53 protein-coding genes (1 of these 53 only partly in view) are annotated in these 56277 nt (G+C 66.4%); 26 read left to right on the top strand and 27 right to left on the bottom strand.

Features of this window, described 5'->3' with window-relative positions; translation table 11 throughout:
* Nucleotides 1-177: the beginning of a c-type cytochrome gene (locus tag K5880_RS15140; protein WP_297653921.1), read on the bottom strand. The gene continues 438 nt to the left of window position 1, outside the view; only the first 177 of its 615 coding nucleotides appear in the window; its start codon is at nucleotides 175-177; its stop codon lies off the left edge, out of view.
* A 104-nt stretch (nucleotides 178-281) separates the two neighbouring features.
* Between K5880_RS15140 and yihA the strand changes: the two genes are divergently transcribed.
* Both yihA and K5880_RS15130 read left to right on the top strand, forming a co-directional pair.
* A complete protein-coding gene (gene yihA, locus K5880_RS15135; protein WP_297653916.1) occupies nucleotides 282-1070 on the top strand; it encodes a ribosome biogenesis GTP-binding protein YihA/YsxC in 789 nt (262 codons plus the stop codon).
* Nucleotides 1071-1100: 30 nt separating this feature from the next.
* The gene (locus K5880_RS15130) at nucleotides 1101-2024 is read left to right on the top strand and encodes an alpha/beta fold hydrolase (RefSeq protein WP_297653911.1); all 924 of its coding nucleotides are present in this window, start codon (nucleotides 1101-1103) and stop codon (nucleotides 2022-2024) included.
* Between the two features lie 9 nt (nucleotides 2025-2033).
* Here the strand turns inward: K5880_RS15130 and K5880_RS15125 are convergent, their stop codons facing one another.
* Both K5880_RS15125 and K5880_RS15120 read right to left on the bottom strand, forming a co-directional pair.
* Complete coding sequence (locus tag K5880_RS15125; protein WP_297653909.1) at nucleotides 2034-2957, bottom strand: lipid A biosynthesis acyltransferase; 924 nt, start codon at nucleotides 2955-2957, stop codon at nucleotides 2034-2036.
* Entirely contained in the window at nucleotides 2957-3820 is an 864-nt protein-coding gene (locus tag K5880_RS15120; RefSeq protein WP_366883057.1) for a lysophospholipid acyltransferase family protein, read from the bottom strand. Before K5880_RS15120 ends, K5880_RS15125 begins: the two co-directional genes overlap by 1 nt.
* 172 nt (nucleotides 3821-3992) lie before the next feature.
* Here K5880_RS15120 and metK point away from each other — a divergent pair, with 172 nt between their 5' ends.
* The 3 genes from metK (at nucleotide 3993) to K5880_RS15105 (ending at nucleotide 8286) form a co-directional block, all read left to right on the top strand.
* Nucleotides 3993-5177, top strand: coding sequence for a methionine adenosyltransferase (gene metK / locus K5880_RS15115; protein WP_297653907.1), 1185 nt, complete (start codon nucleotides 3993-3995; stop codon nucleotides 5175-5177).
* A gap of 214 nt (nucleotides 5178-5391) precedes the next feature.
* Nucleotides 5392-7455, top strand: a complete 2064-nt coding sequence (locus K5880_RS15110; protein WP_297653905.1) for a PAS domain S-box protein — start codon at nucleotides 5392-5394, stop codon at nucleotides 7453-7455.
* Nucleotides 7456-7488: 33 nt separating this feature from the next.
* Complete coding sequence (locus tag K5880_RS15105; protein ID WP_297653904.1) at nucleotides 7489-8286, top strand: SDR family oxidoreductase; 798 nt, start codon at nucleotides 7489-7491, stop codon at nucleotides 8284-8286.
* Nucleotides 8287-8319: 33 nt separating this feature from the next.
* On the opposite strand, the gene K5880_RS15100 is transcribed toward K5880_RS15105, so the two are convergent.
* Entirely contained in the window at nucleotides 8320-10071 is a 1752-nt protein-coding gene (locus tag K5880_RS15100; RefSeq protein WP_297653902.1) for a 7TM diverse intracellular signaling domain-containing protein, read from the bottom strand.
* A 297-nt stretch (nucleotides 10072-10368) separates the two neighbouring features.
* Between K5880_RS15100 and K5880_RS15095 the strand changes: the two genes are divergently transcribed.
* Nucleotides 10369-10659, top strand: a complete 291-nt coding sequence (locus K5880_RS15095) for a co-chaperone GroES (protein WP_068174446.1) — start codon at nucleotides 10369-10371, stop codon at nucleotides 10657-10659.
* A 49-nt stretch (nucleotides 10660-10708) separates the two neighbouring features.
* Nucleotides 10709-12358, top strand: a complete 1650-nt coding sequence (groL, locus tag K5880_RS15090; RefSeq protein WP_297653893.1) for a chaperonin GroEL — start codon at nucleotides 10709-10711, stop codon at nucleotides 12356-12358.
* Nucleotides 12359-12530: 172 nt separating this feature from the next.
* Here the strand turns inward: groL and tal are convergent, their stop codons facing one another.
* A complete protein-coding gene (gene tal, locus K5880_RS15085) occupies nucleotides 12531-13472 on the bottom strand; it encodes a transaldolase (RefSeq protein WP_297653891.1) in 942 nt (313 codons plus the stop codon).
* 77 nt (nucleotides 13473-13549) lie between these two features.
* Here tal and K5880_RS15080 point away from each other — a divergent pair, with 77 nt between their 5' ends.
* Nucleotides 13550-14398, top strand: a complete 849-nt coding sequence (locus tag K5880_RS15080; protein WP_297653888.1) for an SIS domain-containing protein — start codon at nucleotides 13550-13552, stop codon at nucleotides 14396-14398.
* Nucleotide 14399: 1 nt separating this feature from the next.
* Here the strand turns inward: K5880_RS15080 and K5880_RS15075 are convergent, their stop codons facing one another.
* The 8 genes from K5880_RS15075 to K5880_RS15040 all read right to left on the bottom strand — a co-directional run bounded on the left by K5880_RS15075 (nucleotide 14400) and on the right by K5880_RS15040 (nucleotide 23285).
* Nucleotides 14400-15422 carry an oligopeptide/dipeptide ABC transporter ATP-binding protein gene (locus tag K5880_RS15075; RefSeq protein WP_297654179.1) on the bottom strand — a complete coding sequence of 341 codons (1023 nt, stop codon included), beginning with the start codon at nucleotides 15420-15422 and terminating at the stop codon, nucleotides 14400-14402.
* A gap of 71 nt (nucleotides 15423-15493) precedes the next feature.
* Nucleotides 15494-16468 carry an ABC transporter ATP-binding protein gene (locus K5880_RS15070; RefSeq protein WP_297653885.1) on the bottom strand — a complete coding sequence of 325 codons (975 nt, stop codon included), beginning with the start codon at nucleotides 16466-16468 and terminating at the stop codon, nucleotides 15494-15496.
* Nucleotides 16469-16470: 2 nt separating this feature from the next.
* Entirely contained in the window at nucleotides 16471-17382 is a 912-nt protein-coding gene (locus K5880_RS15065) for an ABC transporter permease (RefSeq protein ID WP_297653882.1), read from the bottom strand.
* Nucleotides 17383-17469: 87 nt separating this feature from the next.
* Entirely contained in the window at nucleotides 17470-19047 is a 1578-nt protein-coding gene (locus K5880_RS15060) for an ABC transporter substrate-binding protein (RefSeq protein ID WP_297653879.1), read from the bottom strand.
* Nucleotides 19044-20327 carry a M20 aminoacylase family protein gene (locus K5880_RS15055; RefSeq protein ID WP_297653876.1) on the bottom strand — a complete coding sequence of 428 codons (1284 nt, stop codon included), beginning with the start codon at nucleotides 20325-20327 and terminating at the stop codon, nucleotides 19044-19046. Before K5880_RS15055 ends, K5880_RS15060 begins: the two co-directional genes overlap by 4 nt.
* A complete protein-coding gene (locus K5880_RS15050) occupies nucleotides 20327-21307 on the bottom strand; it encodes an ABC transporter permease (RefSeq protein WP_297653874.1) in 981 nt (326 codons plus the stop codon). Before K5880_RS15050 ends, K5880_RS15055 begins: the two co-directional genes overlap by 1 nt.
* 64 nt (nucleotides 21308-21371) lie before the next feature.
* Complete coding sequence (locus tag K5880_RS15045; protein ID WP_297653871.1) at nucleotides 21372-22943, bottom strand: ABC transporter substrate-binding protein; 1572 nt, start codon at nucleotides 22941-22943, stop codon at nucleotides 21372-21374.
* Between the two features lie 69 nt (nucleotides 22944-23012).
* Nucleotides 23013-23285 carry a hypothetical protein gene (locus K5880_RS15040; protein WP_297653868.1) on the bottom strand — a complete coding sequence of 91 codons (273 nt, stop codon included), beginning with the start codon at nucleotides 23283-23285 and terminating at the stop codon, nucleotides 23013-23015.
* A 643-nt stretch (nucleotides 23286-23928) separates the two neighbouring features.
* On the opposite strand from K5880_RS15040, the gene K5880_RS15035 reads away from it, so the two are divergent.
* A complete protein-coding gene (locus K5880_RS15035) occupies nucleotides 23929-24243 on the top strand; it encodes a helix-hairpin-helix domain-containing protein (protein WP_297653865.1) in 315 nt (104 codons plus the stop codon).
* Nucleotides 24244-24320: 77 nt separating this feature from the next.
* Here K5880_RS15035 and K5880_RS15030 read toward each other — a convergent pair whose 3' ends face one another.
* Nucleotides 24321-25301, bottom strand: coding sequence for a porin (locus tag K5880_RS15030; protein ID WP_297653862.1), 981 nt, complete (start codon nucleotides 25299-25301; stop codon nucleotides 24321-24323).
* On the opposite strand from K5880_RS15030, the gene K5880_RS15025 reads away from it, so the two are divergent.
* Nucleotides 25300-25452: a hypothetical protein gene (locus tag K5880_RS15025; RefSeq protein WP_297653859.1), complete on the top strand. Its 153-nt coding sequence runs from the start codon at nucleotides 25300-25302 to the stop codon at nucleotides 25450-25452. The two genes, K5880_RS15030 and K5880_RS15025, sit on opposite strands and share 2 nt — an antisense overlap.
* 134 nt (nucleotides 25453-25586) lie before the next feature.
* Here the strand turns inward: K5880_RS15025 and K5880_RS15020 are convergent, their stop codons facing one another.
* Complete coding sequence (locus K5880_RS15020) at nucleotides 25587-26576, bottom strand: porin (protein ID WP_297653856.1); 990 nt, start codon at nucleotides 26574-26576, stop codon at nucleotides 25587-25589.
* Nucleotides 26577-26847: 271 nt separating this feature from the next.
* Here K5880_RS15020 and coq7 point away from each other — a divergent pair, with 271 nt between their 5' ends.
* Nucleotides 26848-27498, top strand: coding sequence for a 2-polyprenyl-3-methyl-6-methoxy-1,4-benzoquinone monooxygenase (gene coq7 / locus K5880_RS15015; RefSeq protein ID WP_297653853.1), 651 nt, complete (start codon nucleotides 26848-26850; stop codon nucleotides 27496-27498).
* 20 nt (nucleotides 27499-27518) lie between these two features.
* Here the strand turns inward: coq7 and K5880_RS15010 are convergent, their stop codons facing one another.
* On the bottom strand, nucleotides 27519-27968 hold the full coding sequence (locus K5880_RS15010; protein WP_297653850.1) for an OsmC family protein: 450 nt from the start codon (nucleotides 27966-27968) through the stop codon (nucleotides 27519-27521).
* A 289-nt stretch (nucleotides 27969-28257) separates the two neighbouring features.
* On the opposite strand from K5880_RS15010, the gene ilvA reads away from it, so the two are divergent.
* Entirely contained in the window at nucleotides 28258-29802 is a 1545-nt protein-coding gene (gene ilvA, locus K5880_RS15005; protein ID WP_297654176.1) for a threonine ammonia-lyase, biosynthetic, read from the top strand.
* Nucleotides 29803-29818: 16 nt separating this feature from the next.
* Nucleotides 29819-30916 (top strand): nicotinate-nucleotide--dimethylbenzimidazole phosphoribosyltransferase, encoded by a 1098-nt coding sequence (locus K5880_RS15000; RefSeq protein ID WP_297653848.1) that lies wholly within the window; start codon nucleotides 29819-29821, stop codon nucleotides 30914-30916.
* On the opposite strand, the gene K5880_RS14995 is transcribed toward K5880_RS15000, so the two are convergent.
* Nucleotides 30913-32829 (bottom strand): DUF294 nucleotidyltransferase-like domain-containing protein, encoded by a 1917-nt coding sequence (locus K5880_RS14995; protein WP_297653845.1) that lies wholly within the window; start codon nucleotides 32827-32829, stop codon nucleotides 30913-30915. The genes K5880_RS15000 and K5880_RS14995 overlap by 4 nt on opposite strands.
* Nucleotides 32830-32875: 46 nt before the next feature.
* Nucleotides 32876-33382 carry a general secretion pathway protein C gene (locus K5880_RS14990; protein ID WP_297653842.1) on the bottom strand — a complete coding sequence of 169 codons (507 nt, stop codon included), beginning with the start codon at nucleotides 33380-33382 and terminating at the stop codon, nucleotides 32876-32878.
* 115 nt (nucleotides 33383-33497) lie between these two features.
* Between K5880_RS14990 and gspG the strand changes: the two genes are divergently transcribed.
* The 13 genes from gspG to K5880_RS14925 all read left to right on the top strand — a co-directional run bounded on the left by gspG (nucleotide 33498) and on the right by K5880_RS14925 (nucleotide 47067).
* Nucleotides 33498-33935 (top strand): type II secretion system major pseudopilin GspG, encoded by a 438-nt coding sequence (gspG, locus tag K5880_RS14985; protein WP_297653840.1) that lies wholly within the window; start codon nucleotides 33498-33500, stop codon nucleotides 33933-33935.
* Between the two features lie 64 nt (nucleotides 33936-33999).
* Nucleotides 34000-34452, top strand: a complete 453-nt coding sequence (locus K5880_RS14980; protein WP_297653837.1) for a prepilin-type N-terminal cleavage/methylation domain-containing protein — start codon at nucleotides 34000-34002, stop codon at nucleotides 34450-34452.
* Nucleotides 34449-34820, top strand: coding sequence for a type II secretion system minor pseudopilin GspI (gene gspI / locus K5880_RS14975; protein WP_297653834.1), 372 nt, complete (start codon nucleotides 34449-34451; stop codon nucleotides 34818-34820). Before K5880_RS14980 ends, gspI begins: the two co-directional genes overlap by 4 nt.
* A 2-nt stretch (nucleotides 34821-34822) precedes the next feature.
* Nucleotides 34823-35551 carry a prepilin-type N-terminal cleavage/methylation domain-containing protein gene (locus K5880_RS14970; protein ID WP_297653831.1) on the top strand — a complete coding sequence of 243 codons (729 nt, stop codon included), beginning with the start codon at nucleotides 34823-34825 and terminating at the stop codon, nucleotides 35549-35551.
* Nucleotides 35551-36534 carry a type II secretion system minor pseudopilin GspK gene (gene gspK, locus K5880_RS14965; protein ID WP_297653828.1) on the top strand — a complete coding sequence of 328 codons (984 nt, stop codon included), beginning with the start codon at nucleotides 35551-35553 and terminating at the stop codon, nucleotides 36532-36534. The genes K5880_RS14970 and gspK overlap by 1 nt, the downstream gene beginning before the upstream one ends.
* 102 nt (nucleotides 36535-36636) lie before the next feature.
* Nucleotides 36637-37944 (top strand): type II secretion system protein GspL, encoded by a 1308-nt coding sequence (gene gspL / locus K5880_RS14960; protein WP_297653824.1) that lies wholly within the window; start codon nucleotides 36637-36639, stop codon nucleotides 37942-37944.
* A 6-nt stretch (nucleotides 37945-37950) separates the two neighbouring features.
* Nucleotides 37951-38484: a type II secretion system protein GspM gene (gene gspM, locus K5880_RS14955; RefSeq protein WP_297653821.1), complete on the top strand. Its 534-nt coding sequence runs from the start codon at nucleotides 37951-37953 to the stop codon at nucleotides 38482-38484.
* The gene (gspN, locus tag K5880_RS14950) at nucleotides 38481-39275 is read left to right on the top strand and encodes a type II secretion system protein N (protein ID WP_297653818.1); all 795 of its coding nucleotides are present in this window, start codon (nucleotides 38481-38483) and stop codon (nucleotides 39273-39275) included. The genes gspM and gspN overlap by 4 nt, the downstream gene beginning before the upstream one ends.
* Nucleotides 39276-39320: 45 nt before the next feature.
* Nucleotides 39321-41531, top strand: coding sequence for a type II secretion system secretin GspD (gspD, locus tag K5880_RS14945; RefSeq protein WP_297653815.1), 2211 nt, complete (start codon nucleotides 39321-39323; stop codon nucleotides 41529-41531).
* Between the two features lie 10 nt (nucleotides 41532-41541).
* Nucleotides 41542-42984 (top strand): type II secretion system ATPase GspE, encoded by a 1443-nt coding sequence (gene gspE, locus K5880_RS14940; protein WP_297653812.1) that lies wholly within the window; start codon nucleotides 41542-41544, stop codon nucleotides 42982-42984.
* A gap of 91 nt (nucleotides 42985-43075) precedes the next feature.
* The gene (gene gspF / locus K5880_RS14935) at nucleotides 43076-44305 is read left to right on the top strand and encodes a type II secretion system inner membrane protein GspF (protein WP_297653809.1); all 1230 of its coding nucleotides are present in this window, start codon (nucleotides 43076-43078) and stop codon (nucleotides 44303-44305) included.
* Between the two features lie 2 nt (nucleotides 44306-44307).
* Complete coding sequence (locus K5880_RS14930) at nucleotides 44308-45204, top strand: 5'-nucleotidase (RefSeq protein ID WP_297653806.1); 897 nt, start codon at nucleotides 44308-44310, stop codon at nucleotides 45202-45204.
* An 84-nt stretch (nucleotides 45205-45288) separates the two neighbouring features.
* Nucleotides 45289-47067, top strand: coding sequence for an ABC transporter ATP-binding protein/permease (locus K5880_RS14925; RefSeq protein WP_297653803.1), 1779 nt, complete (start codon nucleotides 45289-45291; stop codon nucleotides 47065-47067).
* Here K5880_RS14925 and queC read toward each other — a convergent pair.
* The 9 genes from queC to flgG all read right to left on the bottom strand — a co-directional run bounded on the left by queC (nucleotide 47040) and on the right by flgG (nucleotide 56184).
* Complete coding sequence (gene queC, locus K5880_RS14920; protein WP_297653801.1) at nucleotides 47040-47801, bottom strand: 7-cyano-7-deazaguanine synthase QueC; 762 nt, start codon at nucleotides 47799-47801, stop codon at nucleotides 47040-47042. The two genes, K5880_RS14925 and queC, sit on opposite strands and share 28 nt — an antisense overlap.
* Nucleotides 47802-47992: 191 nt before the next feature.
* Entirely contained in the window at nucleotides 47993-49216 is a 1224-nt protein-coding gene (locus tag K5880_RS14915; protein ID WP_297653798.1) for an HDOD domain-containing protein, read from the bottom strand.
* Between the two features lie 18 nt (nucleotides 49217-49234).
* Nucleotides 49235-50452 (bottom strand): flagellar hook-associated protein FlgL, encoded by a 1218-nt coding sequence (gene flgL / locus K5880_RS14910; protein WP_297653795.1) that lies wholly within the window; start codon nucleotides 50450-50452, stop codon nucleotides 49235-49237.
* 19 nt (nucleotides 50453-50471) lie between these two features.
* On the bottom strand, nucleotides 50472-52385 hold the full coding sequence (gene flgK, locus K5880_RS14905; protein WP_297653792.1) for a flagellar hook-associated protein FlgK: 1914 nt from the start codon (nucleotides 52383-52385) through the stop codon (nucleotides 50472-50474).
* Nucleotides 52386-52404: 19 nt separating this feature from the next.
* Nucleotides 52405-53265: a flagellar assembly peptidoglycan hydrolase FlgJ gene (flgJ, locus tag K5880_RS14900; RefSeq protein WP_297653788.1), complete on the bottom strand. Its 861-nt coding sequence runs from the start codon at nucleotides 53263-53265 to the stop codon at nucleotides 52405-52407.
* Entirely contained in the window at nucleotides 53262-53441 is a 180-nt protein-coding gene (locus tag K5880_RS14895) for a hypothetical protein (protein WP_297653785.1), read from the bottom strand. The genes flgJ and K5880_RS14895 overlap by 4 nt, the downstream gene beginning before the upstream one ends.
* Entirely contained in the window at nucleotides 53441-54529 is a 1089-nt protein-coding gene (locus K5880_RS14890; protein ID WP_297654173.1) for a flagellar basal body P-ring protein FlgI, read from the bottom strand. Before K5880_RS14890 ends, K5880_RS14895 begins: the two co-directional genes overlap by 1 nt.
* A 174-nt stretch (nucleotides 54530-54703) precedes the next feature.
* On the bottom strand, nucleotides 54704-55390 hold the full coding sequence (locus K5880_RS14885) for a flagellar basal body L-ring protein FlgH (RefSeq protein ID WP_297653782.1): 687 nt from the start codon (nucleotides 55388-55390) through the stop codon (nucleotides 54704-54706).
* Between the two features lie 11 nt (nucleotides 55391-55401).
* Nucleotides 55402-56184: a flagellar basal-body rod protein FlgG gene (gene flgG / locus K5880_RS14880; protein ID WP_297653780.1), complete on the bottom strand. Its 783-nt coding sequence runs from the start codon at nucleotides 56182-56184 to the stop codon at nucleotides 55402-55404.
* Nucleotides 56185-56277: the final 93 nt, after the last annotated feature.

Here is a 56277-nt window from a genome sequence, read left to right as displayed (position 1 = left end):
CGCCAGCTTCGGGTTGGCCGGCGTGGTCGAGTTGCCGTCCGCCGCGTGACAGGCCACGCAGGCCTGACCATACAACGCGCCTCCCTTGGCCAGATCGGGTTTGACCGATTGCGCCTGGGCGCTGAACGACAAGGCTGCGGCAGCAGCGGCGCAAAGAAGTGAAGCGGACAATTTCATGACGGGGCGGATGTCGGGTGCGACGGGTTCGGTTTATGGAATTTCGCGGTTTGTGGGGACAAAGCCGATCAATTTTACAATGGCCCACCGGGAAAACCCCCAAAATGACCCAACGCCCCACTCCAGCCCCCCCGACCGCTTCGCCGTCTCACGACGCCCCGGGCCTCAAAGCCCCGATACCCCGAGCTGGAAAACCCCCCGTCCCCCCCAAGCGCGACCCCAAGGCCGCACACGGCTGGCTGCACACTGCCCGTTTCCTCACCACGGCGCCGCAACTGGAATTCCTGCCACCGCTGGACGTGCCCGAGGTCGCCTTCGTCGGCCGCTCCAATGCCGGCAAGTCCACCTGCATCAACACGCTCACTCAGCAAAAACGCCTGGCGTTCGCGTCCAAGACGCCCGGGCGCACGCAAAGCATCAACCTGTTCTCACTCGGCAAACAGGGCATCACCGACGCGGTGCTGGCCGACCTGCCGGGCTACGGCTACGCAGCCGTGCCACGCGAGGCCAAGCTGCGCTGGCAGCGCGTCATGGGCAACTACCTGCTCACGCGCGAGAACCTCAAAGGCGTGGTGCTGCTGATCGACCCGCGCCTGGGGCTGACCGAGCTCGACGAAATCCTGCTGGACGTGATCCGGCCACGCGTGGCGCAGGGCCTGAAATTCCTGGTCCTGTTGACCAAGGCCGACAAGCTCAACCGCACCGAATCGCAAAAAGCCCTGTCGATTGCGCGACTGCAGTCCGGCGGCGGCGAGGCGAGACTCTTTTCGGCCCTGAAGAAGCAGGGTCTGGACGACGTGGCGCTGATGCTCTGGGACTGGACGCACGGCGTCAGCACCGGAGACACCCCCATGCCCGCAACGTCCGCCGACGAACCGCCCGCGCTGGACTGAAACCATGCGGGTCCTTTTACGGATGCCCGCATGATCGAGAACTTCCAGCAACCACTGCCCCACGGCATCACGTTGAGCTGCCGCGCCGCTGGTGAGCCGGGCCGGCCCGTGCTGTTGTTCCTTCACGGGTTCCCCGAGGCCGCTTTCGTCTGGGACGAACTGCTCGAGCACTTCGCGCGCCCCGAGCACGGCGGCTACCGCTGCGTCGCACCCAACCTGCGCGGCTTCGAACGATCGAGCGCACCCGCCGAGGTTTCTGCCTACCGCGCCAGGCCGCTGCTCCAGGACCTTGAGGCGCTGGCGCTCGCCGTGACAGCAGACAGTCCCACGCCCGGACAACTCGCCGCACTGATCGCGCACGACTGGGGTGGTGCGCTGGCCTGGGGGCTGGGCGCCGCAAGGCCCGCTCTCATGCGCCGTTTGGTGATCATCAACGCGCCCCACCCGGCAACCTTCCAGCGCGAACTGGCGCATTCACCGGCGCAGCAGGCCGCCAGCGCCTACATGAACTTTCTGGCCCGACCCGACGCGGCCACTCTGCTGACGGAGAACGATTTCGCCCGGCTCTGGCCCTTTTTCACCCACATGGCGGCCGACAGCGCACCGGCCGCATGGCTCGACGAGGCCACGCGCGAGCGCTATCGCTCGGTGTGGCGCCAGGGCCTGGCCGGACCCTGCGCCTACTACGCAGCCTCGCCTCTGCGGCCCCCCACGACGAACGACCCGGGCGCGGCGGCGGTGCAGTTGCCGCGCGAGCGGGTCGTGGTCACGGTGCCCACGCTGGTCATCTGGGGACTGGGCGACACCGCCCTGCCCGCAGCCTTGCTCGACGGGCTGGACACCTATGTGGACGATCTGCGCATCGAGCGCGTGCCCGGTGCCACCCACTGGATCGTGCATGAGAAGCCCAACCATGTTGCCTCGTTGCTCAGTGCCTTTCTGGCACCGTCCTGAGCGCAGGCCTTAGAGTCCGGTGTAAAACGAGGGCTCGTTCTCCGGGCGCGTCTTGAAGCGCTTGTGCACCCAGTAGTACTGCTCGGGTGCCTCGCGGATATAGCCCTCCAGGTACCGGTTCATCGCCGCCGTGTCCTCCTGGGCATCATCCGTTGGATAGTCGACCCAGGGCGGCATCACCTTCACTTCGTAACCGTCTCGCGTGAGCCGGCTCAGCACGGGCACGACGCGTGCGCGTCCCAGCCGCGCCAGGCGAGGGAGCGACATGAGGGTGGCGGTCTGCACGCCGAAGAAGGGCACGAAGGCGGCGTCGCGCATGCCGTGGTCCATGTCGGGCAGCAGGTACAGCGGCAGCCCCTGGCGCATGGCGGCCACGAGGGGTTTGATGCCCTGGCGCTTGCCCACGACGTGGGGTTGGCCGAAGCGCTGGCGGCCCTGCGCCATCCAGCGGTCCACGTCGGCGTTGAGCTGTTCGGCATACAGCCCGCAGAAACGCCGCTCCAGGTGGGCCGTGAGTCCCGTCCAGCCCGCGTCCATGCCCACGAAATGCGGGGCGAACAGCACCGTGGGTACGTCGCCCGCGAGCGCCTGCAGGTCCCCGGTGAGCTTCAGGCGCTTGCGCACCGTCGCCAGCGGTGCCTCCCAGAGCCAGCTGCGGTCCAGCCACGCTTGCGCGAAATACACGAAGTGCCGGCGCACGGCGCGTTTGCTCTCGGCCGGGCCGCTGTCGGGGAAACACAGGGTCCAGTTGACCCGCGCGATGCGCCGCCGCCGCACGGCCACGATGTACAGCGCCTGGCCCAGCAACCACCCCAGAGCGCGCACCCAGGACAGGGGCAGGACTGCCAGCCCGCGCATGAATGCGACGCCCAGGCGGTTGGCCAGGTTGCCGGGCGGCAGGGTCGGTTCGGTGGAATCGGACGGTGAAGACATCAACGCAACGAATGGGCCGACCGGTTCGGCGTCTTGTACCGGTCGTAGGACCAGAGGTATTGGGCCGGGCATTCTCGCACCAGCGCCTCCATCGCCAGGTTGATCTGCCGGGCAGCCTCGTCGGGCTGCGCCGACAGTGGCCCGCCGTTGACAGCATCAAAGGACCGCACGTGCACGCGATAGCCCCGGCCCCAGGACAGCCGCTCGCCCCAACTCAGAAGAATCTGCACGTCTGCGGCACGGACCAGCCGCGCGGACAGGGTCATGGTGTAGGCGTCGCGCCCGAAGAACGGGGCCCACACGCCGAGCCCCGCAGGCGGCACCTGGTCTGGCAGAAGGCCTACCGCCTCGCCGGCCTTGAGTGCCTGCATGAGCTGCTTGACGCCCGACAGCGTGGTCGGGGCGGCCTGCAGGCCTGGGCGGGAGCGCGCGTTGGCCACCAGTTCGCGCAACCAGGGTTTGCGCGCAGGGCGGAACAGCACGGTCATCGGCCTGGCCGCGCCGAAACGCCGGGCGTAGGCTTGCGCGGTGATCTCGAAACAGCCCAGATGGGGCGTGAGGAAGAGAACGCCTGAGCCCGGCGTCTGGGTGGCCTCGATGAGTTCCGCGCCCGCCCATTCGATGCGCACCGGGCGCCCCAGCCACAGCCGAGGAAGTTCCGTCACTAGCTTGCCCGATTCACCCACCGAGGCCAGTGCAACGCGACGCGGGTAGCCCGCCTGCGCGGCATGCGCGAACAGGCGCCGCCGGTAGCGGGCCGACAGCGCGAAGCTCAACCAACCCAGCAGCCAGCCCATGACGTGCAGAACCGGCAACGGCAACCAGCTCAGCACTCGAAAAACACTATGGATCAGCAGGGCCAATGGAAGAACATGGGAAGAATGAAGGGAATCACCGGGCGCACTGGCTTGATTTAGAATCCCGCCATCGCCGAGTTAACGAACTAATTGCGGGGCGATTCACAAATACCGCTAAAGCGTTCGCCGAACTCTGACAGACCGGCAAACGCCGATCAAACCAGCTTGGAGTTTATACATGGCGAACGACTTCCTCTTCACGTCCGAATCCGTTTCCGAAGGCCACCCCGACAAGGTCTCCGACCAGGTTTCCGACGCCATCCTCGATGCGATCTTCGCGCAGGATCCACGCAGCCGTGTGGCCGCCGAAACCCTGTGCAACACCGGCCTGGTGGTCCTCGCAGGCGAGATCACGACCAATGCGCATGTCGACTACATCCAGGTCGCGCGCGACACCATCAAGCGCATCGGCTACGACAACACCGAATACGGCATCGACTACAAGGGCTGCGCGGTGATGGTCTGCTACGACAAGCAGTCCAACGACATCGCCCAGGGCGTGGACCATGCCTCCGACGACCACCTGAACACCGGCGCCGGCGACCAGGGCCTGATGTTCGGCTATGCCTGCGACGAAACGCCCGAGCTCATGCCCGCGCCGATCTACTACGCGCACCGTCTGGTGGAGCGCCAGGCCCAGTTGCGCAAGGACGGCCGGCTGCCCTTCCTGCGCCCGGACGCGAAGAGCCAGGTGACGATGCGCTATGTCGATGGCAAACCGCACAGCATTGACACTGTGGTGCTGTCCACGCAGCACAGCCCTGACCAGAGCGAGACGCCGCACAAGATGAAGGCCAGCTTCAACGAGGCCATCATTGAGGAGATCATCAAGCCGGTGCTGCCCAAGGAATGGCTCAAGGACACCAAGTACCTGATCAATCCGACCGGGCGCTTCGTCATCGGCGGACCGCAGGGTGACTGTGGTCTGACCGGCCGCAAGATCATCGTCGACACCTATGGCGGAGCCTGCCCACACGGCGGTGGCGCGTTCTCGGGCAAGGATCCGTCCAAGGTCGACCGCTCCGCGGCCTACGCCGCGCGCTATGTGGCCAAGAACATCGTCGCCGCCGGCCTGGCCAAGCAGTGCCAGATCCAGGTGGCGTATGCCATCGGCGTGGCTCGCCCCATGAACGTGACGGTCTATACCGAAGGCACCGGCGTGATCCCCGACGAACAGATTGCCGCACTGGTCAACGAGCACTTCGACCTGCGCCCCAAGGGCATCATCCAGATGCTCGACCTGCTGCGCCCGATCTACGCCAAGACCGCCGCCTACGGCCACTTCGGCCGCGAGGAGCCCGAGTTCACCTGGGAGCGTACCGACAAGGCACAGTCGCTGCGCGAGGCCGCGGGCCTGAAGTAGCGCGCAGGGTGCGGCCGTAGCCGCCCATCTGTGAATATTCACAGTCCCGGTTCCAGAAGCCCCGATGTATCTGCCTCGGGGCTTTTTTTGTGCATTTTTGGCCTACCGTGCCCGGCCACGCAGTTGCAATGTCCTGAATTTTTTGCCAACGTGTCCGATATGGGAGTACAAGCCATTTTCTGGTTTGCACTGCAACGACCTGGAGCCACGAACCATGGACACCTCTATCTGCCCCGACGGGATGGACGCCGCTGCACTGGATGTCGAGCAGTTGCTGGCCCTGCGAACACAAGAACTCCAGAACGCGCTGAACAGCGCGCGCGCGCTGAGCGACCAGGCCCCCTGCGGTCTGCTCACCTTCGATGCGGCGCAGCGCTGTGTGCACGTCAATCGAACACTGACCAACTGGCTGGGTCGCACGGAGCCGCCGCAGTTCATGCACGAACTCGTCGCTCCCGCCTGGCAGGACGCGCTGACCGAGCACGTGGAGTCGCTGTGTCAGAGCGGTCATGGCGACCCCGTGGAGCTTGAGATGCTGCGGCCCGACGGTCGAGCGTTTCGCGTGCGCATGGCGTCGACCCCGGTTTTCGACGCCGAAGGGCATTTCCTTCATGGCAGCGCGGTCGTGACGCTGCCGGGCGACAACGCCAGCACCGACACGCCCCCCGCCACGGCCGACAGCCTGCTGCTGAGCATCACCGACCGCATTCCCGCGCGCCTGGCCTACTACGACAAGAACCTGATCTGCCGCTTCGCCAACCAGGCGCACGCGGCACGCTACGGCAAGACGCCCGCCGAAATGGTGGGCTCGCCGCTGAGCCAGGTGGTGCGCCCGGAGATCCTCCCCGACATCCTGCCGCGCGTGGCGCAGGCGCTCTCCGGGCAGACGCAGACCTTCGAGGCCGAGCGCCTGGGCGCGGACGGCCTGCGCAACTATTTCGAGATTCACTACATCCCGGATTTCCAGAATGGCACCGTTGAAGGCATCTTCATCGAACTGCACGACATCACCGAGCGCCGCCGCACCGAGGAGTTCGTGCTACACGCCAATCAGGATCTGGAACAACGCGTGCGCGAACGCTCCGCTGAGCTGTTTGCCAGCGAGCAGCGCTACCGCCTCATGGTCGATGCGATCCAGGACTACTGCATCTATTTCGTCGACGAGAACGGCGGCATCACCGAATGGACCGAAAGCGCGCAGCGCATGCACGGCCACACCCGCTCGCAGATCATGGGCCGCTCTTACGACGTGCTGCTGGCCGGCGACAACGCGGGCGAGGACGAGGTCGACCCAGGGCAGGTGCTGCGCCTGGCCAAGGCCCACGGACAATGGGAAACGCGTGGCTGGCGGCTGCGTGAGGACGGCTCGCGTTTCTGGGCACACACCGTGCTCACCGCTCTGCGCAACGAGTCGGGCGAACTGCAAGGCCTCTCAAGCATCACGCGCGACATGACCGCAGCCAAGAGCCTGGAGGACGTGATGAACGACCTCAACCGCGAACTGGAAAAGCGCGTGGCCGAGCGCACGCAGCAACTCGTGGCCGCCAACAAGGACCTCGACGTGTTCTCGCACATGGTCTCGCACGACCTGCGCGCGCCGCTGCGCCACATTGCCAGTTTCGTGAGCCTGCTGCAGGAGCAGATGGGTGAGTCCGGCGACACGCTGGCGCTGCAGTACCAGAACTCGATCGCCAAGGCCGCCAAGCGCATGAGCCTGATGATCGAAGGCCTGCTGGAATACGCGCGACTCGGGCGAGTGACCATCACTGCGCAGCCCGTGCCGATGGCGCCGCTGCTGCACGGCGTGATGGCCCACCTGAAACAGGAGAACCCGGACCGCCGCATCGAATGGGTGGTCGAGAACGATCTGCCGGTGGTGCGCGGCGACGCCATGCTGCTGGCCCAGGCCCTGGGCAACCTGCTGGACAACGCCGTGAAATACACGCGACCCCGCGATGTGGCGCGCATCGAGGTAGGCTGGAAGGTCAACCCGGTGGGTGGGCGCACCTTCTTCATCGCAGACAACGGCGTGGGTTTCGACCTGGAGAAGGCACACAACCTGTTCGTGATGTTCCAGCGCCAGCACCACTCGATGGACTTCGAGGGCACTGGTACCGGCCTTGCGCTGTCGCAGCGCATCATCGAGCGCCATGGTGGCCGCATCTGGTCCGAGACGGCGCCTGGCGAAGGCTGCACCTTCTACTTCACGCTGCCGTTTGACGGCGCGAATCCCGAGATGGCGTTTCCCGAGTCGTCGCTGGCCGAACTCCCGGCCTGACGCCAACTTGGCGGGCACGTCGATAATCGCGGTGTGCACTCCGCCACCTCGACGCCCTCTGTCCTGTTTTCCCTGCAAGACCAGGTCGCCCTGGTCACCGGCGCGGGCCGTGGCCTGGGCCTGTCCATGGCCTGTGCACTGGCCTCCCACGGTGCCAGCGTCTGGCTCAACGGACGCGATGCGGCGGGCCTGTCCGGTGCGGTTGAGCAGGTGCAGGCCGCCGGACATGCCACTGGAGGCACTGCGCAGGCCCTGCCCTTCGATGTCACCGATGAGGCCGCGGCCAGCGCCGCCGTGCAACGGATTATTGAAGCGCAAGGCAGGCTTGACCTTCTGGTGAACAACGTCGGACAGCGCCGGCGTCTGCCCTTCGACGACTTGCCCGCGTCGGCGCTGCGCGAGCTGCTGGAGGCCAACCTGGTCTCGGCCTGGCACCTGTGCCGGGAAGTCGCGCGCCCCATGCGCGCTCAAGGCTTCGGCCGCATCATCAACGTGACCTCCATCGCTGGCCCTATCGCGCGCGCCGGGGATGCGGCCTACACCACCAGCAAAGGTGCGCTAGACGCCCTCACGCGCGCACTGGCTGCCGAACTGGGCCCGCACGGCATCAATGTCAACGCCATCGCGCCGGGCTATTTCGCGACCGACACCAACGCCGCCATGGTCGAGGATGAGGCAACCACGTCATGGCTGCGCCAGTGCAGCTCGCTCGGCCGCTGGGGCCAACCCGAGGAGATCGGCGGCGCGGCGGTATTCCTGGCGTCGCCTGCGGCGAGTTACGTCACCGGCCAGGTGCTGGTGGTGGACGGAGGCTACCTGGCCCACTTCTGAGCTGAGCGCCGAGCCCCCGGGCCGGTACGGGCGCTACGCGGTCGCGCCCTGCGGGAGGTGCAGGACCACCTTGCGCGGGTCGTCCGCGAGCTGATCGAGGGCGCGCTGCAGGCGCTCCAGCACCTGCGCGTCATCAAGGTCTTCCTCGCCCGCCTCAGGCAGTGCCGTCGACACCAGCCGGAAGCGCAGCGCTACGTCGCTCGGCAGCAGCGGGATGCGCTCCAGCCCCTTGGCCACGATGTGCTGGCCCAGCAACTTGAGGTCTTCCGGCCCTTCGATCAACAGGACAAAGCGCGCGTCCGCAATGCGGCACACGGTGTCGACATCGCGCACCACCAACGACAGGCGCGAGGCCGCCACGACCAGCGCGCGGTCACCAGCCTCGCGCCCCTCGCGCTGAACGATGTCGCCATGGTTGGACAAGTCCACCAGCACCAGCCCGCATTGATGCCCATATCGCCTGGAACGGCGCAGGGCATCGCGCAGGCGCAGGCGCAGCACGGGCGCGATCGTCAGCCCGGTCAGAGGGTCGGTGCTTTCGATGGCCCGCAGGCGCGCGCGGTTCTCGCTGAAGTCCTTGGCGCGGCGGTGCAGGATGTACAGCAGCAGCGGGATTTCGATCGCCGAGCCGATCAGCACGGCGTACTGCGTGGCCCAGCCATCCGGCAGCACGCCGGCGCTGCGCAGCGCCGGAAACGGGTAGCCCAGATGCACGGGCAGAAAACCCAGTGCCAGCCATCCCGCATAGGTTTCGCCCCTTCGCCAGGCCCAGATGCACAGGAAGAAACTCAGCAGCACCGATAACAGCCCATAGAGGTTGAGCACAAGAAAGGCCGGGCGGTTGAGCAACAGCAGGTAGGCGACGGGATAGAGCAGCCCGAACGCCGACCAAGCCAGCACAAAGCGGTCCAGCCCACGGTGGTGGCGCGAGATCGCACAGGCCTCGCGCACGAACCAGATGCCCGACCCGGTCAACCACAGCATGAACACCGCGGGCGCGGCGTCGTTCCACCAGGCCCAGTGGCCCCAGAAGAACAGCCCGCCCACCCCGGTGAATGCGGCCTGGAAGCCCAGCATGCACGCGACATAGCAGCAATACGCGATGAACGCCCGGTCACCGTACAGCCGCGCGTGCACCCACCCCAGGAAGAGCACCAGCAGGCCGAAGCCCAGATAGCCTCCCACCATCAGGAACGTCCAGTAGCGCTTGTCCTGCAACTGCTTTTCCGTCAACAGCACCAGGCGCGGGCTCAGGGACGCGGGGGTGTTTTCCAGTCGCAGCCAGAGCGGACCTGTGACTTGGGGGTTCAGTGCGAAGACGGGCGTCTGGTCCGGGTGGTCCCATTGCGACACCGGCAGGTGGTCCCCCGCCTGTTGCCGTGACCACCGGCCATCGGCACCTTGCATGTGCAGCGTGGCCCGGTTGGTGAACGCCGCCGCACTCAGCATGAGGTACCAGCGCTGCGCGTCGTCCCGGGGTGGCAGGTCCAGTCGCAGCCACAGCGCCCCCTTGCCCAGTTCGAAACTGCGGTAGCTGTCCATGGGCTGGAAGCGATCCGCCGGCAGGCCGGCCACCTCGTCGACGCCCAGTTCCCCCGAGGTGTCGATCCAGTGCCGCGCCTGCAGCGTGACGTCGCGCTCGTCGGATGTGGCCGCCACCGCGTGGGCAGGCCACAGGGCAAGACAGGCGCAGAGCAACAGCAGCACCAGGGTCATCAGGCCCCCTGAGGGCGTTGTCGGCGCGCAGGGGGCGGCCGGTTCGTTCGGGTGGTTGGGTAGGGACATGTCCGAATCGTAAGTGTTTGTGTGCGGCCCAACGAAACGCGGCCGGCGGGAATGGCAGCCCGTGGCGGCACAAGAAATGAATCGGTGGCTTTCCGCGAAAGTTGAACGACGTTGGTGCCGCGGCCAAGAAATAAAGCCGGCCGATCTTGAAAACCGCTGATCGCGCCCTTATGATTAGCACTCGCTGGCGTTGAGTGCTAACACTTTGCGCCAAGTCGATCAGCGGTATGCGCCTGCCTGCACAGGCAGGCCCCGCCGTTCTGAACAACCCCATCCGTTCCATATCCAGGAGATGCAATGAACCTTCGTCCTCTCGCCGATCGCGTGATCGTCAAGCGCATTGACAGCGAAACCAAGACCGCCTCCGGCATCGTCATCCCCGACGCCGCCGCCGAGAAGCCCGACCAGGGCGAGATCCTGGCCGTTGGTCCCGGCAAGAAAAACGACAAGGGCGAACTGTCCGCCATGAACGTCAAGGTCGGCGACCGCGTTCTGTTCGGCAAGTACAGCGGCCAGACCGTCAAGGTCGACGGCAATGAACTGCTGGTCATGAAAGAAGACGACCTCTTCGCGGTCGTCGAGAAGTAATCCTTCACTTTCTTTCACCCCCCCCAATTACTGAATCCGGAGAATCAACATGGCAGCAAAAGACGTCATTTTCGGCGGCGAAGCCCGCGCACGCATGGTTGAAGGCGTGAACATCCTGGCCAACGCCGTCAAGGTCACCCTGGGTCCCAAAGGCCGCAACGTGGTGCTCGAGCGCTCGTTCGGTGCCCCCACCGTCACCAAGGACGGTGTGTCGGTGGCCAAGGAAATCGAGCTCAAGGACAAGCTCCAGAACATGGGCGCCCAGATGGTCAAGGAAGTCGCTTCCAAGACTTCCGACAACGCCGGTGACGGCACCACCACCGCCACCGTGCTGGCCCAGGCCATCGTGCGCGAAGGCATGAAGTACGTGGCCGCCGGCATGAACCCGATGGACCTCAAGCGCGGCATCGACAAGGCGGTTGAAGCCCTGATCGCTGAGCTGAAGAAGGCCTCCAAGGCCACCACGACCAGCAAGGAAATCGCCCAGGTCGGCTCCATCTCCGCCAACAGCGACACCAGCATCGGCGAGATCATCGCCAACGCGATGGACAAGGTCGGCAAGGAAGGCGTGATCACCGTGGAAGACGGCAAGTCGCTGCAGAACGAGCTTGACGTGGTCGAGGGCATGCAGTTCGACCGTGGCTACCTCAGCCCCTACTTCATCAACAACCCCGAGAAGCAGTCCGCCCTGCTGGACAACCCCTTCGTGCTGCTGTACGACAAGAAGGTCTCCAACATCCGTGACCTTCTGCCCACGCTGGAGCAGGTTGCAAAGGCTGGCCGTCCGCTGCTGATCATTGCCGAAGACGTCGAAGGCGAAGCCCTGGCGACCCTGGTGGTCAACACCATTCGCGGCATCCTGAAGGTTGTGGCCGTGAAGGCTCCTGGCTTCGGCGACCGCCGCAAGGCCATGCTGGAAGACATCGCCATCCTGACCGGCGGCAAGGTCATCGCCGAAGAAGTGGGCCTGACGCTCGAGAAGGTCACCCTGGCCGACCTGGGCCAGGCCAAGCGCGTGGAGATCGGCAAGGAAAACACCACCATCATCGACGGCGCCGGCGCTGCCGCTGACATCGAAGCCCGCGTCAAGCAAGTGCGCGTGCAGATCGAAGAAGCCACCAGCGACTACGACCGCGAGAAGCTGCAAGAGCGCGTGGCCAAGCTGGCCGGCGGCGTGGCCGTGATCAAGGTCGGCGCTGCCACCGAAGTCGAAATGAAGGAAAAGAAGGCCCGCGTGGAAGATGCCCTGCACGCCACCCGCGCCGCAGTGGAAGAAGGCATCGTGGCCGGTGGTGGCGTGGCCCTGCTGCGCGCCCGTCAGGCCGCTGGCACCATCAAGGGTGACAACCCCGACCAGGATGCCGGCATCAAGCTGGTGCTCAAGGCCATTGAAGCCCCCCTGCGCGAAATCGTGGCCAACGCCGGTGGCGAGCCGTCGGTGGTGGTCAATGCCATTCTGGCCGGCAAGGGCAACTATGGCTTCAACGCCGCCAACGACACCTACGGCGACATGATCGAAATGGGCATTCTGGACCCGACGAAGGTGACCCGCACCGCGCTGCAGAACGCCGCTTCCGTCTCCAGCCTGATGCTGACGACCGAAGCCATGGTGGCCGAGTCCCCGAAGGACGAGGCGCCTGCTGGCGGCATGCCTGGCGGCATGGGCGACATGGGTGGCATGGGCGGCATGGGCATGTAATTGCTCCTTGCCTGAGACGCCATGCCGGCGTTGCAAGGGCTTGCCGTGGCGCTGCCACTGTCTACGCCCTTGTGCCTCATGCTGCGTCGTAGGGGTGCTTCTGCGCTGCCTGCCTCCAAAACAAAAAAGCCCCGCGAGTGATCGCGGGGCTTTTTCGTATGGGAAGTCCGGTTTATTTCATCAAGCCCTCTAGCTTGATGGTGTCGGCCGCGAATGCCCGGATGCCTTCGGCCAGTTTCTCGGTCGCCATGGCGTCTTCGTTCAGCGCGTAGCGAAAGCTGGCCTCGTCGTGGGTGACAAAGGGGATGTCCATGGTCTTCGACGCGCTCGCGTCGAGCGCACGGCTCAGCGGTGCTTCGCTGGCGGCCAGTTGGGCCAGCAGATCGGGGCTGATGGTGAGCAGGTCGCAGCCGGCCAGTGCCGTGATCTGGCCCACGTTGCGGAAGCTCGCGCCCATCACTTCGGTGGCGATGCCGTGCCTCTTGTAGAACTCGTAGATGCTGCGCACCGAGCGCACGCCCGGGTCGTTGGGGCCAGCCATGGCGACCTCGTCCCAACTGCTGCCCGCACTCTTCTTGTACCAGTCGTAGATGCGGCCGACGAAAGGCGAGATCAGTTGCACCCTGGCCTGGCCACAGGCGACCGCCTGGGCGAAGGAGAACAACAGGGTCAGGTTGGTGTGGATGCCGTCGCGTTCAAGACGCGCGGCGGCCTGAATACCCTCCCACGTGGAGGCGATCTTGATCAGCACGCGGTCGACGTGCACACCCTCACCCTGATACAGGTCGATGATGCGGCGCGCGCGCGCCACGGTTGCCTCGGTGTCGAAGCTCAGGCGGGCGTCCACTTCGGTGGACACGCGGCCGGGAATGAGGCGCAGGATTTCGCAGCCAAAGCTCACCAGCAGGCGGTTCATCACCTCGTCCAGGCCGTGCGCGGCGTACTTCGCCACCGCATCCTGGAGCAGGGGGGCGTACTGCGGCATCTGCACGGCCTTGAGAATGAGCGACGGGTTCGTGGTGGCATCGCGCGGAGCATAGGCCGCGAGCTGTTTGAAATCACCGGTGTCCGCCACGACCGTTGTGAACTGTTTGAGGGCATCTAGCTGGTTCATGGGCGAATTATCGGACAAAACTCGTAATAAAATTTCACCCGTTCGTACCCTCCATGTAACCGACCCTCATCATCATCATGCTCGACAGGATCAAAGCCTCCCTGCCCTCCCTGGCTCCCGCCGAGCAACGCGTGGCCAAGCTCGTGCTGCTGGACCCCCGCACCTTCGCGAGCCTGCCCGTGACGGAGCTGGCCGAGCGCGCGCACGTGAGCAAACCCACCGTTGTGCGCTTCTGCCGCAGCATGGGCTACGACGGCCTGTCGGACTTCAAGCTCAAGCTCGCGGGCACGGTCAGCGAGGGTGTGCCCTTCATCCACCGCAGCGTGGACGTGGACGACAAGACAGGCGATGTGCTGGTCAAGGTGATCGACAACACGGTCGCGGCATTCCTGAAGTACCGCAACGACGCTTCGAGCCACGCGATCGAAAAGGCAGTGGACGCGCTGGTGGCAACCTACAGGAACCGTGGCCGCATCGAGTTCTACGGTGCGGGCAATTCGGGCATCGTGGCGCAGGACGCCCAGCACAAGTTTTTCCGCCTGGGCATCAACGCCATTGCCTACAGCGATGGTCACATGCAGGTGATGAGCGCCTCGCTGCTCGGGCCGGGCGACTGCCTGGTGATCATCTCCAACTCGGGCCGCACGCGCGACCTGATGGACGCAGCCGACATCGCGCGCAAGCACGGCGCGACAGTGATCGTCATCACCACCAGTGGGTCACCGCTCGCGCAAAGCGGACACATCCATCTTTCCGCAGATCACCCCGAAGGCTACGATCGCTACAGCCCCATGACCTCGCGACTGATGCACCTGATGGTCATCGACATCGTGGCCACCTGCCTGGCGCTGCGCATTGGTGGCACCAAGCTGCAGCCTTTGCTCAAGGAAATGAAGAACAACCTGAAAAGCAAGCGCTACGCCTGACTCAGATGCGCCCCTCTTCCACTGCATGGCACGCGATGCGGATGCCGCCCAGCGTGAGCAGGTTGGGCCGCTCGCTGCGGCAGCGGTCGTTGGCGTGTGGGCAGCGCGGGTTGAAGGCGCATCCACTGGGCGGGTTCAGCGGGTTGGGCACCTCGCCGGAGACCGGCGTGCGTGCCTTGCCGGTGTCATGCATCTTGGGGATCGCGTCCAGCAGCATGCGAGTGTAGGGGTGGCGCGGGCTGTCGAACAGCGTGTGCTTGGGGGCGAGCTCGACCAGTCGGCCCAGGTACATCACGCCCACCTGATCGCTCACGTGGCGCACCACGGCCAGGTTGTGGCTGATGAACAGGTAGGTCAGACCGCGCTCACGCTGCAAGTCCTTCATGATGTTGAGCACCTGCGCCTGCACACTCACGTCCAGCGCCGAGGTGGGCTCGTCGCAGACCAGGAACTCCGGCTGCGTAGCCAGGGCGCGAGCGATCGAGATGCGCTGCCGCTGCCCACCGCTGAACTGGTGCGGGTACTTCACCCGATCCAGGGATGAGAGGCCGACCGACTTCAACAATTCGTCCACCCGGGCGCGCAAGGCCACGGGCTCGGTTTCGATCTCGTGCTCGCGCAGCGGTTCGGCAATGATGTCTTCCACGCGCCAGCGCGGGTTGAGGCTGGCGTACGGGTCCTGAAAAATCATCTGGATGCGCCGGCGCAGCTTGCGGCCTTCGGGTGTCTTGAACGCGGCGTGCGCGTCCTGGCCATCGAACTCAAACCCCCCGCGCGTGGGCTCGTACAGCCCAACCAGCAAGCGGGCGACCGTGCTCTTGCCGCAACCGGATTCGCCCACCAGCGCCAGCGTCTGGCCGCGCGGGATGTCGAAGGACACGCCGTCGACCGCGCGCAGCAGCTGTCGGGGCTGACGCTCGATCACGCGGTTGAGCCAGGGCGCGGAAACATCGAAGGTCTTGGCCAGATCGGTCGCGCGCACCAGGGGCGCTCCCGTGGCGGCCTGAGTGGTCGCGGCGGACACAGCGGCATGGGACTGCGCCGTGAGCGACCGCGTCTCCTCGGCCTGCACCGTCGACTCGAACATGCCGGTGCTCATGCCGCAACCTCCGCACCGGCGTGCAGCCAGCAGGCAGCGCGCGTGGCACCGGCTGCCAGCAGGTCTGGGCGTTCCACATGGCATCGATCGAACACCCTCTCGCAGCGCGGGTTGTAGGCGCAGCCCGTCGGGATGGCGTTCAGGCGCGGCATGGCGCCATCGATCTGGTGCAAGCGTTCACGGTCCATGCTCATGTCAGGGATGCAGGCCATCAGCCCGGTTGTATAGGGATGCGCCGGGTGGTTGATGACCTGGTGCACGGGTCCTATCTCGGCAATGCGTCCGGCGTACATCACGGCCACGCGGTCACAGGTTTCGGCGATCACGCCCATGTCGTGCGTGATCAGCATCACCGCCGCGCCGCGCTGTTTGCAGATGGTCTTGAGCAGCGTGATGATCTGTGCCTGGATGGACACATCCAGCGCCGTCGTGGGTTCGTCCGCCACGATGAGCTGGGGCTCTGCCGCCAGGGCCAGCGCGATCACGACGCGCTGGCGCATGCCGCCCGAGAACTGGTGCGGGAAGTGGTCGATGCGCTGCTCGGCGGCGGGAATGCCGGTGTCCTTGAGCAGTTCGATAGCGCGCCGGCGCGCCTCGGCTGTGCTCACCGGCAGATGGGTGGTGATGGTTTCCACCAGCTGCCGCCCCACCGAATACAGGGGGTTGAGCGAGGTCAGCGGGTCCTGGAAGATCGCGCCGATCTTGCGACCACGCACCTTGCGCATGGCCTCATAAGGCAGGTTGTCGATGCGCTGACCCTGCAGCACGATCTCGCCCGAGGCCACGCGCCCTGGCGGTTCGAGCAATCCGATGATGGACGCACCGGTAAGCGACTTGCCCGCGCCGGATTCACCCACCACACCCAGTATCTCGCCCGGGGCGATATCGAAGGAGATGTCGTCCAGCGCGCGCAGCGTGCCGCGGCGATTCGGAAACTCGACGACCAGGTTCTTGACTTGTAGCAGGCTCATGTTCAGCGCAGTCGGGGGTTCAGTGCATCGCGCAGCCAGTCGCCCAGCAGGTTCACGCTGAGTGCAATCAGCACCAGCATGGCGCCCGGGAAGATGGTGATCCACCATTCGCCGGAAAACAGGTAGTCGTTGCCGACACGGATCAGGGTGCCCAGCGACGGCGAGGTGGGTGGTGCGCCCACGCCCAGGAAGGACAGCGTGGCTTCGGTGATGATGGCCGTGGCCACCTGGATGGTGGCCAGCACCAGCACCGGGCCCATGACGTTGGGCAGCACATGGCTGCGCATGATGCGCAACGGCGCCACACCGGTCACCCGCGCGGCCTGCACGTACTCCTTGTTGCGCTCCACCAGCGTCGAGCCACGCACCGTGCGCGCGTACTGCACCCAACCGGTGAGCGTAATGGAGATGATGAGCACGCCAAAGGCCAGCGTTTCGTGGGCGTTAGGAAACAGGGCGCGGCCCACGCCGGCAATCAGCAGCGCGATGAGGATGGGCGGGAACGACAGCATCACGTCGCACAGGCGCATGAGGAAGGCGTCGATCCAGCCCCCGAGAAAGCCCGCCAGCAGACCGAAGGTCACACCGATCACCACCGACAGCAACACCGAGGCCAGCCCCACGGCCAGTGAGATACGCGCGCCATACATCAGCGCCGAGAGGATATCGCGGCCCTGGTCATCGGTGCCGAGCAGGAAGTTGCGCGAACCCTCGGGGCTCCAGGCGGGCGGCAGGCGCGCGTTGGAGAGCTCGAGCGTGGCCAGGTCGAATGGGTTGTGCGGTGCCACCCAAGGGGCGAACACCGCGCAGAACACACACACCAAGGCGATCACCGCCGCGATGACCGCGGTGGGTGAGGTGCGGAAGCTGTGGCCGACATCGCTGTCGAGCCCTCTTTTGATGAGGCTGATCACGTAGGGAACCTGTTTGAGATCATCGGCACCGCAGGTCAGGAGGGGTGCTCCTATGTGACCTGCAGTGTCTGGCAGCGCGAACGCGGCTTACTTCACGGACATGTAACGGAACGGCATGAAGTTGTCGGCCAGTTGGACCAGTTCGACATTGCTCGCCACGCCCCAAGCCAGTGCCTGCTGGTGGAGCGGCAGGTGGCCGATGTCGTCTGCGTGCAGCTTGAAGGCTTCCTTGATGAGGCCATCGCGCTTGGCCTTGTCGGTTTCCGACTGGATCTGCACCGTCAGTTCATCCACCTTCGGATTGCAGTAGGCGCCCAGGTTGAACTGGCCGCTGCCCTTCTCGTCCACGCAGCGCATCAACGCGTTCAGGGCGTTGTGCGAATCGTAGGTGCCCGGAGTCCAGCCCAGCAGGTAGAAGCTGGTGTCGCGCTTGAGAATCTTGGGGAAATAGGTGCCCTTGGTCTCGGCTTGCAAATTGACCTTCACGCCAACGCGGGCCAGGTTGGCCGCCACCGCCTGGCAGATCGCGCCGTCGTTCACGTAGCGGTCATTCGGGCAGTTCATTCCCACCTCGAAGCCGTTCGGGTAGCCTGCTTCGGCCAGCAATTTTTTCGAGGCTTCAGGATCGTAGGGCAGACGGGTGTTCATTGAGGCGTCAAAGCCGTTGATGCCTGGGCCCACCATCAGCGCCGTGGGCTTGGAGGCGCCACGCATCACCGTGCGCTGGATGCCATTGATGTCTATCGCCTGGTAGAACGCCTGGCGCACACGCTTGTCCTTGAACGGGTTCTTTCCCTTGACGCTGGAGTACAGCAGTTCGTCACGCTTCTGGTCCATGCCCAGGAAGATGGTGCGCAACTCCGGGCCCTGCATCACCTTGGTCTTGCCACCAGCATTGATGCGCGCCACATCCTGCAGCGGCACGGGCTCGATCACGTCCACCTGACCCGAGAGCAAAGCCGCCACGCGCGTGGAATCGTTGCCGATCGGCGTGTACTCCACGTTCACCACATTGCCTTCGATCTTGCCCCAGTAGTTGCCATTGCGCACGAAACTGGTCTTGACGTTCGGCTGGCGCTCACGCAGGCGGAAGGGGCCCGTGCCATTGGCGCGGAAAGATGCCGCATTTTCGATGCCCTTGCGGCGATCCACAGGCCGGGTGGACTGGTTCTCTTCAGACCACTTCTTGCTGACGATGTAGAGCAGCGAGAGCACGTCGGGCAGGATGGGGAACGGGCCCTTGGTCTCGACGTCCACCGTGAAGTCGTTGACTTTGCGCACTTCCTTGACGTCGTTGGTGTAGCTCTTCATGTCAGAGCCTTCACCCGAGGCGCGAGCGAAGGTGAAGAGCACGTCGTCGGCGGTGAATGGCGTGCCGTCATGAAATTTCACCCCCTTGCGCAGCTCGAAACGCCACACGCTGGGTGATGTCTGTTTCCAGCTGGTGGCCAGCGCTGGCGCAAGGTTGAGGTTCCGGTCACGCCCCACCAGGGGTTCGTACACGTTGCCGGTGACGCTGAGCTGCAGCGACTCATTGAGCGAGTGCGGGTCCATCGACAGCGCGTCACCCTGATTGCCGATGCGAATCGTCTGTGCCGACGCGGCCCCCATCGAGATCATCGCGGCCGCCAACAGGCAGGCCGTGGTTGTGGTCTTGAACTTCATGCATCGCTCCTTGCAGGGGTTGGGGTTGCGGAAAAAGATCTGGCCGACGCCGTGTGCGCCGGATCGGCCAGAGGCATGCCGTGCTCCACCAGGCCGGCGTGGAGCGCCGCGCCCAGCGGCAGCACGTCATCGTTGAAGTCATAGCGGCTGTTGTGCAGGAAGCAGCTGCCCACGCCGTTTTCTGCGCCCTGGCCCAAGCGAAGGTAGGCGCCGGGTTTGACCTGCAACATGAAAGAAAAGTCTTCCGCCCCCATGCTGGGGTCCATGTCGCGGTCCACATGTTCGTGGCCAACCAGCTTCTGCGCCACATCGGCCGCAAAGCGGGCTTCATCGCGGCTGTTGATGGTGGCCGGGTAGATGCGCTCGTAATTGACGTGTGCGGCCGCGCCCAGGCCCAGTGCCACGCCCGAGCACACCTCCTGGAGGCGCTTCTCGACCATGTTCTGCACTTCAGGGTTGAAGGTGCGCACGGTCCCCACCAGCGTGGCCTTGCCCGGCGTCACGCTGAAGGCCCCCATGTCGCCCGCCTGCATGGCGCACAGGCTGATGACCGCGCTGTCGATGGCGCGCACATTGCGTGAAACGATACTTTGCACCGCAGTGATGATGTGGGCCGAGACGAGCACGGGGTCCACGGTTTGGTACGGATGGGCGCCATGCCCTCCCTTGCCGGTCACCTCGATCGTGATGCGGTCAGCCGAGGCCATCATGGGCCCGGGATTCACGCCCACCGTGCCGGGCCGCATCTGCGGCCAGTTGTGCATGCCGTAGACCGATTGCACAGGAAACCGGTCGAACAGGCCATCCTGGATCATGGCCTTGGCACCGGCAAAACCTTCCTCACCAGGCTGGAAGATCAGCACCGCGGTGCCGTCGAACTGGCGCGTCTCGGCAAGATAGCGCGCCGCGCCCACCAGCATCGCCGTGTGCCCGTCGTGGCCGCAGCCGTGCATCATGCCGGTACGGGTGGACTTCCAGGCAAAGTCGTTGTCTTCGGTCATGGGCAGCGCGTCCATGTCGGCGCGCAGGCCCATCATGCGGCCGCTGCCGCGCTGGCGCCCATGGATCACCGCCACCACGCCGGTCTTGCCGATGCCGGTGTGGATGTGATCGACGCCGCACACCCTGAGAGCCTCCACCACGCGCTTGGCGGTGTAGTGTTCCTCGAAGCCCAACTCCGGGTGAGCGTGCAGATCGTGGCGCAGGGCCGTGAGATCGGGATGAAACGCCGCGATGTGCGCGAACGCGCGTCCATGAGCCTTGATACGGGCGATCGACATCAGTGGCCGCCCGCCTTCTCCACGCGCAAGCGTGGATCCACCGCGAAATACAGCAGATCGACGACCAGATTGATGACGACAAAGATCAGCGCGATCAGGCACAGATAGGCCGCCATCACCGGAATGTCCGCGAACGTCACCGCCTGGATGAACAGCAACCCCATACCCGGCCACTGGAACACTGTCTCGGTGATGATGGCGAAAGCGATCAGGCCGCCCAGCTGCAGGCCGGTGATGGTCATGACGGGCACCAGCGTGTTCTTCAACGCATGGCCGAAGTGCACCGCCCGGTTGGTGAGGCCCCGTGCACGCGCGAACTTGATGTAGTCGGTGCGCAGCACCTCGAGCATCTCGGCGCGCACCAGGCGCATGATCAACGTGAGCTGGAAGATGGCCAGCGTGATCGCCGGCAACGTGATGTGGTGCCAGCCCTTGGCACTCAGCAGTCCCGTACTCCACCAGCCCAGCTGCATCACATCACCCCGGCCGAAGCTCGGGAACCAGCCCAGGTTCACGGCGAACACCAGGATCAGCAGGATGCCGATCAGGAAGGTGGGCAGGGACACTCCCAGCAGAGAGACGGTCATGAACATCTGACTCATGAAACTGCCGCGCTTGAGCGCCGCATACACGCCCATGGGAATCCCGGCTGCCAGCGCGAGAAACGCCGCCACCAGCGACAGCTCCAGCGTCGCCGGAAGACGTTCGGCGATGAGGCGCGACACCTTGGCACCCTGGCGCAGCGACAGGCCGAATTCGCCTTGGACCGCATTGGCGAGGAAATGCCAGAACTGCACGAAGAAGGGCTGGTCCAGGCCGAGATCGGCGCGCAGTTCACGCACCTGTTCGGGGGTGGCGTCCTGCCCCAGGAGGAAGACCACCGGATCACCCACGTACTGGAACAGCATGAAGGCGATCAGCGCCACGCTGACCATGACGATCACGGCCTGAGCCAATCGCCGGAGAATGAATGCGAACATGGTGTTGAAAACAAAGAGAGGGTCGCCCCATTCGGTGCGCGACCCTCAGCTGATATGCCGGGAATCAGTTTACCTTGATCAGGCGCCAGTCCAGGCGGTTGTCAGCACGGTGCACCACATCGATGTTTTTCTTCATGGCCCAGGGAATGATCTGGTTATGCAGCGGAATGTGGGCGACCTCCTCGTTCTGCAACGCCAGCGCCTCCGTCAACAGACGCGGGCGAACGTAGGGATCGGTTTCGGTCTTCGCACGGTCGATGATCGCGTCCATCTTCGGGTTGCTGTAGCGACCCACGTTGTAATTGCCGTCGCCACCAGCGCCCACAGTGCGCACCAGCGACTGCAGGCTGTAGAGCGCGTCGAAGGTCGGCACGCCCCAGCCCAGCATGTAGATGCTGGCCTCATAGCGCTGGATCATGGGGAAATAGGTGGCCAGCGGCAAGGTGCGCAACCTGGCCTTCACACCAATGCGCGCCCACATTGCCGTCACGGCCTGGCAGATTGCCTCGTCGTTGATGTAGCGATTGTTAGGGCAGGCAAAGTCGACCTCGAAGCCATCCTTGTAGCCCGCGTCGGCCAGCAGCTTCTGCGCCGCGGCCACGTCGAAAGCATGGCGCTGATGTACCGCTTCGGTCCAGCCTGCCACCTGCGGCGCCACCAGCGCGCCTGTTGACTGGCCTAAGCCGCGCAATGTGACGCGCGTGATGGCACCGGTGTCGATGGCCTGGTACAGCGCTTTGCGCACGCGCTGGTCCTTCAACGGATTCTTGCCTTTGATGTTGCTGCCAGGCAGTTCGTCGCGGAACTGGTCCATGCCGAAGAAGATGGTGCGGTTTTCCACACCGTCGATGACCTTGAGGCTCCCATCCTGCCGGATGCGCGGCAAATCCTGCGGGCTCGGGTCGAGAACGAAGTCCACTTCACCGGAGAGCAGCGCCGCCATGCGGGTGGCCACCGCCTTTACAGGTGTGTAGACGATCTCTGTCACGTTGCCTTCGGCGCTGCCCCACCAGTTGGGGTTCTTCACCAGCACGATCTTCTGATCCGGCTGCCACTCCTTGAGCATGAAAGGGCCGGTACCGTTGGCATTGCGGTGAGCGAAGTTCTCATCCTGGGTCTTGATGTCCTTGGGCGCTGTGGAGTTGTTCTTCTCCGCCCAAGCCTTGCTCATCATGCGCAGCTCTGTCAACTGGTTGACCAGCACCGGGTTGGGGCCGCCGGTGATGATGTCGATCGTGTTCGCATTGACTTTCACCACTTTGGTGATGCCCTGCGTGTAGACCGTGAAGTTCGAGGTCTTGGCCATGGCGCGCTCCAGCGAGAACACCGCGTCGTCGGCCGTGAATGGCGCACCATCGTGGAACTTCACCCCAGTGCGCAAGGTGATGCGCAACTGCGTGGGCGACACCTGCGTCCAGCCAGTGGCCAGCATGGGTTCAGGCTTGAAGGTGCGGCTGTTGTAGTACACCAGCGACTCGTACACCGAGGCGTGCACGCCGTTGGCCAGAGCGTTGTTCTGCGAATGGATGTCCCAGGTGGGAATGTCGCTGGCGCTGGTCCATTTGAAGGTTTTTGCATGCACGCTACCTGCGGCAAGGGCCGTGGCTGCGCACAAGAATGCAAGTCGGAGCATCATTTGTTGACACCTAAAATAAAATGAACATCGCGCTACTATGCAACAAACGTTCCCGCCCAATGCACGGGACTAACCCGAACCGAGAAAGACCAAATGATCGGAATCGTCACATCGGTGTCTGCCGCAGTGCTCCATCAGAATCTTTGATGAGGCGCAATCGGCGCTGATGACCGGCTCGTGAGGACGCGAAGCGTCAGCCAAGACCCGTTCCAGGGTCAAAACACCATACCGGGCCGCGAGCTGGCTGCGCGTGTTGTCGGTCGCCAGCATCCAGGCCTGCGCGCGAAGGGCTCGGCTCCTCGCCAAAGACACGTTGTAGATCCCCGCGTACGTCGCGAACATGGTCGCAGCATTGGCCCTGGTCCGCGGTGCCTCTGTCGGGCACCCGTTTGCAAATCCGGTCTGTGGAGGGGCTCCCTGCTACGGTGCCCGGTTCGTGATGGCAACTCCTCGCCAGTCAACAAGCGACTGAACTCGGACGGGCAATGGAACTTCGGCCCTCTCGGGCGCGATCGCCGTCAAAAACCAGGATCAACCTGATGGGCGAATCCGCCCGTTCTCCCATCGACAGATCGGCGTCCCGGAGCGGGGGCAGACCCGTCAGACGAACGTCAGTTGTCCCTCCGAGCCCAGGCCCGGATCGATCGGCTGACGCAGGACGCTCAGCGGGCGGTGCGATTTCGTTCTGTGCGCCAGCCGAATCCAGAACAGCGGCCCCCTGGCACAACCAGCCAGAGCTTCAAGAACCCTGGCCGCACCTGCGGGAGGTCTCTGCGGCACCTGCCGGTGCGCCAAACGTGCTTCTGTTGTATCGCACCCATTTTTTGCTAGTTATTACCTATTTTTTACATGAAAGCTCAGAAAAATCATTCTTTAGAATTAAATTCTGGATTGAAGCCAAGGCTGGCTTCGGTCACCACTTGGGCACCCTCTGCAGGGGTTCAAGCCGGTGGTCTTTCATCATCTTTGCACACGGAGGACACACATGTTCACAAGAATCTTGGCCAGTTTGCTCGCGTTCGTCGCCACCATCAGCTTCGCGGCGGTCGACGTCAACGTTGCCACGGTGGCGGACCTGGACAGCATCAAGGGGATCGGCCCCAGCACATCCGGGAGAATCCTGGAGGAACGCAAAGCATCGCCCTTCAAAGGCTGGAGTGACCTGATGAAAAGGGTGCCAGGGATTGGCGAAAAGCGTGCGGCAAAGCTGTCGGCCGAGGGTCTGACCGTCAATGGCGAGGCGTTCAAGCCCGCAGCGTCCGACGCCACCGACAAGAAGGCGGCTTCGCCTGCGAAGTAGGCCTGCGGCTTCACCAAAGAAAAAGCCACCCGGCGCGCCGGGTGGCTTTTTTTCGAACGCGCTCCGCAGAGCGGCGATCAGAAGGTGTGGCGAAGGCCCACTGCGTAGAGATTCTCTTCGTCGGTCTTGACGCCGCCGTTCTTGGTCTCGCCTTTGGTAATGCCGGCGTACACGGTGGTGCGCTTGGACAGGCCGTAGGTCGCCGCCAGGCCGTAGGCGCTGCGCTTGTCGCTGCCACCGGCAGCGTTGTCCTTGCCGCGTGCATAGCCAGCACCCAGGGTGAGCGCCTCGCTCAGGGGAACGTCCACGCCCAGGCTGTAGTCCTTGGACTTCGCATCGCTCAGGTTGTCTTTGGCAGTGCCATAGTTGCCTTTGAGAACCACCACGCCAAGGTCGTATGCGGCGCTGATGCGGGTGAACGACAAGCTGTTAGGCGTGCCGGTCGCCTTTTCTTGCTGATACGCAACAACGGCAGTCAGCGGGCCGCCCGTGTACGACAGGCCCAGGGCGCCGGTCTTCACTTCGTTGGCCGCGCCGTTCTTTTCGTCGATGGCGTAAGAAGCGGTACCGGTGAAGCCCCCAAATTCGGGCGACACGTACTTGATGCCATTGTTCGGGTTGCCGGTGTAATCCACACTGCCGAACGCGTAGTACTCAGGCGTGAATGCGGAATCAAAACTAGTGAATGCCAGCGCTTCCACGTCATAGAAGGACGTCCAGACACGGCCGAAGTGCACTGCACCGAAGCCGCCTTCGAGACCAACGTATGACTGGCGGTCAAACGCCAGACGGCCGGCGGTGCCGTTGTCGGGCGTGAGGTTGCCTTCGATGGTGAACACCGCAGACAGACCGCCACCCAGGTCTTCCGAACCCTTGAAGCCCAGGCGGCTGGGGGACAGGCCGCCATTGTCCAGGCTGGTGACCGACTGGGCACCCAAACCCGACTTGGTGGAGCCCACCCACAGGTCAACGATGCCGTAGATCGACACCGACGACTGAGCGGCAGCGGTACCGGCGAAGGCGCTCATAACAGCCCATGCAACCAGAGTCTTTTTCATGCAATTTCCTTTGAAGTGGTGGAGAGAACAAAGATGTCGAAAAGATGAAGCAACAGGAATCATAGGGACGGAGCCCATTGAAAATACGGGTAATCCCTTGTATTTTTTTGACCCCGGTCAAATCGTTGTACTGGAGCAACAAGCGATTTGATATGACGGAATAGCAATATTCGTACCATGCATTCACCTCGATGCCGACACTTCTCAGTCAAAAAAAAAACCCACCGCTTTCGCGGTGGGTTTTTTTGTCTTCAGGCAACGAACCGGCTTGCGCCGGCGCAGTGCTTAGAAGGTGTGACGCACGCCGATTTCATAACCGGTCCGCTCGGCGACGGGGAAGCCCGCGTCGGTGCTGATGCGCGCGATGTTCGCGTTGAACGAGGTGCGCTTGCTCAGAGGGTAGGTGTAGCCGAGGGCGACTTGCTTGCCGTCCACATCGGTCGCGCCTTGCTCAAGCGAGTTGCGAACGTAAGAGAAACGCACCAAGCCAGGGCCCACAGGCGCCGTCAGGCCCAGCAACACGTTGTTCACTTTGCGGTCGCCACCAGCCAGCTCAAGCTTCGAGGTGGTGTACTGGAACATCGGCTTGATGAAGCCGAAGTCATACGCCACGCCGACGTTGGTGCGCCTGGGGTTGTGGTTGCCCAGGGAAGCGCCAATGCCCGTCTCCTGAGCCGTCGCCACGTCCACGCTCAACGGACCAGCGTTGTAGCCCACACGAATGCCGTGGTAGTCGTTGTTGTTGGACGCGCTCTCACGCAGGCCATACATGTAGGCCACATCGAAGCTGCCGAACTTGGCCAGGTAACCCAGGCTGTTGTTCGCACGCACAGCGGAGGAGGAAACCGCACCGAAAGTGGTGCCAAACATGTTGATCGAGCTGCCCAGGCCGTTGGTGCCGAACGGGTCGTACTTGGTGTGGATCGTGAAGGTTGGCACATAGTCACGACCCATACGCAACTCACCGAAACCGCCCATCAGGCTCAGGGTGCTGCGGCGCTGGAAGTTCAGGCCACCGGGGGTACCGGTGTCGGGGTCCAGGTCACCTTCGAAATGGAAGCCGGCCTTCAGACCGCCGCCCAGGTCTTCAACGCCGCGGAAACCCAAGGCGCTCGAAGAAATCAGGTTCTTCTGCATCGTGGTGATGGAATCGCCGACTTCGGGATTGACGTGGCGAATGCCCATGTCAACGTTGCCGAACAGGGTCACGGAAGACTGGGCGAACGCGGCGCCGGAGGCGGCCACGGCTGCCAGTGCAATCAGGGTCTTTTTCATTGAGGGTTTCTCCAAGGTTGAATAAAGAGGCCGGGGGTCTAGAGCCCTCGAGCCCACCTCCGTCTAGGAAGCTGAAGTGATTGAACCAGAAGGGCCCTCACGAGGCAAAAGTTTCGACACATTTGCGCCCTCTTTTGTGGCACGCGCACAACGCCTCCCTGTTTTGGTGCGCGGCGCGCCAGACGAGGCCGAACTGGATCAGCTGGGGCAGGTTCATGGCGCGACACGCCTGCGATACAGTGAACCCGCTGCCCGTCAAAACCTTTATGCCATGGATGCCCTGTTGAACGCCGCCGATGCGGCCCTGAGAACCCTGTTCGTGAGCCCTCGTGCCTCGCGCGAATGCCCGACGCTGCCCGAGAAAGCCACCGATGCCGAACTGGCGCCTGCAGAGCGGGATCTTTCGGGTGCGCTGATGCGGGTCAACCATGTGGGCGAGGTGTGCGCGCAGGCGCTCTATACCTCGCAGGCGCTGGCGGCACGGTGGTCGCGCAGGGCCGGGCAGGCGCCCAATGAAGCACTGGCCATGCAACTCGAAGCGGCCGGTCGGGAGGAAACCGACCACCTGGCGTGGACCCAGGCGCGAATGGAAGAACTGGGTGCTCGGCCGTCCCTGCTCAACCCGCTCTGGTACGCCGGCGCCTTCGGCCTTGGCCTGCTGGCCGGACGCCTGGGTCCGGGCGTGAGTCTGGGCTTTGTGGTGGAAACCGAACGACAGGTGGAGGCGCATCTGGCCGGCCACATGGACCGCTTGCCCGCCGCGGACCATGCCTCACGGGCGATCGTGGCTCAGATGAAGGACGACGAAGCGCGCCATGCGCGCGAAGCCCAGCAAGCCGGCGCGGTGGAACTGCCCGGGGTGGCAAAAGCGCTGATGCGCGCCGCCGCCAAGGTGATGACAACTGTGGCGCACCGCATCTGAGCGGCACGCAGGCAAAAAACTCAAACCTCCAGCAACTCGAAGCTGGTGGTGATCTCGGCTGTCTTGCCGAGCATGATGCTCGCCGAGCAGTACTTGTTGTGGCTCATGGCGATGGCACGCTCCACTGCCACGGAGGGGATGCCTTTTCCACTGACGCTGAAGTGCATGTGGATCTTGGTGAACACCTTCGGGTCGGTCTCGGCGCGTTCGGTGGTGAGCTTGACCGAGCAGCCACGCACATCGTGCCGGCCACGCTTGAGGATGAGCACCACGTCATAGGCGGTGCAGCCGCCTGTGCCCGCCAGCACGGTTTCCATGGGACGGGGCGCCAGATTGGCGCCACCGTTCTCGGGCTTTGCAGCGTCGGGGGCGCCGTCCATGGCGATGACGTGGCCCGTGCCAGTCTCCGCCAGGAAGCCCATGTGGGATCGGGTGCCGGTGGAGCCGGTCCAGGTGACGGTGCATTCCATGGTGTGTCCTGTCGTGAAATAACCAACGCTATTGGGGAAGGCGCTCTAAAAATCATAGAAATCTCGAACGCGATGTTGCAACGCAGCATCGCAGCGCTATACTCGCGTCATTGTATTTACGGTTGTCTCCTCTACCCTCCACGGGTGGATTCAAGCCCGGTCTGGTTCTGCCAGTCCGGGCTTTTTTTCGCCCCCGATATGATGTGCAGCGAGGAACCCCATGCCGCCACTGTCCGCCCGCCCCCCACAAAAAGAACAACCCGCAGCCGGCGTCTCTCCGCTCACGTCCATGGGGCCGGCCGACTACCTCAGAAAGATCCTGACCGCGCGCGTCTATGACGTGGCGGTGGAATCGGCCCTGGAGACCGCCACTGACCTCAGTCGCCGGTTGCGCAACACCGTGCTGCTCAAGCGGGAAGACCAGCAGCCCGTGTTCAGCTTCAAGCTGCGCGGCGCCTACAACAAGATGGCACACCTCTCGCCCGAGCAACTGAAAAAGGGCGTGATCTGCGCCTCTGCCGGCAACCACGCACAGGGCGTGGCCCTGGGCGCGCGCAAGCTGGGCACCCGCGCGGTGATCGTGATGCCGACCACCACCCCGCAGGTGAAGATCGACGCCGTGCGCGGCTTCGGCGGCGAGGTGGTGCTGCACGGCGACAGCTATTCGGACGCCTATCTGCACTCCCTGACCTTGCAAAAAAAGCAGGGCCTGACCTTCGTCCACCCGTTCGACGACCCGGACGTGATCGCCGGCCAGGGCACGATTGCGATGGAAATCCTGCGCCAGTTGCAAAGTCTGGGATCGCACCACCTCGACGCGGTGTTCGTCGCCATCGGCGGCGGCGGCCTCATCTCGGGTGTAGCCAACTACATCAAGGCAGTGCGGCCCGAGATCAAGGTCATTGGCGTGCAGATGACCGATTCGGACGCCATGCTGCGCTCGGTCCAGGGCGGGCAGCGCGTCTCCCTGCCCGATGTCGGCCTGTTCGCAGACGGTACGGCGGTCAAGCTGGTGGGCGAGGAAACCTTCCGCATCGCGAGCAATCTGGTCGACGAATTCATCACCGTCGACACGGACGCGGTGTGTGCCGCCATCAAGGACGTGTTCGTGGACACGCGCAGCATCGTCGAACCGTCCGGCGCGCTGGCGGTTGCTGCCATCAAGCAGTATGTGGCGACCCACAAGACACGCGGCGAGACCTACGCCGCCATCCTGTGCGGCGCGAACATGAACTTCGACCGGCTGCGCTTCGTGGCCGAGCGCGCCGAAGTGGGGGAGGAACGCGAGGCGCTGTTCGCGGTCACCATGCCCGAAGAGCGCGGCAGCTTCCGGCGCTTCTGCGAGCTCATCGGCGAACTGCCGGGCGGGCCGCGCAACGTCACCGAGTTCAACTACCGCATCCACGACGGCAGCCGGGCCCATGTGTTCGTAGGCATGACCACCCATGGTAAGGGAGAGTCCGGCAAGATCGCGGCCAACCTGATCCGGCACGGCTTCGAGACCCTGGACCTGACCCACGACGAACTGGCCAAGGAGCACATCCGGCACATGGTGGGTGGGCATTCGCCGCTCGCGCAGGAAGAACGCCTGCTGCGTTTCGTGTTCCCGGAGCGGCCGGGCGCACTGCTGAAGTTCCTGAGCCTGCTGCGCCCCGGCTGGAACATCAGCCTGTTTCACTACCGCAACCAGGGCGCCGACTACGGTCGCATTCTGGTCGGCCTGCAGGTGCCGGCGAAAGACCACAAGGCTTTCGACAAATTCCTGGACACGCTGGGCTATCCCTACGTGGAAGAGACGGGCAACCCGGTATACCGGCTGTTCCTGAAAAGCTGAACCTGCCCCCAGTGCCATGGCTCGCGACCCCGTATTCGAACCGATCACCCGCCGCACGTCGGAACTGCCCGCCGGGCTGAAGCTGCCCCGCATTGCCTCGACCGGCGACACGATGCTCGAGCACGCGCTGATGCGGCGGCTGGCCCCGGAGGGATTTCCGGAGCACGTGCTGGGCCGCATGCAAGCCCTGGTGCTGCAGCTCGCGCGCATCCAGCACATTGGCCCGCAGGCGTTCGACCTGCTGGCCTTCGACTCGCCACAGCTGGTGGTGTTTGCGGCCGACCACGGCATCGCCGACGAAGGCATGTCAGATCTCGCCCAGTCCATGACCTGCGAACACGTGCTGCAGCTGCTGCTGGGCACTGCCCCGGTCAATGCACTGGCACAGTTGCATGGCTTCGACCTGACGGTGGTGGACGCGGGGGTCGCTTCCCACATCTCCCTGCCCGACGACGCGCGGCGCAAGGCCCCGCTGCTGCCGCGCAAGATCGGCTATGGCACGCGCAACCTGATGCTTGGGCCCGCCATGTCGCAGGCTCAGGCGATCTCGGCATTGCACGCCGGCATGGACGTGGTGCGCCACCTGCCGGGCAACGTGATCGCGCTCGGCGATGTGGGCGTGGCCAACACCGTGAGCGCGTCGCTACTGCTGTCCCGCCTGTGTGGCGTGCCGCTGGTCGATGCCTGCGGACGCGACGACTTCCAGGGTGCTGGCCTCGACGATGCCGTGCTCCAGCAGCGCATTGAAAAACTCTCGGCCGCTGCCGCCCGACACCGCAAGGCGCTGGCGCCGCTGGATGCGCTGGCGGCGCTCGGGGGATTCGAGATCGCGATGATGGCCGGCGCCATGTTGCAGGCAGCGAGCGAACGCCGTGTGGTGCTGGTCGATGGCTATGTGGCCAGCGCTGCGGCCCTGGTGGCACGCGGCCTGAATCCGGCGGCGGCGGACTATTTCGTGTTCGGCCATCGGTCGGCGGAGACGGGCCACCGCCTGATGCTGATCCATCTGCAGGCGCAACCGCTGCTCGACATGGGCATGCGCATGGGCCAGGGCACGGGCGCCCTGATGGCCTGGCCACTGCTGCTGGCGGCGCAGGCCCTGCTGCAACGCTAGCGTTCGTAATCGAGTTTCACGCGCTGCTGCAGCGATCGCAGCACGCGCAGGGTCTCGCGCAGGATGCGGCGATCGATGTCGTTGAGCTGGTCGACCGCGATGCGATTGGGGTTGTCACCCACCGTGGTGCCATCGAGCTGAGCCCTCAATCTCAACATCTGCAGGAACTCGAATCCACCGACCCAGGCCTGGTATTCGCGCTCGGGAACGCCCATCAGCGGCCCGACCGCCTCAAGGCGTTCGCGCGTACCGGTGGCCGTCACGCCGTGGGCCAGCGCATACAGCCGCGCCACGTCCACGAAGATCGCCGTGCCCTGCAGCTTCAGATCCAGCGTGTCCCGCCCATCGATGGTGGTGGTGTCGATGCGGCCCAGCCAGTTCAGCGGCGCGCTCTGACCCAGGCCATTGAGCGCGAGTTGTCGCAGGAAACGCGCGTTGCGCGCGGCGCGCGGCGTGACGACATTGCGCAACCGCGTGGCCATCGCTGTCTGGCCCGCGAGCGCGCGGAAATCGAAATAGATGCTGGCATTGAGCAGATCCTTGGGTGACCCCTGGTCGATCCAGTGCGCGAAACGCTGGTCCCATTCCTGCGCCGTGAGGCACAGGGCTGGATTGCTGGCCATGATGCCGCCCTTGCACAGCGGATAGCCGCAGGCATCGAGCGCTTCGTTGACCTCGCGTGCAAAAGCCAGCAGGCGTTCTCTGTCAGGCGCGGGTCCTTCGGACGACTCGGCCACGATGAGCGCATTGTCCTGATCGGTTGAGATGGTCTGCTCGCTGCGGCCTTCCGAGCCGAGCGCAAGCCAGCAGAACTCCAGCGGACCAATGCCGCGCCGGGTGGCCGTGAGCTCGATCAGGCGCGCGGTCAGTACATCGTTGAGGTGGCTGATCAGCGAGGTGAGCTGTTTCGCCTGCACCCCCTGTGCGAGCAGACTGCGCGCAAAGCGGCGAATGTCCTGGGCAACGCCCTGCAGGCTGCGCAGATCGTCCGCGTGGCGGATGCTGCTGCTCACCTGCTTGATGCTCAGGCGCTGCAGCGCGAAAAGATCGCGCTCGGAGACCACCCCCATGGCCCGCCCGTCACGCGTGACGGGCACATGGCGAATGCCATGGGTCGTCATCAGCAGTGCCGCATCCTGCGCGGTGTGCACGTGCGTGAGCGTGCGCACGGGTTGCACCATGACCTGCCCGATCGGCACCGTCAGTGGCAGGTCCGCCAGCGTGATGCGACCCAGCACGTCGGAACGGGTCAGGATGCCCACCGGCATCTCGGCCGCATCCACCACCAGCATGGAGCCGACACGCTGCTCATGCATCTGCACCAGCGCCTGGCGCAGCGGTGTCGCGGGTACGCAGCTGACCGGCGTCTTGTGGCACAGCTGCTCCAGCGGTGTCTCCAGCGACTGTTCGCCCAGGGCTTGCGAGGCATAGGCCACCTGCAGCGCGGCGCGGGACAGGTCGAGGAAACGCAGGATGCGACGGTTCAGGAAGTCGCCAAACACCGCGCTGCGCTCGGCCAGCGCGCGCATGTCCTCGGCGGTGATCACCAGCGCGAACGTGTCCTCGGCGGCGCTGTAGCGGGTTGTCGGCGCGCGCTCGGCCAGCACCGCGCTCACCGGGAGAAGGTCACCGGCCTCGTACTGGAAGGCGCCACCGGCGACATCGGAAAGCCCCCTCTGGCCCACCACCGCGCCACGACGGATGAAAAACAGGTGCCTGACCGGGCCGTCCTCGGGCGCGACCACCGACTCGCCGGACCGGAAGTAGGCGTGCCGCGATGCCTCGACAAAGGCGCGCACGTCGGCTGGTTGCATTTCGCTGAACGGGGAATGGCGTTGCAGTTCGTCGCACAGCTGGGCAACGAGGTTGTCCGGCGGACGGGGCCACTCGGCGAGGTGAGGGCTGTGGGTCATGCCATGGGTCATGAACAGGCAGCGGCGCCCTGCGCGCGGTTGCCGGTCAGGACGGTGCAGCCGCCTCGGGCAGGGTCAGCTCCACGGTGGCAGGCGCCTCCAGCGTGGGCCCCAGCCGCGCGGTGCCGCGCGTGACGGCCTGCAGCACGAGACCGCCATCCAGCGGCGCCCCGACGCGGTAGGGCCTGGGTGGCTGTCCATCGACGGCAATCAGCGCGGCTCCATCGCGCGTGCCCACCGCCACCACCCCCAGCAGGTTGTAGCGTGGGGGGGCAGCGCTGGCGGCCACCGCCGCGGTCGCGACCGCAGGAAGCGCCCCCAGTGTGCGTGCCACCGCCACGGTGTCGGCGCTCACCTGCTCGGTTGCCAGGACCGAGACCGGCGTCACCGGAGCCCTGCCCCAGGCCAGCAGCACCCAATAACCCGCGCTCAGGCCAGCGGCCAGCCACAACAGCCCCGCAGCCACGGTTGGCCCACGGCGGCCTGCTGTCTGCAGCGCCGCGGGACTTTCCATGAGGAAACCGGAGTGTCCGAACGCGGGAACCTTCTTCATGCGCGCATTATGATCGACAGCAGTGCTTTGCGACCCCGTTGTCAAGGCCTTCCACGTGCCCCTGTTTGCGGGAGATCGAATGCCTCACCTGACCCCCCTCCCTCCCTTTCGGGTCATGCGTTGCACGCCGCGCGCATGGCGCGCCGTGCAACGCGGCTTCACTCTGATCGAGCTCATGGTGGTATTGGTCATCATCGGCGTGCTCGCTGCGCTGATCGTGCCCAACGTGCTCGATCGCGCCGACGACGCTCGCGTGACCGCCGCGAAAACCGACGTGAACAACCTCATGCAGGCCCTCAAGCTGTACCGTCTGGACAACCAGCGCTACCCGACGGGCGAACAGGGTCTGAACGCCCTGGTGGTCAAGCCCTCCACGGGCCCGGTGCCGCCCAACTGGCGGCCCTATCTGGACAAGCTGCCGGGTGACCCATGGGGCCGGCCCTACCAATACATCAACCCGGGCCTCAAGGGTGAGGTCGACGTGCTCTCGCTGGGCGCGGACGGCCAGGCCGGTGGAGAGGGCCGCGACGCCGACATCGGCAGCTGGCAGTGAGCCTGACAATGGTTGAGCCCCCACGCCCCACTGCCGTCTATATTCATTTGCGCTGAGGCCAACCATGCCCGGCAAGGCCCACGGCTTCACCCTGCTCGAACTCATGGTCGTGCTGGTGATCGTGGCATTTGCCACCGCAGGCGTGAGTCTGGCGTTGCGCGACACCAGTGCCACCCGGCTCGAACGCGAAGGCCTGCGGCTGTCCGCCTTGCTGGAGTCGGCGCGCGCGCAGTCGCGCACCAGTGGCCTGCCGGTGGTCTGGACCGGCCTGCCACAAGGCTTCGAGTTCATCGGCCTGCCCACGCAGGCGGGCCCCGGTTCGCTGTCCGGCCCGCGTCCCTGGCTGAGCCCGGACACCCAGGCCCAGGTGATTCAACCTCCCGGGGCGCAGTCCCTTGTGCTCGGGCCCGAACCGCTGATCCCGGCGCAGCGCCTGGTGCTGGTGCAGGGCGAGCGACGCATCACGCTAGGCACCGACGGCCTGTCGCCCTTCACCGTGCTGGGCCCGGCACCATGAGAAGAAGCGCACGCGGATTCACGCTGATCGAGGTGCTCGTGGCCCTGGCCGTGGTCGCGATCACGCTGTCCGCCGGCCTGCAGGCCACGGGCGCGCTCACACGCGCGGCGGGCAGGCAGAGCGACCAGTGGCTGGCGCAGCTCTGCGCGGAAAACGAGTTGACCCGGCTGCGCCTGCAGCGCCAGTTGCCCGGCACCGGCGAGAGCGACGCCGGCTGCGTGCAGGCCGGGCGCGAAATGCGCGTGCACCTGTCGGTACTGCCGACGCCCAACCCGAACTTCCGGCGCGTGGACACGGTGGTCGAAGCCGCGGTGGATGGCGTGAACGTGCGCCTGCTGACGCTCTCCACCGTGATGGGACGGTACTGAACATGAATGCGCGTGGCTTCACCCTCGTCGAGCTGCTGGTGGCCATCGTCGTCATGTCCATGCTCGCGCTGCTGAGCTGGCGCTCGCTCGACGGCATGACCCGCGCGCAGACCCTCACCCAGCAACGCGCCGACGACCTGTTGCGCATGCAGGCCGCCATGGGCCAGTGGGCGGCCGACCTGGACGCCCTGATCGACACCGGCGAGGTCAATGCGATCGACTTCAACGGCCAGGTGCTGCGCATGACGCGGCGCGACAGCAGCGAGTCGGGCCTGGACAGCCGCGGCATCCGCGTCGTCGCCTGGACACGCCTGACCGGCGTGGCGCTCGCGGGCCTGCCCATCATTTCATCGAGCAGCCGCGCCAGCGGGCAGTGGGTGCGCTGGCAATCGGGCCCGCTGCTGCGGCGCGACGAACTCGCACGCGCCTGGCATCGGGCCGCCGAATGGGGCCGCGGCGCCCTGCCGTCGCAAACCGGCAACGCCAGCACCGACAGCGCCATCGCGCTGCTGGGCATCGACCAGTGGCAGCTCTTCTACCACCGCGGAGAAGGCTGGTCGAACCCGCAATCGTCGGTGGGCAACGAAGAGCCCGTCGGGGGCGTAGAAACCGCACGCAGCAGCGCGCTGCCCAAAGGCGTGCGCCTGGAACTCGTGCTCGGCACCGGCGAAGGGCTCAGCGGCAGCCTGGTGCGCGACTGGGTGCGTCCCACACTTGAGGCTGGGCGTTGATGAAGGCGCCTGCTCTTCGCCACCCCCAGCGCGGCGCCGCGCTGCTGCTGGCGATGCTCGTCGTCACCCTGGTGGCTACCCTGGCCTCGGCCGCGCTGTGGCAGCAGTGGCGCGCCTCCGAGGTGGAACAGGCCGAGCGCCAGCGCGTGCAGGCCGGCTGGATCCTCACCGGCGCGCTCGACTGGGCGCGCCTGATCCTGCGCGAGGACGCGCGAGACAACCAGAGCAGCGGCAACGCCGACCACCTGGGTGAGCCCTGGGCCACGCCGCTGGAAGAGGCGCGACTCTCCAGCTTCCTGGCCGCAGACAAGAACAACAACACCGACGGCATGCTCGAGGCCTTCCTCTCCGGCGAGGTGGTCGACCTGCAATCGCGCATGAATTTCCTCAACGTGGTGCGCGTCGTGGGCACCGGCGCACAAACCACCGTCGAGCTGTCCGAGGCCGACATGGGCAGCTTCGCCAAGCTCTATGAACTGCTGGGCCTTCCCACATCGGAACTCAACACCGCCGCCAACGAGCTGCGCGCCTCGATGCGCCTGGCACTGAGCGACCCACTGCCCTCGCGCACGTCCCTGCTGCCGAAGAAATTTGCCCAGCTCGCCTGGCTCGGCATCGGCCACCGCAGTCTGGCGGCGCTGGAGCCCCATGTGACCGTGCTGCCCAACCGCTCCACGCTCAACCTCAACACCGCCAGCGCCCAGGCCATCTGTGCCAGCGTGCCGGGCATGGACCTGGCCCAGGCGCGCCAGGTCACGGCGGCCCGCGAGCGTGAACCCTTCAAGAGCCTGGCCGCCGTGAGCATCACGGTGCCCGCCATTGCCGGCCAACTGTCTGATCTGTACCACGGAGTGCGCAGCAACCATTTCGAAGTGCGCGGGCGCCTGCGACTGGACAACACCATCATCGAAGAGCGTTCCCTCGTGGTGCGCAACAACCTGGACGTGCGTGTGACCTGGCGCGAGCGCTTTGCCAGGCGCTGATTTCGCGCGGGCCCCGGGTGCACTCAATGCCCTGCGGGACACACAGGGTCTCTAGAATGGTGCACTCGCCCTCTGGTAACACCTTCGCATGACTGCATCACCGTGCTGATCGTCACCCCCTCGGACTTCTCCGCCGCTCCCGCCGCAGGGCCGACGGCCCTGTTCGACTGGGCCAGGTCCAGCAATGGCCAGCAGATCAACGACCATGGTCAGAGCGCCGCGGCGCTGCTGCCACGCGACGACGACGTGGTACTGGTGCTGCCTCCGCGCGCCGTGTCATGGCACCGGGTCGCGCTGCCCAAGGTAACTCCCGCGCGCCTGCGCGCGGCACTGGACGGCCTGCTGGAAGACCGACTGCTGGCCGATACCGCCGAACTGCACTTCGCCCTGGAGCCTGGCGGCCGCTCGGGCCAGACGGTCTGGGTGGCTGCCTGCGCCAGGACCTGGCTGCGCGGCTGGCTGCAGACCCTGGAGTCGGCCAACCGCCCGGTAGGCCGCATCGCACCCGCGCTTTGGCCACTGGTTCCCGCCGAGGCCCCCGGTGCATCGCCAGGGGCCTCGCGCAGCTTCACGCTGGATATCCCCTCCAACATTCACTGGGCCTACAACGAAAATGGCCAGGTCTGGCTCGGCAGCGCCGGATTGCTGGGCGTGAGCTGCGCACCGGTGCGCGAGACGCCCATGGGCAGCGGCACCGCCGCCGACATGGTGGTCACTGCCCTCATGCCGCCGGCCAGCGATGCGCCGGGCGAACCGGGCGAGTTCGACGTCTGGCTGGCCGACCCGACCGTGGCCGGCCAGGCCGAGCAGGTGCTGCAGCAGCGTTTCGAACTCGTGGCCCAGCCCGCCTGGCTGCTGCGCTGTGCCCAGTCCGACTGGAACCTGGCCCAGTTCGATCTGAGCCTGTCCGCCGGCGCACGGCGCAGCCAGCGACTCAAGCGCAGCTTCCGGCAATGGCGCAACGCCCCGGCGTGGCGGCCCGCGCGCTGGGGATTTGCCGCCCTGCTGGGCGTGCAACTGGTGGGCCTGAACGCCGCCGCCTGGCATGAACGCAGCGCACTCGGTACCAAACAGCAGGCCGTGGTGCAGACGCTGCAAAAGACCTTTCCGCAGGTGACCGTGGTACTCGACGCGCCGGTACAGATGCAGCGCGAGGTCGCGCGCCTGCAGCAGGCCAGCGGTGCGCTCTCGGCCGGCGACCTTGAAACCCTGCTCGCGGCCATCGACCAGGCCGCCGCGGGCGAGGCCCTGATCCCCTCGGTCATTGCCTACAGCACCGGCGAGGGCCGCTTCTCTGGCTGGCGCGCCAGCGAAGACCAGTTGCGCGCGCTGCAGCAGTCGCTGGAACGCGGCGGCTGGCAGGCGCGTTTCAACGGCAACGAGCTGACCCTGCGCCCACCGCAACCCTGAACAACCATGGCCACCCGCGACGCCACCTCCCCTTTCGCCCGGCTCACGCTGGCGCTGTCGGTCGCGCTCTCGCGGTTGTCAGCCCGCGAACGCAACGCCGTCACCATCGCTGCCTGGGTCATCGGCCTGGGTCTGCTCTGGTGGCTGGCGGTGGCACCGGCCCTGAACACCCTGCGCGAGGCGCCGGCGCGCCATGCCCGCCTGGACGCCCAGCTCGGGCAGATGCAGCGCATGGCCGCCACCGCCGAGAGCCTGCGTGGCCAGAACACGACCCAGCCGCCCAACCGCGACGACGCGCTGCGCGCGCTCGAGACCGCCACCTCCGGCCTGGCCGGCACGGGCCAGTTGTCCGTGCTGGGCGACCGCGCCACGCTCACCCTGCGCGACACGCCGCCCGAGGCCCTGGCCCAATGGCTTGCCCAGGTGCGCATCAATGCCCGTGCGCTGCCAGTGGACAGCCAGATCACCCGGGAACCCGGCAGCCCGGGCTGGAGCGGCACCGTGGTGCTGGCTGGCCCGGCCCTGGGCGGCACACCATGAACGGCCTCTGGCCCGTTCGCCTGGCCTGGCTGGGTGGTCTCATCGGGCTGCTGGCGGCACTGGTGGTGTTCGCACCCGCACACTGGCTGGCCAGCGCCGTGACCTCGGCCACCGGGGGGCAACTGCAGCTGCTCAACGCCCGCGGCACCGTCTGGAACGGCCAGGCCGACCTCGTCTTCACCGGCGGAGAAGGCAGTCGCACACAGACCGCACTGCCCCAGGGCCTGCATTGGCAACTGGCGCCACGTCTGGCGTCGGGCTCTCCGGCACTGGCGCTGGACCTGCGCGCGCCCTGTTGCACCCCACAGCCCATGGCCCTCACGCTGATTCCCCGTCTGGGTGGCGCCGAACTGCGTGTGGGCGCCACCAGCAGCCTGTGGCCCGCCGAGCTGCTGGTCGGTCTGGGCACGCCCTGGAACACCCTGCGGGTGGAGGGCCAGCTGGCGCTGCAGACCACGGGCCTGACCGTGCGCTGGGACCAGGGCCGCGCCAGCCTGCAGGGCGAGGCCGCCATCGAGGCGCTGGACCTGGCCTCGCGCCTGTCGACGCTGCGCCCGCTGGGCAGCTACCGCATGAGCATGCGCGCGGAGGCGGACGGCAACACCACCACGCTCGAACTGCAAACCCTCCATGGCGCGTTGCAGCTCCAGGGCAGTGGCCGCTGGGTTGGCGGGCGCCTGCGCTTCGAGGGCGTGGCCGAGGCCGCACCCGAGAGCGAGGCGGCCCTGGGCAACCTGCTCAACATCATGGGCCGCCGCCAGGGCCCGCGTTCGCTGCTCAACATCGGCTGACCATTGCGTGCACCGCCCCTCAACACTTCACGATACGATCGCCCCATGAACCCGAACCCCTCCCGTGTCGTGCCCGCCCGGCTCCGCCGCGCCGGCGCACCGACCCACGGCGGTGCACTCTCGGCCCTGGCGCTGGCGCTGTGCCTGACCTCGGGCAACGGCATCTCGCAGACCTCGCGGGCGCAGGCCCGCCCCAGCGAGCCGGTGGTGCTCAACTTCGTTGCCGCCGACATCGAGTCAGTGGCGCGCACCATGGCCACCATCACCGGGCGCAATGTCGTGGTCGATCCGCGCGTGAAGGGTACGGTCAACCTCGCCACCGAACGCCCGGTCTCGCCCACGGCCGCGCTCAACCAGTTCGCGGCCGTGCTGCGTCTGCAGGGTTTCTCGCTGGTCGACACGGGCGGCCTCTACAAGATCGTGCCCGAGGCCGACGCCAAGCTGCAGGGCAATGTCGTCAGCGCCGGCTCGGTCTCGGCGCTGCCGGCCTCCAACACCGTGGTCACGCAGATCTTCCGCCTCAACCACGAGTCGGCCAACAACCTCGTGCCGGTGCTGCGCCCGCTGATCGGTGCCAACAACACCATCAACGTCAACCCCGGCAACAACTCGCTGGTGATCACCGACTATGCCGACAACCTGCAGCGCATTGGCCGCATCATTGCGGCGCTCGACGTGGCGGGCGCCACCGATGTCGAGATCATCCCGCTGCAGCACGCGGTCGCGGTCGACATGGCCGCGCTCGTGGGCCGTCTGATCGACCCGGCCGTCGCAGGCGGCGGCGCCCAGACGGACCAGTCCTACAAGACCACGCTCGTGGCCGAACCCCGCAGCAACAGCCTGGTACTGCGGGCAGCCAACCCGGCGCGCCTGGCGCTGGTGCGATCCCTCGTGGCCCGGCTGGACCAGCCCTCCTCGGAGAACATGAGCGGCAACATCCATGTGGTCTATCTGAAGAACGCCGACGCCACGTCCCTGGCCACCACACTGCGCGCGGCGCTGGCCGGCCAGGTCGGTGGTGGTGATGGCTCGTCCCTCAGCACATCCACCACGCGCGTGTCGCTCTCCGCCGGTGGCGCCGCAGGTGCCGCTGGCAACCCCGCCACCACCGCGGTGTCGCCCAGTGCATCGCCTTCCACGGGTGGCCAGATCCAGGCCGACCCGGCCACCAACTCGCTCATCATCACCGCGCCGGAGCCGCAGTACCGCCAGTTGCGCGCCGTGATCGACCAGCTCGATTCGCGCCGTGCCCAGATCTACGTGGAGAGCCTGATTGCCGAAGTCAACGCCGAGAAAGCGGCCGAGTTCGGCATCCAGTGGCAGGGCGCACTAGGCAGTTCGGGCGACCGCGTGATTGGCCTGCTCGGCACCAACTTCGGCACCGGTGGCAACAACATCGTCAACCTGGCCCAGGGTGAAACAGCGCCCAACACGGGCCTGAACTTCGGCCTGGCGCGCCGCACCAACGGCGTCTACGTGCTGGGCTTCCTCGCACGTTTCCTGCAGGAGAACGGTGAGGGCAACATCCTCTCCACCCCCAACCTGCTCACGCTGGACAACCAGGAAGCCAAGATCGTGATCGGCCAGAACGTGCCTTTCGTCACCGGCCAGTTCACCAACACCGGCAGCAACGAAGGCTCGGTCAATCCGTTCCAGACCATCGAGCGCAAGGACGTGGGCATCACGCTGCGCGTGAAGCCGCAGATCAGCGAGAACGGCACCATCAAGATGACCATCTTCCAGGAGGTCAGCAACGTGCAACCGTCCTCCGTCAACTCCAGCACCGGGTTGATCACCAACAAGCGCACCATCGAGTCGACCGTGCTGGTCGACGACGGCTCCATCGTGGTGCTCGGCGGCCTGCTGCAGGATGAATACGCGGGCAACCAGGAGAAAGTGCCGGGCCTGGGCGACGTGCCGATCTTCGGCGGTCTGTTCCGCAGCGAATCGCGCTCGCGCCGCAAGACCAACCTCATGATATTCCTGCGTCCGGTGGTGGTGCGCGACGCGCGCGAGACCAGCACCCTGGCGCTGGACCGCTACGAACTCATGCGTGCGGCGCAGAAGGAATCCCAGCCGGTCCAGAGCAAGGTGCTCGGCGTCAATGAAGCGCCGGTGATGCCGCCGCAAGCGCCCCCGGGCACGTTCCCCGCGGGACGCGAGGGCCAGTCACCGGTGCGCTCGCTGGCCGACCCACTCACCACGCCACCGGTCAACCCACCGCCGACGCAGGCACCGGCCACGCCACAGCAGTGAGGCCGCAGCCGTGAAGTACCCGCTGCCCTACGCCTTCGCCCGCGAGCACCACTGGCTCATCGAGGACGACGGCATCCAGCAGACCCTGCTGGGCAGCAGCACGCCCGCAGCCGACACCGGCGCGCAGACCCGGCGGCTCTCGGCCTTGTCCGAGGTCCTGCGCTGCCACCCGGTCGACGACATCCGCTGGGAGAGTGGCGAGAGCCTCAAGCAGCGCATCAGTGCGGCCTACGCGCAGGGCGAGTCCAGCGCCGCGGCGGTGGTCAGCGAAGTGCAGGGCGATGCCGATCTCAGCCGCATGATGCAGGAGCTGCCGGCGATCGAGGACTTGCTGGAAACGGCCGACGACGCGCCCATCATCCGCATGCTCAACGCCCTGCTCACGCAGGCCGCACGCGACGGCGCCAGCGACATCCACATCGAGCCCTACGAGCGCCATTCCAGCGTGCGCTTCCGCGTCGACGGCACGCTGCGCGAGGTCGTGCAACCCAACCGCGCCCTGCACGCTGCGCTGATCTCGCGCCTGAAGATCATGGCCGAGCTCGACATCTCCGAGAAGCGTTTGCCGCAGGATGGGCGCATCTCGCTGCGCATCGGCACGCGCGCGGTCGACGTGCGCGTCTCCACCCTGCCCAGCGCGCATGGCGAGCGCGCCGTGCTGCGCCTGCTCGACAAGAGCGAGAGCAAGCTCAGCCTGGAGGCCGTGGGCATGCAGGGCGACGTGCTCGAGCGCTTCCGCCGTCTGATCGGCCAGCCGCACGGCATCATCCTGGTCACCGGCCCGACCGGCTCGGGCAAGACGACCACGCTGTACGCCGCGCTGCAGCGCCTGGACGCCAACGCGCAGAACATCATGACGGTCGAAGACCCGATCGAATACGAGCTGCCGGGCGTGGGCCAGACGCAGGTCAATTCGCGTATTGATCTCACCTTCGCCAAGGCCTTGCGCGCCATCCTGCGTCAGGACCCGGACGTGATCATGATCGGCGAGATCCGCGACTTCGAGACCGCGCAGATCGCCATCCAGGCCTCGCTCACCGGCCACCTCGTGCTGGCCACGCTGCACACCAACGACGCGCCCAGCGCCGTCACCCGCCTGACCGACATGGGCGTCGAGCCCTTCCTGCTGAGTTCATCGCTGCTGGGCGTGCTCGCGCAACGGCTGGTGCGCCGCCTGTGCGTGCACTGCCGGCGCCAGGACGACAAGGGCCAGTGGCACCCGGTGGGCTGCCCCCAGTGCAACCACAGCGGCTACAAGGGCCGCACCGGCATCTACGAGCTGATGGTGGCCGACGACAAGATCCGTGCGCTGATCCACAACCGCGCCGCCGAGAGCAAGGTCTACGTGGCCGCCGAAGCCGCCGGCCTGCGCTCCATGCGCGCCGACGGCCAGCGCCTGATCGACGAGGGCATCACCTCGCCCGAAGAGGTGATGTCCGTCACCCGAGACTGACGCATGTGGCCCCCACGCTCCACCGCTGCGCGGGTCGCTGCCCCCCCAGGGGGCTGCTCCGCCTTGGGGCGGCCCGGCGGCGGAACCTGACATGCCCGCCTACACCTTCGAAGCCCTGGACGCGCAGGGCGCCACGCAGAAAGGCCTGATCGACGCCGACACCGCGCGCGCCGCGCGCAGCCTGTTGCGCGCGCGCGCGCTGGTGCCGCTGCTGGTCGAGCCCGCCATGGGCGCGACCGGAGAGGCCGTCTCCCGGGGCTTCAATATCACACTCTGGGGCGGCCGCGCGTTCAGCGCCACCACGCTCGCGGTCTGGACGCGCCAGCTCGCCGGCCTGGTTTCGGCCGGCCTGCCGCTGGAGCGTGCCCTCTCGGCCCTGACCGAAGAAGCGGAAGACGAGAAGCAGCGCAACCTGATGGCCTCCCTGCGCTCCGAGGTGAATGGTGGATCACCGTTCGCCCGGGCGCTCGCGCAGCACCCGCGCGAGTTCTCGCCCATCTACACCGGCGTGATTGCGGCCGGTGAACAAAGTGGCCTTCTCGGCACCGTGCTCGAACGCCTGGCGGACGATCTGGAAGCGCGCGAAGCACTCAAGAACAAGGTCGTCGCGGCATCGCTTTACCCGGCCATCGTCACCCTGGTGGCGATCGTGATCGTGGTGTTCCTGGTGTCGTATGTGGTGCCGCAGGTGGCCAACGTCTTTGCCGGCAGCAAGCGCGCCCTGCCCTTCCTCACGGTGGTGATGCTCGGGCTGAGCGACTTCGTGCGCGCCTACGGCTGGCTCATGCTCGGCCTGCTGCTGCTCGGCGCCGGTGGCGTGGTGCTGGCGCGGCGCAATGAAGGCCTGCGCCTGAGCATGGACGCCACCTGGCTGCGCCTGCCGCTGGTGGGACGCCTGGCGCGCGGCTACAACGCGGCGCGCTTCTCGGCCACGCTGGCCATGCTGGCGGCGGCGGGCGTGCCCATCCTGCGCGCGCTGCAGACGGCGGCCGAGACGCTGTCCAACCAGGCCATGCGCGCCGACGCGCTCGACGCCCTGGTGCTGGTGCGCGAGGGCGCGCCGCTGGCCTCGGCGCTGGGCAGCAAGAAACGTTTTCCGCCACTGGTGTCGATGTTCGCGCGACTGGGCGAGCAGACCGGCCAGCTGCCCGCCATGCTCGACCGGGCCGCCCGGCAGCTCGGCGACGAGGTGCAGCGCCGCGCCATGCACATGGCCACCATCCTGGAGCCGTTGCTGATCGTCGGCATGGGCCTGGTGGTGATGCTGATCGTGCTGGCGGTCCTGATGCCCATCATCCAGCTCAACCAGCTCGTCACCTGACCATGGGTGCCTCACTCGACGGCAAGCTCGTCGTTGCCATCTCCTCGCGTGCGCTGTTCGACTTCGAGGAAGAGAACCGCCTGTTCGAAACCGGCGACGACCGCGCCTACATGCAACTGCAGCTCGACCGGCTGGACCAGGCCGCGCAGCCCGGCGTGGCGTTCTCGCTGGTGCACAAGCTGCTGGCCTTCAACGACGACCAGGCCCAGCGCGTGGAGGTGGTCATCCTCTCGCGCAACGACCCCGTCTCGGGCATGCGCGTGTTCCGCTCGGCCAAGCACTACGGCCTGCCGATCCAGCGTGGCAGCTTCACGCGCGGCCAGCCGCCCTGGCGCTACCTGCGCCCGCTGCGCGCCAACCTGTTCCTCTCCACCCACCTGGCCGACGTGCGCGCCGCGCTCGAGGCCGGCGTGCCCGCCGCGCAGGTCTACCCGCAGTCGGTGCACGCCAGCGACGCCCACCCGCATGAGGTGCGCATCGCCTTCGACGGCGACGCCGTGCTGTTCTCCGACGAGGCGGAACGCGTCTACCAGTCGCACGGCCTCTCGGCCTTCCAGGAACACGAAGCCACCAAGGCCACGCTGCCGCTCGAAGGCGGGCCCTTCAAGCCGCTGCTCGAAGCCCTGCACCGCCTGCAGAGCGAAGGCACGCCGCTCATGCGCATCCGCACCGCGCTGGTGACCGCGCGCAGCGCCCCCGCGCACGAACGCGCGATCCGCACGCTGATGAACTGGAACATCGAGGTCGACGAAGCCATGTTCCTCGGCGGTCTGCCCAAGGGCGAGTTCCTGCGTGAGTTCGAGCCCGACTTCTTCTTCGACGATCAGACCGGCCACATCGAGTCGGCCGCACTGCATGTGCCTGCAGGGCACGTGGCCAGTGGCATCTCGAACCCCTGACCCACCCCACACGCCAAGCAGGAACCTTTCGGCGCGCTGCCGGGTCTGGCATCGGCGCCCTTCCTCCACTGACCAGGTGATTGCATGACCCTGACCGACAAACTCCGCAGCTTCCGCGTGTTCGCGGGCAAGGTGGGCCGACTGGCGCTGCCGTACTTCAATTCGGACGAGAAGTGGCGCGCGCGCGCCCTGCTCGCGGCCATCATCGCGCTCAACCTGGGCGCGGTCTACATGCTGGTGCTCATCAACGAATGGAACCGCCTGTTCTACGACGCACTGCAGAACAAGGACGCCGAAGTCTTCTGGCGCGAACTCGGTCGCTTCACCTGGCTGGCCTTCGGCTTCATCATCATCGCGGTCTACCGCTTCTACCTCACGCAGTTGCTGGAGATGCGCTGGCGCGCCTGGATGACCGGCCACTACCTGGACCGATGGCTCTCGAACAAGGCCTTCTACCACCTGGAACTTGCCCGCTTCGCGCACGGCACCGACGCACCACCCGACAACCCCGACCAGCGCATCGCCGAGGACATGAACCTGTTCACCAGCTATTCAGTGAGCCTGTCCATGGGCCTGCTCAATGCCGTCGTCACGCTGGTGAGTTTTGTCGGCATCCTGTGGACGCTCTCGGGCAGCTTCGCCTTCAGTTTCAACGGCAGCGACTACACCATCCCCGGCTTCATGGTCTGGATGGCGGTGCTGTACTGCCTGCTCGGCAGCATCGCCACCCACTACATCGGCCGCCCGCAGATCGCCCTCAACTTCAGGCAGCAACGCTACGAGGCCGACTTCCGCCACCACCTGGTGCGGGTGCGCGAATACAGCGAATCGATCGCGCTCGACAAAGGTGAACCGGTGGAGCGCCAGCAGCTCGGCGGCCGCTTCACCGACCTGCTGGCCAACTACCTCAAGCTCATCAACGCGCAGAAGCGCCTGACCTGGTTCACCGTGGGCTTCGGCCAGGCCGCCGTGGTCTTTCCTTTCATCGTCGCGGCGCCACGCTTTTTCAGCGGCGCCATCCAGCTCGGCCAGCTGATCCAGATCTCGTCCGCCTTCGGCCGCGTACAGGACTCGCTCTCGTGGTTCGTCGACAACTACAGCGCCCTGGCCGCCTGGCGCGCCACCACCGACCGCATCACCAGCTTCGAGGAAAGCTTCCAGACGCTCCAGGCGGCGCAGGAAAGCGCCACGACCGACACCGGCACCGACGGCACGCTCGGCCTGGAGGACCTGCGACTCGCCCTGCCCGGCGGCGCGGCCCTGCTGTCCACCGGCGGCCTGAAGGTCTCGCCCGGCGACAGGCTGCTGGTCAGGGGTCCGTCGGGCAGTGGCAAGTCCACCCTGTTCCGTGCGCTCGCCGGCATCTGGCCCTGGGCGCGCGGCCTGCTGCACCGCCCGGCCGATTTCGACACGCGCGCCATGTTCCTGCCGCAGCGGCCCTACTTCCCCAACGGCTCGCTGCGCGACGCCCTGGCCTACCCCGAACCCGCCGGGCGCCACAGCGACGCCGAACTGCAGCAAGCCCTGCGCGAATCCCTGCTGCCCGACTTGACCAACCGCCTCGACGACCACGACAGCTGGGGCCAGAAGCTCTCGGGCGGCGAACAGCAGCGCCTGGCCATCGCGCGCGCGCTGCTCAAGAAGCCGCGCTGGCTGTTCGTGGACGAAGCCACCAGCGCGCTCGACGAAGCCGCCGAGGCCACGCTGTACGCGCGGCTGCAGGCGCTGGTGAAAGAGAGTGACGGCGCGCTGATCTCGATCGCGCACCGGCCCGCGGTGGCGGCGTTCCACAGCCAGCAGTGGACGTTCACGCCGGATGACGCGGCGGGTGCGCGCTACCGGCTGGTGCCGTCGGTGACGTAGCCTGCCCACCCCCGCGCCCGCAACTCACAAGCCGGGCAGCTCCCACACCCATAACCCCACGCATGCCGGTGCTCGCGGTCGCCGAGGTAGCAGGTGTGGGTGTGTTCCACGATCAGGTCCACCAGCGCGTTGCCACCGCCGACCAGCAGCGCTTTCTCGCCCAGCTCGTGCGCCAAGCGCCAGGTATCGGCCTTGTCGATCCACATCAGTGGCGTGTCGATCAGGAAGCGGTGGTCCATGCCGAGCGAGAGCGCGACCTGCAGCGCTTTCATGGTGTCGTCGCGGCAGTCGGGGTAGCCCGAGAAGTCGGTTTCGCAGACGCCCGTCACGATGACCTGGATGCCGCGTCGGTAGGCCAGGGCTGCGGCGAGGGTGAGGAAGAGCAGGTTGCGCCCCGGCACGAAGGTGTTGGGCAGGCCGCTCTCTTCCATGCGGAAGGCCATGTCGCGCGTGAGCGAGGTTTCGCTGACCTTGCCGAGCACGGCGAGGTCGAGCACGTGGTCGTCGCCCAGGCGGGGTGACCACGCGGGAAAGCGCTGGCGCAGTTCGCGCAGCACATTCAGGCGCGCCGTCATTTCCACGTGGTGGCGCTGGCCGTAGTCGAAGCCGATGGTTTCCACGCGCGGGTAGCGCGCCAGCGCATGGGCGAGGCAGGTGGTGGAGTCCTGCCCGCCGGAGAACAGCACGAGGGCGCTGGTGTGATGGGGGGTGTTGGGGGGCGTGGCGGCGGTCATGGGCGCGATCGTAGCGCGGGGCCCTCACCCCAGCCCTCTCCCATGGGGAGAGGGAGCAAAACGGACCGCTCCGGCGCGAAGTGAACCAGATCCAGAACTGCCGTGGAACCGGCTCCGCCGGGCCACAGGCATTGCCCCTTTGAGGGGGGATGCGGCTACACGCAGTGAGCAAGCGACGGGGGTGGGCCCCTCTACATCATGCGTTCGGACTTGCGGCTGGCGTGGTCGCGGCTGGTGGCGAGCATGCGGATGAGCGCGCGGTTGGCGTGCTCCAGGCTGACCTCGTGGCGCTGGCAGACCGCGGGCAGGCGGTGCAGCTGGCCAGGTTCGCCCTGGGCGCGCGCCACGTCGAGCAGCGGGTGGTAGGGGCCGTCGCGGCGCAGCACCGCGTCGTACACGCGGCCCGACAGGGGCAGGCGGTGCAGCAGGTCGCCCAGCGGCTGGTGCAGCAGGCGGTCGAGCTGCGAGAGCAGCGCGGTGGTGTAGACCTCGCCGCGCAGGTTGTCTTCGGAGCCGGTGGCCAGCAGGTGCTGGGCCAGGCGCGAGCGCATCACCATGGCGTAGCGCACCGGGTGCAGGTCCGGATCGGGTTCGCTGTCGGGCAGTTGCTCGGCCAGCCAGCGGCCCAGTTCCTTGAAGCCCAGCATCATCAGCGCATGGCGCAGCGAGGCGATTTCGTGGCGCAGGCCGTAGGCGGCGGAGTTGACCAGAAGCAGGATGCGGTAGACCAGCACCGGGTCCTGGCGCACCAGGCGTTCCAGGTGTTCGAGCGAGCAGTCTTCGTCGCCGATGGCCATCAGGATCTGCCGGATCACGGCGGCGTCGTAGTTCAGGGGCTGCTGGCGGTGCGCGAACAGCACGTCGTCGTCGGGCCAGCCGAGCAGGCCCCAGGCGCCGGCTTCGTCCAGGCAGTGGCGCGCCAGCACCTGGCTGGCCACGCCTTCGACCACGCGGTCCTGCAGGGGCAGGCGCGCACTGGGCGTGCTCAGCAATTGCTGGGCGTCGGCGGTGCTCAGTCGCACCATGCTGCGAGCGCCGGCCGGCGCGGCGATCTGATCGCGCACGCTTTCCAGATCGGTGTGGCGCAGCAGGCGGTGGCCGCGCCGCGCTGCGGCGTTCAGGCGGGCCAGGGTTTCGGGCTGCTCGAATTGCGAGCCCGGCACCTCGATCCAGGTGTTGTGCACGGGTTCGCAGGCCAGGGTCTGCTGCAGCAGTCGCGGGCTGTCCACCGACAGGATGAGCACCGGCGCGCTCTCGGGCCAGTCGTCGCCCAGGGCCTGCATGAGGTGGGCGGCGTCGACCGCTTCCGGGTGGATGGCACGAACGCCCAGCCGCACCGCGGCAAGCTCACGCTCGCGATTCCACACGGGTTCGTAGCCCAGTGCGATGCTGTCGAGCACGGTGTGGTTCGTCATGGGAGCAGGAAAAAAGAATCAGCTGATGGCGTTGAAAAGCGACAGGCGCTGCACCTGCGCGTAGGACTGGATGGCGGCCTCGAAGCCGACGCGCTGCATCTCCAGGTCCGACAGGCCCTTGATCATGTCCAGGTCTTCCAGTCGCGACTGTTCGGTCTTCAGGTCGACGGAGCGGCCTTCCATCTGGTTGTTCAGCGAGTCGGCGCGGTTGAGCCATTCGCCGGCACGGCCGCGCGCGGCAAGCACGCGGTCATGCCCGGCGTCCACTTCGGTCATGGCACGCGCCATGGCCTGGGCCTGGTGGGCGCTCTGGTTGGTGCCGCTGTAGCGCAGCGCGTCGACCGCGTTCTGCACCACCGAAAAGATGTCGGTGGTGGTGGTGACCGGACGCACCTGCACGCTGTCGCCAGCGGCGGGCACACCGCGCATCTCCAGCGACATGCCGTCGAATTCGATCGTCCTGTTCGAAACGTAGGGCTGACCGACATGGCCGGGCACCGGCGTGCCGGTGCTGATGTTGGTCACGGTGTACTGCATCACGCCCGCCACCTCGGCGAAGGTGATGTCGTAGTCATCGCCGGTGAGCAGGGCCGCGTCGGTGACTTCGCCCATGGTGGTGCTCACGCCGCTGGTATTGGTATTGGGCAGTCCCACGGTGAAGGTGCCGTTGCCCTGGGGCACGCGCATCCAGATGGCGTCGCCGTCGAGCGCCTGCGGCAGCGCGCTGTTGCCGGCGGCGGCCTGGCCACGCTGGCCCTCGAACTGCACGCCGTTGCCGCTGGGTCCGTACAGGTCCACGAAGGGCGTGGACGAACCACCGAGGCCGCCGTACAGCGTGCGCCCCGAACTGTCCTTGCGGTTGGCCACGGCGATCAGCTGTTCGCGCAGGCCTTCGAGCTGCTTGGCCACGTCCTCGCGTTCGGCGTCGGTGAAGCCGGCGTTGCCTGCGGTCACCAGCAGGTCGCGCACTTTCTGGATCAGTTCACCCGATTCGGCCAGTCCGCTCTCGGCCTGTTGCAGGCTCGTCCTGGACGCTTCGAGCGCACGCAGGTCGGCCGTGGTGCGCGCAAGGCGGTTGGCCGCGGTCTCGGCCAGCGTGGCGGCCACCGGGTCGTCGCTGGCCTTGAGCACGCGCTTGCCAGTCGTCACACGCTCCTGTTGCGCGGCCAGTTCGGCCTGGCGCCTGGTCAGCAGGGCGATGGTGTTGTCGTAGCTGTTGGCGGTGGAAATTCGCATGATCGGTCCCGTCTGTCGTTTAGCGGCCCACGGTCTGCAGCAGGCTGTCGAAGGTGCTCTGTGCGATCTGGAGGAACTTGGCCGAGGCCTGGTAGGCCTGCTGGTACTGCAGCAGGCGCGCGGCCTCCTCGTCGAGGTTGACACCCGCCACGTTGGCGCGCGCGGTCTCGGCGGTGGTGGCGATCTGGCCGGAGAAACTGGCGGCGAACTCGGCACCCTGCACGCGTGTGCCGATGTCGGAGAACAGGCTGACGTAACCGTCGGACAGCGGCACGCCCTCGAAGGTGGGCAGGTCGCGCAAGCCCAGCATGCCCGTGGCGTTGCCGGCGTTCTGGGCAATCGACCCGGCCGGTGCCGCACCGACGCTGAAGGTGTCGCCCGCGGTGGGACTGCCGCGCAGCGTGAGGTTCCAGCCGTTGAGGGTGATGGGCTGGCCGGGTGTGTAGTTGTAGCTGGCGGGCGGGCCGACGTTGTCCGGCGGCGGGTTGCCCGGGCCCAGGCCGGTGGCGGTGAAGCTGCCGTCGGCCAGGAAGGTGATGGTGACCGGATCGGTGAGGTTGGCCGAGCTGGACGATGCGTACAGGCTCTCCACGCTCAGGCCCCCGGCGTTGCCGGTGCCGGGCGTGACCATCACCGGGCTGGCCGCGGCCAGCCGGTCGGGGGCACCAATGGCCACCTGCAGGTTGCGCGCGGCGGCCTCGAACGGGCGCACCAGGAAGCGGTCGCCGACGGCAGCGGCGCCGGCGTCGATGTTGAAGGTCAGGCCGTCGATCTGGGCGGGCAGCGCCGGCACCGGTGTGCTGGTGCCATCGGACAGGCGCACCACGTTGATGCCGCCCGCGTCGAAGCGCACTTCGTAGTCGGAGGCGACCAGCGCGGTCGGATCGGCCACGCTGGCGCTGATGTCGGCGTTGCCGGTGTTGGTGGGCACCGGCAGGCCTGCGGCGGCCGCGGGCGGGATGAAGAAGTTCTGCCCCGGGTTGCCTTGCAGGTCCACGCCCAGCGCGTGCTGGTTGTTCACCGTGGTGGCCGTGGCCAGTGCCATGCGCCCGAGCAGATTCTGCGTGTCCACCAGATCGTCGTTCATGAAGCGCATGAGACCGGCGAGTTCACCACCACCCAGGCTTTCGTCGGGGATCGGGGTGCTCAGGCCGCCCTGCACGAAGGACAGGGCGATGCGCGAGCTGTCGGTGCTGTCGCGCCCGGTGGCCAGCGCATTGGCGCGCTGGCCCAGCACCAGCGGCTGGCTGCCGGCCACGAACACGCTCACGCTGCCGTCGTCCGCCGGCACGGTGGTGAGCTGCACCAGCTTGCTCATTTCTTTCAGGATCTGGTCGCGCTGGTCCAGCAGGTCGTTTGGCGTGTGGCCGCTGCCCCGGCTCTCGGTGAGACGGGCGTTGACCTTGGCCAGATCCTGGGCCAGGCCGTTGATGACCTTGACTGTGCCCTCCACCTGCTGCTGCGTGGCCTGCTGCAGCGCGTCGAGCTGGCTGGCGGTGTTGCGCAGGCGCGAGGCCAGTTCTTCGCCCTTGGCGATCACGACCACGCGCGCGGTGAGGTTGCCCGGCGAGGACGAGACGTCGCTCCAGGCGTTGAGCATGTCGTTGAGCGCCGCGCCCAGGCCGGCCGTGCCGGTGGGGAATGCGCTTTCTAGCTGCTGCAGCCGCGAGTAGCGCAGCGCGTCGGCCGCGGCCACGGAGCCGGTCATCTGCGCTTCGCGCGTGAGGTAGGCGTTGTGCGAGCGTTCGACGGTGGCGATCTCCATGCCCTTGCCGAAGTAGCCGTTGCCCATCTTTTGGTAGCCGGAGGTCTGCTGCAGCACGTTCTGGCGCGAATAGCCGGGCGTGTTGACGTTGGCAATGTTGTTGCCGATGACCTGAAGGGCAGCCAGGTTGGCGTTGAGCGCGCGGGCACCGATGTTGAGGGCGGACATGGCGTGGGTGTCTCTTGTTTCAGACCTGCGTGCGCTGCAGGTTCAGCGTGGTGTTGATGGCGCGGCTGAGCTTGGCCGCGTAATTCGGGTCGGTCGCGTAGCCGGCCTTCTGCAGGCCTGTGGCGAAGCCCTGGACGGAGCCGAGCTGGTCCATCACGCCCTCGTAGCGCGGGCTGTTGCCGATGAGGCGGGCGTAGTCGCGGAACGAGTCGGCGTAGGAGTCGTAGGCGCGGAACTTCGCGGTGACCTTGCGCGCCTCGCCGTTGACGTACTCGGTGGTGGTGATTTCCGCGACCTTGCCCTTCCAGCTGTCGGTGGCCTTGATGCCGAACAGGTTGTGCGAGGGCGAACCGTCCGCATGGCGGATCTCGCTGCGACCCCAACCGGTTTCGTGGCCGGCCTGGCCGAGCATGAAGCTGGCAGGTATGCCCGACTCGCGCGCGACGGCGGCGGCGGCCTGGCTGTGCTGTTCGACGAAGCCCGCCTGGCGCGGACCGGCACTGGCGCGGCCCACGGTGCTGGCTTCAGCGGGCGTGGGCAGGGCCTCGGCGCCGGATGCGGCATCGCCAGACGCCATCTGGCGGCCCAGCTGGCGCTCGATGGCTTCGGACAGGCCGCCGGGCAGCCCCGAGAGCTGCACCGCGAACTGCTGGTCGAGCAGGTCCATGCCGAGCTTGCTGCCTTCACCGTCCATCAGGCCCGACTGCTCGGTGGCCTGGCGCATGCTCTTGATGAGTTCGCGCATGAAGAGCGACTCGAACTGCCTGGCCGCTTCTTTCAGCGCGGCCTTGTCGTTGCCCTTGCCCGAGCCATAGCGCAGCGCGTTCAGCGCTGTCGGGTCGGCGGCCAGGCCGCTGGGCATGAGGGCGTTCGGATTCATGGCCGGATGCGGTTCGCGCGTTTCGGGTCGCTGCCCTGCAGCGGCTTCGACAGGCCAAGCCCGAACGGGAGTTTCTGCTGGCGCGCCATGGCATACCAGGGCGCAGGCTGCGCCACGGCGGCCGGAGCGGGCTTGCCGGCAGTGGGGTGCTGGGACACCAGCGCGCCGTACAGCATCAGATCACCTCCAGCTCGGCGTTCAGCGCACCCGAGGCCTTGATGGCCTGCAGGATGGCGAGCAGATCCTGCGGCGTGGCGCCCAGGGAATTGAGCGCGCGCACCACGTCGGCCAGCTGGGGGGCGGTGTCGAGCTTGATGAGCGAGCCCTTGTCCTGGGCGATCTGGATGTCGGCCTTCTCGGTCACGACCGTCTGGCCCCCCACCGACAGCGGGTTGGGCTGGCTGATGACCGGGGTGGAGCTGATGCTCACCGACAGGTTGCCGTGCGAGACGGCACAGGCGCCCAGCGTGACGGCCTGGTTCATGACGATGGAGCCGGTGCGCGAATTGATGATGACGCGCGCGGTGGGCACCGAGGCATCAAGCCGGATGTCTTCCACCCTGGCGAGGAAGCTCACGCGTTCGCTCGGGTTGGCCGGTGCGCGCAGGCGCACCACGCGCCCGTCCATGGCGCTGGCCACGCCCGCGCCCATCACGCGGTTGATGGCCTCGGTGACGCGGCTGGCGGTCTGGAAGTCGTTCGAGTTCAGACCGAGGTCGATGGTCTCGCCCAGCGCGAAGGGCGTGGCCACCGCGCGCTCGACCTGCGCGCCACCGGGAACGCGCCCGGCGCTCAGGTGGTTGATCTGTACCTTGCTGCCACCGGCCGAGGCACCCGCGCCGCCGACCAGCAAGTTGCCCTGCGCGAGCGCATAAATTTCGCCGTCGGCGCCCTTGAGCGGCGTGGTGATGAGCGTGCCGCCGCGCAGCGACTTGGCGTTGCCGACCGAGGACACGGTCACGTCGATGGTCTGGCCCGGCTGGGCAAAGGCGGGCAGTTGCGCGGTGACCATCACGGCCGCCACGTTCTTGAGCTGCATGCTCGCACCCGGCGGCAGCGACAGGCCGAGCTGCTGCAGGTAGTTGTTCAGACTCTGCGCGGTGTAGGGCATCTGCGTGGTCTGGTCGCCCGTGCCGTCCAGGCCCACGACCAGGCCGTAGCCGGTGAGCTGGTTGCTGCGCACGCCCTGCACCGCCGCAATCTCCTTGATGCGGATGGCCTGGGCGGCGGCCGGCAACACGGCCAGCGCGGTGCACAGCACCATCAAGTATCGGAAGAAGCGGTCGATAGTCATTTCATGGGTCCAACTGATCCGGAGCGACTTGTTCACATCCAGGGGTGCCGCAGAACCGGCTTTGCCGGGCTGCCAGCGCCGCCCCCTTGAGGGGGTCGCACGCAGTGCGGCAGGGGGGGATTCATGTGCTCATCATGCGCGGCTTCAGAACGGGATAACGCTCAAAAAGAAGCGCGCCAACCAGCCAATTGAAAGCGCTTCGTTCTGCGCGCCGCGCCCGCGTGATTCGATGCGCGCGTTGGCCACCTGCGTGGAGGCGACCACGTTGCCGGGGCGGATCTGTTTCGGGTCCACAGTGCCGGAGAAGCGCAGCACGTCCACGTTCTGGTTCACGCCGATCTGCTTCTCGCCCACCACCAGCAAGTGGCCGTTGGGCAGCACCTCCTGCACCGTGGTGGTGATGGAGCCCGAGAAGGTATTGGCGCTCTGCGTGCTGCCGTCACCCGAGAAGCTGTTGGAACTTTGCGCGCCGAGGGTGGCGCGCTCGAACGGGCCGCCCTTGAGCAGCGGCAGCGCCGAGATGCTGCCCGAGAGTTCGCCGTTGCGGTCGATCGAGGCGGACGAGCTCTGGCTGGCCGTCACGCGCTCGGTGATCTGTACCGTCAGGGTGTCGCCCGGCATGCGCGCGCGCGGATCCTCGAAGGCGGGCCGGTAGCTCGCGGCCTGGAACAGGCTGCCGCTGGCGGAAACCGTGGTGGCCGGCGCGGCAGGCGCCGCGGCCTGGGCGTAGCGCACCGGCGTGGCGGGCACCACGTCCACCTGCGGCGTGCGTTGCAGGGTCTCGCAGCCGGCGGCGAGCACGGCGAGCGACAGGATGAGGGCAGAACGCATGGTGATCCCGATCAGAGCTGGCTCAGACGCTGCAGCATCTGGTCGGAGGTTTGAATGGCCTTGGAGTTCATCTCGTAAGCGCGCTGGGTCTGGATCATGGTCACCAGCTCCTGCACCACGTTGACGTTGGAGGTCTCGACGAAGCCCTGCATGACGGTGCCCATGCCAGCCGCGCCGGGCGCGCCGTTGATGGGGTTGCCCGAGGCCAGGCTCTCGGCGTACAGGTTCTGGCCCAGCGGCTCCAGGCCAGCGGGGTTGATGAAACTGGCCAGCTCGATGGTGCCCACCTGCTGTGGCGCTGGGTTGCCCGGGAGCTTGATGGTGACCACGCCGTCGCTGGAGATGGTGATGCTCTGCGCCTCGGCCGGCACGGTGATGCCGGCGGTGAGCGGGTAGCCGCTGGAGGTGACGATGCGGCCCTGCGCGTCGGGCTTGAAGCTGCCGTCGCGCGTGTAACCCACCGTGCCATCAGGCATCTCCACCTGGAAGAAGCCATTGCCGTTGATGGCCAGGTCCAGTGGGTTGTCGGACTGCTGCATGCTGCCCTGCGAGAAGTTGCGCGTGGTGGCGACGGTGCGCACACCCAGGCCGACCTGCAGGCCCGTGGGCAGCTCGGCCTGCTCGGCCGCGTTCGCGCCCACCTGTCGCAGGTTCTGGTACATCAGGTCCTCGAACACGGCATTGGCGCGCTTGAAGCCGTTGGTGGACACGTTGGCCAGGTTGTTGGAGATCACGTCCAGCTGCATCTGCTGCGCCTGCATGCCGGTCTTGGAAATCATCAGCGAATTGATCATGGTGTGCTCCGCAAGGGAAAGTGATTAGGGCCTGTTCGCACTATTTTTCCAAGTGCGAATGGGGTGGAAACAGCGCCAATCGAGGCGCGCGAC

The sequence above is a fragment of the Hydrogenophaga sp. genome (assembly GCF_025699295.1).
Taxonomy (GTDB): domain Bacteria; phylum Pseudomonadota; class Gammaproteobacteria; order Burkholderiales; family Burkholderiaceae_C; genus Hydrogenophaga.
This window is presented reverse-complemented; position numbering and strand designations above follow the sequence as displayed.

Excerpts from the sequence above, each read along its gene's own strand:
- yihA (WP_297653916.1), top strand. The coding sequence starts at position 282 with ATGACCCAACGCCCCACTCCAGCCCCCCCGACCGCTTCGCCGTCTCAC.
- K5880_RS15130 (WP_297653911.1), top strand. The coding sequence starts at position 1,101 with ATGATCGAGAACTTCCAGCAACCACTGCCCCACGGCATCACGTTGAGC.
- K5880_RS15125 (WP_297653909.1), bottom strand. The coding sequence starts at position 2,957 with ATGTCTTCACCGTCCGATTCCACCGAACCGACCCTGCCGCCCGGCAAC.
- metK (WP_297653907.1), top strand. The coding sequence starts at position 3,993 with ATGGCGAACGACTTCCTCTTCACGTCCGAATCCGTTTCCGAAGGCCAC.
- K5880_RS15110 (WP_297653905.1), top strand. The coding sequence starts at position 5,392 with ATGGACACCTCTATCTGCCCCGACGGGATGGACGCCGCTGCACTGGAT.
- K5880_RS15100 (WP_297653902.1), bottom strand. The coding sequence starts at position 10,071 with ATGTCCCTACCCAACCACCCGAACGAACCGGCCGCCCCCTGCGCGCCG.
- K5880_RS15095 (WP_068174446.1), top strand. The coding sequence starts at position 10,369 with ATGAACCTTCGTCCTCTCGCCGATCGCGTGATCGTCAAGCGCATTGAC.
- groL (WP_297653893.1), top strand. The coding sequence starts at position 10,709 with ATGGCAGCAAAAGACGTCATTTTCGGCGGCGAAGCCCGCGCACGCATG.
- tal (WP_297653891.1), bottom strand. The coding sequence starts at position 13,472 with ATGAACCAGCTAGATGCCCTCAAACAGTTCACAACGGTCGTGGCGGAC.
- K5880_RS15080 (WP_297653888.1), top strand. The coding sequence starts at position 13,550 with ATGCTCGACAGGATCAAAGCCTCCCTGCCCTCCCTGGCTCCCGCCGAG.
- K5880_RS15070 (WP_297653885.1), bottom strand. The coding sequence starts at position 16,468 with ATGAGCCTGCTACAAGTCAAGAACCTGGTCGTCGAGTTTCCGAATCGC.
- K5880_RS15060 (WP_297653879.1), bottom strand. The coding sequence starts at position 19,047 with ATGAAGTTCAAGACCACAACCACGGCCTGCCTGTTGGCGGCCGCGATG.
- K5880_RS15055 (WP_297653876.1), bottom strand. The coding sequence starts at position 20,327 with ATGTCGATCGCCCGTATCAAGGCTCATGGACGCGCGTTCGCGCACATC.
- K5880_RS15050 (WP_297653874.1), bottom strand. The coding sequence starts at position 21,307 with ATGTTCGCATTCATTCTCCGGCGATTGGCTCAGGCCGTGATCGTCATG.
- K5880_RS15045 (WP_297653871.1), bottom strand. The coding sequence starts at position 22,943 with ATGATGCTCCGACTTGCATTCTTGTGCGCAGCCACGGCCCTTGCCGCA.
- K5880_RS15040 (WP_297653868.1), bottom strand. The coding sequence starts at position 23,285 with ATGTTCGCGACGTACGCGGGGATCTACAACGTGTCTTTGGCGAGGAGC.
- K5880_RS15035 (WP_297653865.1), top strand. The coding sequence starts at position 23,929 with ATGTTCACAAGAATCTTGGCCAGTTTGCTCGCGTTCGTCGCCACCATC.
- K5880_RS15025 (WP_297653859.1), top strand. The coding sequence starts at position 25,300 with ATGCAATTTCCTTTGAAGTGGTGGAGAGAACAAAGATGTCGAAAAGAT.
- K5880_RS15030 (WP_297653862.1), bottom strand. The coding sequence starts at position 25,301 with ATGAAAAAGACTCTGGTTGCATGGGCTGTTATGAGCGCCTTCGCCGGT.
- K5880_RS15020 (WP_297653856.1), bottom strand. The coding sequence starts at position 26,576 with ATGAAAAAGACCCTGATTGCACTGGCAGCCGTGGCCGCCTCCGGCGCC.
- coq7 (WP_297653853.1), top strand. The coding sequence starts at position 26,848 with ATGGATGCCCTGTTGAACGCCGCCGATGCGGCCCTGAGAACCCTGTTC.
- K5880_RS15010 (WP_297653850.1), bottom strand. The coding sequence starts at position 27,968 with ATGGAATGCACCGTCACCTGGACCGGCTCCACCGGCACCCGATCCCAC.
- ilvA (WP_297654176.1), top strand. The coding sequence starts at position 28,258 with ATGGGGCCGGCCGACTACCTCAGAAAGATCCTGACCGCGCGCGTCTAT.
- K5880_RS15000 (WP_297653848.1), top strand. The coding sequence starts at position 29,819 with ATGGCTCGCGACCCCGTATTCGAACCGATCACCCGCCGCACGTCGGAA.
- K5880_RS14995 (WP_297653845.1), bottom strand. The coding sequence starts at position 32,829 with ATGACCCACAGCCCTCACCTCGCCGAGTGGCCCCGTCCGCCGGACAAC.
- K5880_RS14990 (WP_297653842.1), bottom strand. The coding sequence starts at position 33,382 with ATGAAGAAGGTTCCCGCGTTCGGACACTCCGGTTTCCTCATGGAAAGT.
- gspG (WP_297653840.1), top strand. The coding sequence starts at position 33,498 with ATGCGTTGCACGCCGCGCGCATGGCGCGCCGTGCAACGCGGCTTCACT.
- K5880_RS14980 (WP_297653837.1), top strand. The coding sequence starts at position 34,000 with ATGCCCGGCAAGGCCCACGGCTTCACCCTGCTCGAACTCATGGTCGTG.
- gspI (WP_297653834.1), top strand. The coding sequence starts at position 34,449 with ATGAGAAGAAGCGCACGCGGATTCACGCTGATCGAGGTGCTCGTGGCC.
- K5880_RS14970 (WP_297653831.1), top strand. The coding sequence starts at position 34,823 with ATGAATGCGCGTGGCTTCACCCTCGTCGAGCTGCTGGTGGCCATCGTC.
- gspK (WP_297653828.1), top strand. The coding sequence starts at position 35,551 with ATGAAGGCGCCTGCTCTTCGCCACCCCCAGCGCGGCGCCGCGCTGCTG.
- gspM (WP_297653821.1), top strand. The coding sequence starts at position 37,951 with ATGGCCACCCGCGACGCCACCTCCCCTTTCGCCCGGCTCACGCTGGCG.
- gspN (WP_297653818.1), top strand. The coding sequence starts at position 38,481 with ATGAACGGCCTCTGGCCCGTTCGCCTGGCCTGGCTGGGTGGTCTCATC.
- gspD (WP_297653815.1), top strand. The coding sequence starts at position 39,321 with ATGAACCCGAACCCCTCCCGTGTCGTGCCCGCCCGGCTCCGCCGCGCC.
- gspF (WP_297653809.1), top strand. The coding sequence starts at position 43,076 with ATGCCCGCCTACACCTTCGAAGCCCTGGACGCGCAGGGCGCCACGCAG.
- K5880_RS14930 (WP_297653806.1), top strand. The coding sequence starts at position 44,308 with ATGGGTGCCTCACTCGACGGCAAGCTCGTCGTTGCCATCTCCTCGCGT.
- K5880_RS14925 (WP_297653803.1), top strand. The coding sequence starts at position 45,289 with ATGACCCTGACCGACAAACTCCGCAGCTTCCGCGTGTTCGCGGGCAAG.
- queC (WP_297653801.1), bottom strand. The coding sequence starts at position 47,801 with ATGACCGCCGCCACGCCCCCCAACACCCCCCATCACACCAGCGCCCTC.
- K5880_RS14915 (WP_297653798.1), bottom strand. The coding sequence starts at position 49,216 with ATGACGAACCACACCGTGCTCGACAGCATCGCACTGGGCTACGAACCC.
- flgL (WP_297653795.1), bottom strand. The coding sequence starts at position 50,452 with ATGCGAATTTCCACCGCCAACAGCTACGACAACACCATCGCCCTGCTG.
- flgK (WP_297653792.1), bottom strand. The coding sequence starts at position 52,385 with ATGTCCGCCCTCAACATCGGTGCCCGCGCGCTCAACGCCAACCTGGCT.
- flgJ (WP_297653788.1), bottom strand. The coding sequence starts at position 53,265 with ATGAATCCGAACGCCCTCATGCCCAGCGGCCTGGCCGCCGACCCGACA.
- K5880_RS14895 (WP_297653785.1), bottom strand. The coding sequence starts at position 53,441 with ATGCTGTACGGCGCGCTGGTGTCCCAGCACCCCACTGCCGGCAAGCCC.
- K5880_RS14890 (WP_297654173.1), bottom strand. The coding sequence starts at position 54,529 with ATGGTGCTGTGCACCGCGCTGGCCGTGTTGCCGGCCGCCGCCCAGGCC.
- K5880_RS14885 (WP_297653782.1), bottom strand. The coding sequence starts at position 55,390 with ATGCGTTCTGCCCTCATCCTGTCGCTCGCCGTGCTCGCCGCCGGCTGC.
- flgG (WP_297653780.1), bottom strand. The coding sequence starts at position 56,184 with ATGATCAATTCGCTGATGATTTCCAAGACCGGCATGCAGGCGCAGCAG.